Source organism: Streptomyces sp. NRRL F-5126 (genome assembly GCF_000721265.1).
GTDB lineage: Bacteria > Actinomycetota > Actinomycetes > Streptomycetales > Streptomycetaceae > Streptomyces.
Genome location: NZ_JOFZ01000008.1, coordinates 338,801 through 396,181, shown reverse-complemented (window position 1 = coordinate 396,181; position 57,381 = coordinate 338,801). Strand labels below are relative to the sequence as shown.

The window sequence follows — 57,381 nt, the reverse complement described above, 5'->3', positions numbered from 1 at the left end:
GCGCCGTGACCGTCCCCTTCAGCACCTTGAGGATTCCCTGTTCGAGCTCGGACAGCGCGGGCGAGCAGGCCATCTTGGTCGAGATGACGCGCCCGAAAGTCACCTTGGAGCCGGAGACCTTCACCGGCGCGCGGAAGCTGTTGCACCCGAGGCTGCCGCTGACCGCCCCGTGCTCGAACGTGAAGTGCGCCTTGCCCTCCGTGCCCTTCGGCAGCGTCGTGGAGGATTTCGCGCCGGTCAGGGCGTCCACCGTCCAGGCAGTGCCGACGAGCGGCGCGTCGGGACGCGTCGTCAGCGCGACGCGCGTCCCCCGCTTGCCGGGCGAGGTCAGCACGAGTTCCCTGTCGTTCGCCGCCCGCCCGCTCACGTGCGCCTTGAGCGTCCCCTTGAACGCGTCCCCGATCGCCTCCTCGTACCGCTCCAGATACATCGAGCACCCGACGAACGTCCTGTTCAGGCCGGACACCACGGTGATCTCGTCCCCCTCGACCCGGACCCGGCCGCTGTAGCCGTTGCACCCTGTGCCCAGCGAGATCCGTCCGTCGCGGTCGATCTCCATGGTCGCCGCGGCCGGCACCGCGGGGGACGCCCCGGCGACCGTCAGGCTGTCGACCTTCCACCGCACCCCGGTGAGCGGGAGGTCCGTACGCACCGCGCTACCGCTCGGGTCGGCGGACGGCGCCGTGCCCGAGCCCGTCCCGGCGCCCGTTCCGGACGTACCGGATTGCGTGCCGCAGGCGGCCGTGAGGGCCAGCAGTGCGGCAATGCCAACTGTGGCGATTCCCTGCTTCTGCATGTCCCTCGGACGATCCAACGCCACGCTCGGTTCCGCAACCGGGGCGCACCGTCACCCCATCAGCGGCAGCAGCCCCGACAGGTCGGCGCGCTCCCCACTGGCGCTGACCTCGGCGGCGGCCAGCGCCTCGCCCCAGGTCGTACGCCCCGTGGCCAGCCGCAGCCAGACGAGCGGCCCGGCCTCCACCACGTTGGGCGGCGTGCCCCGCGTGTGCCGTGGCCCCTCGACGCACTGCACCACCGCGTACGGCGGGACGCGCACCTCCGTGGAGGCCCCCGGCGCCCGGACCGCGAGCGCGTCGGCGAGCAGCCGCGTCGCCGTGGCGAGCGCCTGCCGGTCGAACGGCACCGACAGCCCGGCCGCCCGGTTCAGGTCGTCGGTGTGGACGACGAGCTCCACGATCCGCGTGACGAGGTAGTCCGTCAGCCGCATGGGCCCCGAGCTCGTCACGAGCAGCCGGTCGCCCGAGGCGCCCGGCAGCAGGCGCTCGGCACGCTCCGCCACGGTCGTGAACAGCTCCTCCGGCTCACGCGCCGCGGCGAGCGCGTCCACCCGGTCGGCGATGGTGCTCGCCCTGGACGCCGTACCGAACGGCCAGTCGAGCAAGGGCACGGCGGGCCCCACCGGCTCCGGGACTTCGAGGGCGCTGTTGACGACCTCCACCGCCATCGTGAGATGGGCGGCGAGCTCCCGCACCGTCCACGTCCCGAGCCCGGTCGGAAGCGTGTACTGGTCGGGCGCGAGCGCCCGCACGGCCTCCCGCGCATGCTCGAACTGTGCGAGGAGAGCGGCACGTGTCCGCTCGTGGTCGTAGCTGCGGAGTCGCTTCTTGGCGGGCTGCACGCGCATGAGGCTAGCCGACCCCGCCCGCGGTGCGCGGCGCCCGGTGCTCGCCGCCGTCGGCCGTGAACGCCTCGCCGCCGGCCGGGACACCCAGGCCGTGCCATCGAAACGGCAGGCCGCGGCCCACATCGGGGTCGGGATCGTCCATCAGCTGGAAGTGCACGTGCGGCTCGGTCGAGTTGCCGCTGTTCCCGCACTGCGCGATGGCCTGCCCCGCCGTCACCCGCTCCCCCGCGCGCACGGTCAGCGATCCCCGCCGCAGGTGCGCGTAGAGCGCGTACGCGCCGCCTCCCAGGTCGAGGACGACGTGGTTGCCGACCACCCAGCCCGCACCCGCCAGATCCCGTATCCAGCTCTCGGCCAGCATCAGGTACACCACCCCGGGGAGCGAGTTGCGGCTCAGGTGGTCGCGCTTCCCGTCCGACGACGTCACGACCGTGGCGTCCCCCACGGCGCGCACCTGCGCACCGAATCCGGGGAACCGGTCGTTGCGCCTCATGACCGGCCAGATCCGCGCGAACCGCGGCCTCGACCCCGGCTCGGGCTCACCGACGATGTCTATCGCATACGTCTGCCCGTACGCGTGCGTGCCGTGGCTCGGCACCCGGTCCGCCGGGCTGTTGAGAGCGGCCCACCGCCCGGACACCGGCGCCGCGCACTCGACGGCGGGCGGCCGCGCGGCGCGCTGGGCGCGGGCCGTGGAGCGGCCGAGCCCGAAGAGCAGGCAGACGGCGACCACCGCCGGCACCCAGGTGAGCCACCAGCTGAAGGGCAGCTCCGTGATCACGCCCGCGACCACCAGGCCCACGAAGACGAGCCAGCTGAGCCGGTAGACGAGCATGGCGACCTTGCGCCCGGACCACCGGCGCCCCGGCCGTGAACGGGCAGGCGCGGCCCCCCGTGCCGCACCGACCCACTCCCTCCCGGCTGCCTCTTCCTGATCGCGCCCCGGACCCCCGCTCCCCTGCTCGGCGACCGCCTGGTGCTGTTCCCGGTCGTGATGGCTGTCCCGCATCTTTCCCCCTGTGGCGTTTCTCGACGTCTTCCCCGACGGCATCCCCGGCTCCATCCCCGCGCCCTGGTCAGGGCCGCGCGGCGGACAGCATGACGAGCAGCGGCACGACCCGGGCCGCCGGTATCTCGTAACGGCCGCGGCCGGCCGCCTGCAGCCAGCCGGCGCCCGTCAGCTGCCTGAGGTGGTGGTAGACCTGCCCGCTCGTGCCCATCCCGTCGACCTCGGCGAGCTCGGCGGCCGTGCGGCGGCCTCCCACGACCTCCTTCAGCAGCCGCAGCCGTACGCCGTGCCCGAGCGCGGCGAACGCGTCCGCCTCGCGCGACCAGTCCTCGTCCAGCAACTGCTCCGTGGCCGTGCCGTACTGCCACTCGTAGCGCTCCCGCGTGGGCAGGAGCACCGATCCCGTGAACAGCACGCCGCCGTCATGGCTGCCGATGGACGCCAGCTCGGCCTTGAGCCGTTGCAGAGCCCAGAACTCCGGCCGCACACCCGGCTCCGCCGATCCGGGCCCGGAGTCGGAGGGCGCATCGGCCGGCGCCGACACGCCTTCCAGCTCGGCCAGCCTCCGTTCGAGCTCGGTGACTCGCTGCTCAAGACCCATGCCTCGACTTTACGTAATTACGTAATCCCGCACAAGACCTCGGTCGCTCCCACGGAAAAGTCATCTGAACGCACTGATGCCGGTGCCGACATCAGTCGGCACCGGCATCAGTCCGGCAATCGGCCCCCGGCCCCCGCCGTCAGCCCTGGCGCGGGCGCTCGAACGTGAGGAGCAGTCCCTCGACCGCGCCGGGACCGACCCGCCCCTTGACGTCAGCGGCGGTGATGGCCTTCAGAGCCCAGCCCTCCTCCGCGTGCTTGTTGAGCGTCTTCTCCAGCTTGCCGCTGTCGAGGGCGTCGCCGACCAGCGATTCCCTGAACGTCACGACCTTGTACTCGTACATGCGCTTCTCCCCTCGCTCATGACGTGATGACCGACCGGCCGCCTCAGGCGAACAGCGCCGGGATCGCTCCTTCGTAAACGGACCTCAGCTCCTCAAGCCGGAGCGTGACCTCGCCCTGCACCTCGATCACGTCGCCGTCCACCACGCCGATCCTGGTCGCGGGCAGACCCCGTACCTTGCACATGTCCGTGAAGCGCGTCTCCTCGCTGCGCGGCACGGAGACGACGGCACGCCCCGCGGACTCGCTGAACAGGAACGTGAAAGCGTCGAGCCCGTCCGGCACGATGAGCCGCGCGCCGTTCCCACCGCGCAGGCACGACTCGGCGACCGCCTGGATCAGGCCGCCGTCGCTCAGGTCGTGCGCCGCGTCGATCATGCCGTCGCGCGAGGCCGAGACGAGGATCTCGCCGAGCAGCTTCTCGCGGTCCAGGTCCACGGCGGGCGGCAGGCCGCCCAGGTGGTCGTGGATCGCCTGCGCCCAGGCGGACCCGCTGAACTCCTCGCGGGTGTCGCCCAGCAGGTAGACCAGCTGGCCGGCCTCGGCGAACGCCATCGGCGTGCGCCGCGCCACGTCGTCGATGACGCCGAGCACGGACACGACCGGAGTCGGGTGGATCGCCGCCTCACCCGTCTGGTTGTAGAGCGAGACGTTGCCACCGGTCACCGGCGTGCCCAGCCGCAGGCAGCCGTCGGCGATGCCGCGCACCGCCTCGGCGAACTGCCACATCACCGCGGGGTCCTCGGGCGAACCGAAGTTGAGGCAGTCCGAGACCGCGAGCGGCCTGGCGCCCGAGGCCGCCACGTTCCTGTACGCCTCCGCCAGCGCGAGCTGCGCGCCGGTGTACGGGTCGAGCTTGGCGAACCGGCCGTTGCCGTCGTTGGCCAGCGCGACGCCGAGTCCCGTCTCCTCGTTGATCCGGACCATGCCGGTGTCCTCCGGCTGCGCCAGGACCGTGTTGCCCTGCACGAACCGGTCGTACTGGTCGGTGACCCACGCCTTGGAGGCCTGGTTGGGCGAGCCCACCAGCTGCAGCACCTGCGCACGCAGTTCCGCCGCGCCGGCCGGGCGCGGCAGCTTGCCCGCGTCGTCCGCCTGCAGCGCGTCCTGCCAGTCGGGGCGCGCGTACGGGCGCTCGTAGACGGGCCCCTCGTGGGCGACCGTGCGCGGGTCGACGTCGACGATCTTCTCGCCGTGCCAGAAGATCTCCAGCCGGTCGCCGTCGGTGACCTCGCCAACGACGGTGGCGATGACGTCCCACTTCTCGCAGATCGCGAGGAAGCGCTCGACCTTCGCCTCCTCGACGACCGCGCACATGCGCTCCTGCGACTCGCTCATGAGGATCTCCTCGGGCGAGAGCGTGGAGTCGCGCAGCGGCACGTCGTCAAGATCGACGCGCATGCCGCCCGAGCCGTTCGACGCCAGCTCGCTCGTCGCGCAGGACAGCCCGGCGGCGCCGAGGTCCTGGATGCCGACGACGAGCTTCTCGGCGAACGCCTCAAGCGTGCACTCGATGAGCAGCTTCTCCTGGAACGGGTCGCCTACCTGCACCGCGGGGCGCTTCGACGGCTTCGTCGCGTCGAACGTCTCGGACGCGAGGATCGACGCGCCGCCGATGCCGTCGCCGCCGGTGCGGGCGCCGTACAGGATGATCCTGTTGCCGGAGCCCGACGCCTTCGCGAGGTGGATGTCCTCGTGCCGCATCACGCCGATCGCACCCGCGTTGACCAGCGGGTTGCCCTGGTAGCAGGCGTCGAAGACCAGCTCGCCGCCGATGTTCGGCAGGCCGAGGCTGTTGCCGTACCCGCCGATCCCGGCGACGACGCCGGGCAGGACGCGCTTGGTGTCCGGGTGGTCGGCAGCGCCCATCCGCAGCGGGTCGACGACCGCGACCGGGCGCGCGCCCATCGCGATGATGTCGCGCACGATGCCGCCCACGCCGGTGGCCGCACCCTGGTACGGCTCGACGTACGACGGGTGGTTGTGCGACTCGACCTTGAAGGTGACCGCGTACCCCTCGCCGACGTCCACGACGCCCGCGTTCTCCCCGATGCCCACGAGCATCGCGTCGTTCTGCGGGGCCTTCGCGCCGAACTGCCGAAGGTGCACCTTGCTGCTCTTGTACGAGCAGTGCTCCGACCACATGACGGAGTACATCGCGAGCTCGGCGCCCGTCGGACGGCGGCCGAGGATCTCGCGCACCCGCGCGTACTCCTCCTCCTTGAGGCCGAGTTCCTTCCATGGCTGCTCGACGTCGGGCGTCTTCGCGGCGTTGTCGACGGTGTCCAGGGCGGCGGGGCTCATGAGGCGCTTACCAGCTTCTTGAGGATCGAGGTGAAGAATCCGAGGCCGTCCGTGCCGCCCGTGCCGATCAGCGGCTCGACCGCGTGCTCGGGGTGCGGCATGAGTCCGACGACGTTGCCCGCGGCGTTCGCGACGCCGGCGATGTCGCGGAGCGAGCCGTTCGGGTTGCCGTCCAGGTAGCGGAAGGCGACGCGCCCCTCGCCCTCCAGTTCGTCGAGAGTGCGCTCGTCGGCGACGTACCGCCCGTCGATGTTCTTCAGGGGAATGTGGATCTCCTGCCCGGCCGCGAAGTCGGCGGTCCAGGCCGTGCCCGCGTTCTCGACGCCGAGCCGCTGGTCCTTGCAGACGAAATGCAGGTGGTTGTTGCGCAGCATCGCCCCGGGCAGCAGGTGCGTCTCGGTCAGGACCTGGAAACCGTTGCAGATGCCGAGGACCGGCATACCGGCCTTCGCCTGCTCGATGACCTGCCCCATCACGGGCGAGAAACGGGCGATGGCGCCCGCGCGCAGATAGTCGCCGTAGCTGAAGCCGCCGGCGAGCACGACCGCGTCGACCTGCTTGAGGTCCTTGTCGCGGTGCCACAGGGCCACGGGCTCGGCGCCCGCGATGCGCGCGGCGCGCAGCGCGTCGCGGTCGTCGAGCGTCCCGGGGAAGGTGACGACTCCGATGCGTGCGGTCACTTCGCCGGCTCCGCGGTCCGGGTCTCCTCGACCTTCACCGTGAAGTCCTCGATCACGGTGTTGGCGAGGAACGTCTCGGCCATCTCGTGGATGCGGGCGAGGGCGGCGTCGTCCACCGGACCCTCGACCTCGAGCTCGAAACGCTTCCCCTGGCGGACATCGGCGATGCCGTCGAACCCGAGGCGGGGCAGCGCGCGCTGCACGGCCTGCCCCTGCGGGTCGAGGATCTCCGGCTTGAGCATGACGTCGACTACGACGCGTGCCACTGGCACTCCCGGTGGTGTGGTGCGGGCTGTGTTCGCTGTGTCGGCTCAGGTCTGACCGCGTGCGCCCCGGGGGAGGCCCCGCGGTCCCTGGGGGTCCCCTCCGGCAGGGGATTCCCCCTGACAGGGAATCGCCCTCGGCCCCCCAAGCTCTCCTCAGCTCCCCTCAGCGTACCCGCACGGAGAATCTACGCGAGTAGATAACGCAGGTCACACATCACGTCCCGATATAGCGGCAGCGACGGGCACGGAAACCCACGAAAAAAGGACCCCCACCCATTGCCGCGGGACACGCTGAGGCAATTGACTGGGCTTCACAATGCGACGCCTTCCGCTGTACAAAGGAATACAGCGAAAAACAACTTCGTCCGAGACCAAGCAGAAGACCGGTATCAGCGCACGCCAGCCCCGCACAATCGCAGGCTGGGCGCGGGCGTGGTGCCGCAGGAAAGGACCGATAGCAGTGGCGCAGCGCGTAGTGGTCACTCTCTCCGACGACATGGACGGCGGAGAAGCGGCGGAAACGGTCGCCTTCGGTCTGGACGGGAAGTCGTACGAGATCGACCTGAATCCCGCCAATGCAAAGAAACTGCGCAAGGTGCTCGCGCCCTACATGGCGGCGGGACGCAAGCAGACAAATGCCTCGAAGCGCGGCAAGGCGCGCGGCTCCTACCGGCACACGTCCCTCGCGCCCGACCCGGCGGCGGTCCGCGCCTGGGCCCAGTCGCACAAGATGGACGTGCCTGCCAGGGGACGCATCCCCAAGCGCGTCTACGAGGCGTTCCGCGCGGCCGGTTGAGGCGCCGCCGCCGGCCCGGGGATCCGAGCCGGCGGCACACGACGACGATTTGCCATGCACCCCGGTTGATCGGCTAGAGTCTGGAGCACGCCGAGGGGCGAGGCCGAAAGGCCGAATCCTTCCGGAGCGTGCGGGTGTAGTTCAGTAGCAGAACGCCCCCTTTCCAAGGGGGAGGCACAGTGTGCGATTCCTGTCACCCGCTCCGCATCACCGCCCGAGCACTCTTGTGGATCAGGTAGAGTGATGAGCGCGTCGCCAGTTCGATGCGTGCGGACGTGGCTCAGTTGGTAGAGCATCACCTTGCCAAGGTGAGGGTCGCGAGTTCGAATCTCGTCGTCCGCTCAGTGATCAGAGGCCCCGGTCGGGAGACCGGGGCCTCTGGCGTATGTGGCCGCTGGGCCGGGTCACCCGCGCGGGAACGTTGGGTATAGTTGGGGACGCGCCGCAGGGCGCATGCGGACGTAGCTCAGTTGGTAGAGCGCAACCTTGCCAAGGTTGAGGTCGCGAGTTCGAGCCTCGTCGTCCGCTCGTCACAAGGCCCCTCCCGGTCGTCCGGGAGGGGCCTTCGCCGTCGCAGCCGGGGCCGGGGCCGCAGCCCCGGCCCGGATCAGCTCCAGCCGATGCCGGTGAGGCGCTCGTACGCCTCCACGTACTTGGCCCGTGTCGCCTCGACGACCTCCTTGGGCAGTTCGGGCGGCGGCAGCTGACCGTTGCGGTCCCAGCCGGACGTGGGTGACGTCAGCCAGTCGCGTACGTACTGCTTGTCGTACGACGGCTGCGCGTGGCCCGGCTCCCACTCCTCGGCCGGCCAGAAGCGCGACGAGTCCGAGGTGAGGACCTCGTCGGCGAGCACGAGCCGGTCGCCGTCGAAGCCGAACTCGAACTTGGTGTCCGCGAGGATGATGCCCCGGTCCCGTGCCACCTCCAACGCGCGCGCGTACACGTCGAGAGTCGTACGGCGCAGCAGCGCGGCCGTCTCGGCGCCCACGAGGCGGGCGACCTCCTCGTACGGCACGTTCTCGTCGTGGTCTCCGACCGCGGCCTTGGTCGCGGGCGTGAAGATCGCGCCCGGCAACTCGGAGCCGTCCACGAGCCCCTCGGGCAGCGCGAGGCCGCAGACCGTCCTGGTCTCGTTGTACTCGGCGAGCCCGGATCCGGTCAGGAACCCGCGGGCGACGCACTCGACCGGGATCATCTTCAGCGGCGTGCAGACGAGGGTGCGCCCCTCCCAGTCCGCGGGGGCGCCCGCGGGGAGGTCGGTCGAGATCACGTGGTTCGGGACGAGGTCGGTGAGGCGGCCGAACCACCAGAGCGACAGCTGGGTGAGGATCCTGCCCTTGTCGGGGATCTCCGTCGGCAGCACCCAGTCGTACACGGAGATGCGGTCGGTCGCGACCATCACGAGCTCGCCCGCCTCGTTGCGGTACAGGTCGCGCACCTTGCCCGTGTGCAGATGCGTCAGCCCCGGGACCTCGATCGGCTCGGGTTTCTCCACGAATCCGGCCATGTTCCGTCCGCTCCTTCTCCGCGATCCCTTGTTGCCCTGCCCCGGGTGATCTGCGCGATCACCCCCTCGATTCTCCCGCACGAACGGACGACGGCAGGTGCAGGGGTGCGGGAAACGGAACGGGAAGCGCCGGGCGCACGCGGGCCGGACCGGGCGAGGCGCGACCGGGCGAGACGGCGACCGGCCCGCACGGGGGCGCGGCAGGCGGCGGGCGCGGGCCGGGGATGCGGCGGGCGCGGGCCGGAAACGCGGCGGCGCGTCAGTCGCGCTTGCAGATGCGGTCGAGCAGGTTGGCCGTCGCCCGCTGGATGCGCGCGTCGACGTGCCCCGGCCTGTCGAGCGCCGGCGACCACGCGAACGTGCCCGAGGCGAAGACCAGCGCCCCCGACGGCGCCCGGTACAGCGACGTCTCCTGGTGGCGCGCCACCCCGTCGCAGTCCCGGTACGGGGAGTGCGCCAGCAGTATCCGGTCCTCGTGGTCGGGCAACGGCGCGCGCGGGAAGTAGCGGTCGGCCTCGCCGGCCACAAGACCGTCCAGGTGGTCGCCCTCGACGGCTCCCGTCGCCTCCCACAGCCAGTGCCCGGCGTTCCTGACGACGAGCGGATGCGGCTCCGGCACGCGGCCCGCGTACTGGATGCCGATGAGCTGCTGCTCCGGCTTGTCCAACTCACGCCAGAGCGACGGCTTTCCGGGGCCGTGCCGCTTGCGGCAGGTCAGCAGCCGGTCGGGGACGCCCGAGGCGGACGGGCCGAGCTCCACCTGCCAGTACATCGAGTTGGCGGAGAGGAACACGAGAGACGTGCCGCTGTCGCGGGCGCGTTCGGCCGTGCGCCGCATCGGCACCGACCAGTACTCGTCGTGGCCGGGGAAGACCAGGCCCCGGTAGCGCGTCGGGTCGACACGGCCCGCGTGCAGGTCACGCGTGTCGGCGTAGGCGAGGTCGTAGCCGTAGCGTTCCGCCCAGCGGATGAAGTCGTACGCGTGCCCCACGTGCAGCGGCAGGCCCGCGCCCGCGAAGGGACGGTCGAAGGACACGGTGACCGCGGCGTTCTCCTCGCCGAGCAGCCTGCCCTGCTCGTCCCACGCGTGGTAGAGGCTCGCGCCCGTCCTGCCGTCCTCCGGGTAGAGGTTGTACGCCTGCCACGTCAGGTCGGGCAGCAGGAGGAGCAGATCGGCGGCGCGGTCGTCGCGGACGGTGAAGGGCACGTGGGAGCGGTGGCCGTCCGCGGTCGTCAGGACCGCCACGTAGGCGCCGATGGACCAGTACGACGGCACCTGGAGCCGCCAGGACAGCCACCAGTGGTGGCACGAGACGGTGCGGTCGGCGGTCAGGGGCGCGGGCTGGACGATGCCGGAGAGGCGGGGGCTCGTGACGATCTTGCGGGCGCCCTCACCGCTGTAGTGGCCGATGCGGTAGACGTCGACCGAGAACTCCTGCGGCGGGTCGACCGTGACGTGGAAGTCCAGCGCCTCCCCCGGCGCTACGGCCCCGCCGGAGACGAAGCCCTTGATCTGGCGCCGCACGTCGTCCGCTGTGCGGGGGCCGCCGCGAGCGCGCCCAAGCTCCGGATCCGCGTACCAGGGCACGACGTTGCCCGTGTCGTCGAAGTAGTTCTCGCTGCCGCGGAGCCAGGGCAGGGGGCCCTGGCCGAAGGGGTCGGTGACCGCGTGTGCGAGTGCGCCCGACTCCCATCGCCGGATGTGATCCGCCCCCATCGTGCGCTCCTTCTCCGAGCCCCCTGGCTCGCGGTGCTGGGGACCGCGGGCGCTTCGGTGACGCGTCCTTTCGGGCGCCGGCTGTCAGCGCCGGTCCCCAGCACATCACATAACGCACGCGGCCCGTCACCGATCGTCGTTAATTGACGCGGGCGGACCGGGCAATTCCGCGGTGCGACGGGGGCTTTGTTGCCCCTTGGGGCGATTGGGGTGCCTGGGGCGACCAGACGGGGCCCGCGTGCGGTCCGCGGGAGCTCCGCGGCCGGGTGAAACCGCGGTGGCGCGTCATCGTGTCACCGCGCGTTCACCCATGGGGGGCCGGTCCTTCGCTCATACGAGCCTGACGGGTTTGTCCGGCCGTACGCCGAGTCCGGCCAGCCACGAACGCAGGGGCTGCGGGTCGCCGTCCTCCACGAGGCTGAGGACCGGCCCGCTGAGATCGGCGTGGCGCTCGCCCTTCATGAGGAGGGTGGGGCCGTCGAGCCAGTCGAGCCCCGGCAGCGCGCCTGCCGTGTCGACGGCCGAGCAGCAGACCATCGCCGTGACATGGTCGGCGAGGAGGTCGCGCCCGGTACGCGGGGGTTGCAGCGGTACGAGCGGCAGCGGATCGGTGGCTCGCGCGGATCGCGCGCCGGCGCCGGTCGCGCCGCCGTGCGTGGCGGCCGTGGCGGCGGCTGCCGTGGCGGCGGCTGCCGTGGCGGCGGCTGCGGCCTCGCGGGCCAGTTCGGAGCTGAGCCCGGCGGCGAGGGTGTCGGCCGCGCCGTCCCGCACGGTCGCGTCGACCGGCGCACGTCCAGGGACGGGGACGTCTGCCGCCGCGATGGCGGTGCCGACTTCCTCAAGGCCCCTGGGGACAACGGGGAGGGCGTCGTCCGACGGATCCCCGAACAGCGTGTCCGGCAGCGCTTCGGCCGGCGCCTCCGGGCCGTCCGGGGGCCGCACGCCCGAGGACCGTATGCGCGCGGACCGGCCACCCGCGGACCGGCCGCCCAGGGACTGACCGCCCGGGGACTGACCTCCGACGCGTTCCGCGGCGGAGCCGGAGGGGCATCCGTGGTCGAGGCCGTCGCCGCGAGCCCCGCTCCGCGCGCGGGGGGCGAGGCGCGACAGGTGGTCGAGCACGCGGTTGAGCGTCGGGCCCACCGGGTCGACGGGGCCGCCCGACGGCTGCCGTACCCCCATGTCGTCCAGGACGCGGTGCAGCCTGGCGGCCTCCGTACGCCACTTCCGGTCCACTACCTCTTCCGGATAGTGCTGCCAGTCGACCGGAGACCAGTCGGCGCCCGCCTCGGCCGGGCCGCCGTGGAAGAGGCGCGCGGCCAGCAGCGACGCCGCCTCGTCCATCGCGCCGGGCTCCTCAAGCAGGTCGCACGCGGGGCGCTCGCCGAGACGCGAGGCGAAGCCCTCGGCGAGCCTGTCGCGCCGGGACAGCTCCGTCAGGGCGGAGACGACGCCCGCGTCCAGCCGGTCGGGCCAGCGGCCCATGCGCCATGCGGGCAGCGCCACGCGCGTCAGGAGCCGGTCCCAGCCGGCGTAGGCGAGGCCCACCTGCTCCTGGGCGACGATCCGCAGTCCGTAATCCACAGCCTGTGCACGCTCGGAGGCCGCCGCCGCCACGCCGCGTTCCATCAGGGCCGCGTGCTCCCCGCAGCCGCGCAGCAGCAGGCGTGCGATCCGGCCTGCCGGAGCCAGCAGCCACCTGCGTACCGGCCCGAAATCGGCTCGGCCCGCCACGGCCACCGCCGCGTCGAGCCCCCGCACGAGCCTGCGGGCCGCCGCTATGTCGGGGTGCGCCGAGGGGCCCGTGCCCGCCACCACGGGCGCCAGCACGGCGCGCAGCTCGGCGATCCGCATCCACCAGAGGAACGGCGAGCCGATGACGAGGACCGGCGCCACCGGCCCGTCCGGGCGGCCCTCCGGCGCACCGGCGGCCGGCACGGAGCGCACGGCGTGGGCGGGGTGCGTACGGTCCTCGAGCCAGCTGTCGCAGTCCGGCGTCAGCGCTATCGCGGACGGCGGTGGCACGCCCATGCGCTCCGCCAGGTCCCCGACCAGCCGGTAAAGGCCGGGCGCCGACTTCTCTGCGACGGCCACGGTCGGGCTCAGGGCCGGCCTCGCCCGCGAGACGACGGCTGCGACGGCGGCCGCGAGCAGCAGGACGGCGACCGCGAGAGCGCTGACGGCCCACCGGACGACGTCCCAACCGGAGCCTGTCAGCCTGCCCGTAGCACCCGCGGCGAGCAGTACGACCGCGACGGCGGCGGGCAGCAGGGCCACGCCCAGTGCCCTGCCGCGCACACGCAGCACGGCGACCGCACGGGACCGGGCGAACCGGGCACCCGTCTCATCACCGGCGGCGGCACCGGGATCAATGGTGCTGGAAGTGGACATGGCCGGACTTCACCCCCTCTGCCCTGTGGCGATTGCTTACTCCCCCACTGTGGCATTCGCCACTGACATCGCAATGTCGGTGGGCCATGTGCCGGAATGCCTGCGCCGCACCATAGTTGGGGCGTCGTCGACCGTCACACAGTTGGCTCAGTCGTCACCCGATGGAATGGCTTTGGGTAAAGATGCTGGCGAAACGCCGACGGACGGTTCCGCGATACGCGCCTGGCGCGGCCGCGCGGATGTGCGGGGGCAGGCGCGCGGAAGCGAGGGGGTGGGGAGGTGCCGCTCCGTGCCTCGTCCTCGCCCCGTCCTCAGCCTTCGGCTGCCTGCCGCGCGATGTCGCTACGGTGCTGGGAACCGTCCAGCCTGATCCGTGCCACGGCCGCGTAGGCGCGTGCACGCGCCTGGGTGAGGTCCTCGCCCGTCGCCGTCACGGACAGCACCCGCCCTCCGGCGCTGACCACGCGTTCCCCGTCGAGCCGGGTCCCCGCGTGCAGGACGTAGGCGTGCGGCGCGTCCTGCGCGGCGATGTCCGCGAGGCCGTCGATCGGGTCGCCGGTGCGCGGCTTGCCCGGGTAGTTGTGCGAGGCGACGACGACCGTGACGGCGGCGTCGTCACGCCAGTTGAGCGGCGGCAGGGCGGCGAGCGTGCCTTCGGCCGCCGCGAGCAGGACACCTGCGAGCGGCGTCCTGAGCCTCGCCAGCACGACCTGCGTCTCGGGATCGCCGAAGCGTGCGTTGAACTCGATGACCCGCACGCCGCGGGACGTGATGGCGAGCCCCGCGTACAGCAGCCCGGCGAACGGCGTGCCGCGACGGCGCAGTTCGTCCACCGTCGGACGGAGCACGGACTCCATGACCTCGTCCACGAGCTTCGGGTCCGCCCAGGGCAGCGGCGAGTAGGCGCCCATGCCACCGGTGTTGGGGCCTTCGTCGCCGTCGAGGGCGCGCTTGAAGTCCTGTGCGGGCTGGAGCGGGACCACCGTCGTGCCGTCGGTGATCGCGAAGAGGGAGACCTCGGGGCCGTCGAGGAACTCCTCGATCACGACCCGCCCGCACGCGCGCGCGTGATCGCGCGCGGTGGTGGCGTCCTCCGTGACGACGACGCCCTTGCCCGCCGCGAGACCGTCGTCCTTGACCACGTACGGGGCGCCGAATGCGTCGAGCGCCCGGTCGATCTCGTCGGGCGTGGTGCAGACGTAGCTGCGCGCGGTCGGGACGTTGGCCGCGGCCATCACGTCCTTCGCGAACGCCTTCGAGCCCTCCAGCCTGGCGGCCTCGCCGCTGGGCCCGAAGCAGGGGATGCCCGCCTCGCGTACGGCGTCGGCGACGCCCGCCACCAGGGGGGCCTCGGGGCCGACGACGACGAGCCCCGCCCCCAGCTCGGCGGCCAGGCGGGCCACGGCACCGCCGTCGAGGGCGTCGACCTGGCGCAGCTCGGCCACCTCCGCGATCCCGGCGTTGCCGGGCGCGCAGTACAGGGCGCTGACGTCGGGGTCGAGGGAGAGAGCGCGGCACAGGGCGTGTTCGCGGGCACCGCCGCCGATGACAAGGACCTTCACGCGGGGCAGCCTATCCGGCCGGAGCACGCGGGCCTCGACCCGTCTCACGGCCGGCCGCCGCGCACCGGCGACCGCAGGCGTATGCCCTGTTCGTCATTGGTTGGTGTGCTCCTCCAGCACCGTCGCGCCGAGCTCGCGGACGATGAGGTCGTGGCCGGAGAGGGCGGAGTCGGCCAGATCCGGGTCGTCCTCCTCCGGAATGTCGTCCTCCAGCGCGACCGGCGGCCGGGCCGGCGGCACGGCCTGGGACCCGGCGCCGTTCGGGTCGCCGGACGACGGGCGCTGCGCTGACGAGGCGGTCGCCACGGCTCCGCCGGCCGGACGTGCCCCGCCGGGGGGCGCGTCCTGGCCCGAGCGCTGCGGGAAAGCCGCCGCGGCGCCGGCCGCGGTCGCGCCCTGCGCCGGGCCTGGCCCGGGACCCGGGCCAGGCCCGGACCCGTAGCCCCCGCCCGCACCGGGCCCGGCCGACCCCTGGCCGGGGCCGGGCGCTCCCCCGAAGCCGGAGCCGGAAGCCCCGCCGGGACCGCCAGTGCCGCCGGGACCGCCCGGACCGCCCGGCCCCGGACCGTATCCACCGGGAGCCGTCCCGCCTCCGCCGCCTCCGCCGTACCCGCTGGGCCCGCCGGGCCCCGTACCGCTGCCACCGCCGGCCGTCGGCGGGTTGGAGCCGCCGGACGGATCGACGATCGCCTCGATCTTCCACTGCACGTTGAACTGCTCGGACAGGGCCTGCCTCAGCACGTCCTCGCTGCCGCTGCTCACGAAGTTGTCGCGTGCCCCGGCGTTGAGGAAGCCGACCTGGAGGGTGGTGCCGTCGAACCCGGTCACCTGCGCGTTCTGGCTGAGGAGGATCCAGGTGAAGCGCCGGCGGTTCTTGACCGCCTCCAGGATGTCCGGCCACATGTTCCGCACCTGCCCCGCGCCCGCCGCGGGGTTGGCCTGCTCACCACCGGAGGACGGCGCGGACGGGCGGCCCGGCGCGGAGCCACCACCGGGCGCGCCACCACCGCGTGTGACGCCGCCTCCCCCGCCCGCCGTGGGCCAGCCCCCGGGCCTGCGCGCACCTCCGCCGTCCCCGGCGGGCGGGGCGGCCTGCGGCTGCGACGGCGGGGACTCGGGCGCGGGAGCGGGCTGACCGGGCTGACCGGGCTGAGGCTGACGTTGCCCCAATGGCTCAGGCGCATGCGGCTGGGTCGTCTCCGGTACGTACTCGGCGGCGACCGCTCCAGGCCCCTCGGGTCCTGACGGCCCGGACGACCGGGGCGGCGGGGTGTAATCGGCGGCCGCCATGGCCGTCCCGGCGGCCATGCCCCGCTCCAGGCGCTCGAGACGCGTACGCACCGACCGCTCGTCGTCGAAGGCCGCGGGCAGCAGCACGCGCGCGCAGATCAACTCCAACTGCAGCCGCGGCGAGGTGGCGCCGCGCATCTCCGTCAATCCCGTATTGACGAGATCGGCGGCCCGCGACAGCTCCGCGGCCCCGAAGACGGACGCCTGCGCCTGCATGCGCTCGACCAGATCCGCGGGCGCGTCGATGAGCCCCTTCTCGAGCGCATCGGGAACGGCGGCGAGGATCACCAGGTCACGCAGGCGCTCCAGGAGGTCGGCGACGAAGCGGCGGGGGTCGTTGCCCCCCTCGATGACCCGGTCGACGACCTCGAAGGCCGCACCGCCGTCACCGGCCGCGAACGCGTCCACGACCGAGTCCAGCAGGGAGCCGTCCGTATAACCGAGGAGGCCGGTGGCCATGGTGTACGTCACACCGTCCTCGGCGGCCCCGGCGAGCAACTGGTCCATCACGGACATGGAGTCGCGGACGGACCCGGCGCCGGCACGCACGACGAGCGGCAGCACCCCGTCGGCGACCGGGATCCCCTCGCGCCCGCACACGTCCGCCAGGTACTCGCGCAGGGTCCCGGGCGGCACGAGCCGGAAGGGGTAGTGATGGGTACGCGACCGGATCGTCCCGATGACCTTCTCGGGCTCCGTCGTGGCGAAGATGAACTTCAGGTGCTCGGGCGGCTCCTCGACGACCTTCAGCAGGGCGTTGAACCCCGCCGAGGTGACCATGTGCGCCTCGTCGATGATGTAGATCTTGTAGCGGCTGCCTGCCGGGCCGAAGAACGCCTTTTCCCGCAGGTCACGGGCATCGTCCACGCCACCGTGCGAAGCGGCGTCGATCTCGATGACGTCGATGGACCCAGGGCCGTTGCGGGCGAGGTCGCGGCAGGACTGGCACTCACCGCAGGGCGTCGGCGTGGGCCCCTGCACACAGTTGAGACAGCGCGCGAGGATCCGCGCGCTGGTCGTCTTGCCACATCCGCGCGGGCCGCTGAACAGGTACGCATGGTTGACGCGGTTGTTCCGCAGGGCCTGCTGGAGGGGGTCGGTCACGTGCTCCTGCCCGATGACCTCGGCGAAGGTCTCGGGACGATAGCGGCGGTACAGCGCAAGCGAGGACACGCCTACGACGATATCCGCCACCTACGACAACGCCCCCCACGCACCCGCCAGAGCCGACCTACCCTTGCTGCCTTCCGGCCCTGGGGGAGTTCAGTCAGATAGCGCCACGTGAGGGGCTCCGCACACAGTACCTGATCGGAGGCACTCCCAACGAGTTCGCGAGCACTCCCCGCGGTCTTGTATGGTTCTCAGCGGAGGATTCGCCTAGAGGCCTAGGGCGCACGCTTGGAAAGCGTGTTGGGGGCAACCCCTCACGAGTTCGAATCTCGTATCCTCCGCTCATGCTCTCACCGGGCATAACGTCGATGGCCCCCGCTGCTCGCAGCGGGGGCCATCGACGTTGAGGGTTGCAGTTCTCCTTCCCGCACGAACAAGAGCGGTCCCGATCCGGCAGCCAGAGGCTTCGAGGGCGCCGTCCTTGCCTGCCCGCAGCCGGGGACACGGGACTGCCGCACGGTGTGGGGCAGGTCAGGCTGGCGTGTGCGACCGCGCTGGATGGTGAGCGGGCTGTGTGGCACGCAGCGGGCCGCCTCTCGTTCGCATCGGAGCGGGAGATCTGGTCGCTGAAGAGGACGTCGCCACCGGGGTTGTCTAGCACGGCCGTCAGCGCCCGCTCGTCCTCCCGGCCCGGCGCACAGTGGGGGCGGCCAGCCTCCTGCACCACGACGGCCGCGTGGGCGCGCTTGCACCGCAGCCGCAGCGGCCGCGTCCGCCAGCGCGCGCCGACATCCTGAGGGCGTCGGCCCACGCGAGGACGACCGTGGCGAGTGCGCCGTCTTCGCGAGCACGTGCGGTCAGGATCGAGCTCCTGCGTGCATGCGGATTACGGACCTGCCAGATGCCGTGATCCGGTCAGTCTCCCGTGGGTGTAGGCGCGGATGTCAATGGCCGACGTGCCGGGCCAGGCGAGCGCTATTCCGGCCACCCCCCCGGGATTCGTGTGAGCAATCGCAACGGTACGGGCTGCGTTCCTGGGTGAGTCGGGCACGACGCCCTTGCGGGCAACAGGCGGTAGCAGTGACCTTCGAGGCGCTGATGGGGCAGCCACTCCAGGAGATACGGCGGGCACGGGAGTGGGCACGATTCCTTCGCGGCCCTCCCAGAGTGCGGTGCCGCACACGGAGACGCGGGACGGAGGCGGCATTCTGGGTGCACATCCTGCCAGCGTGGTGGCACCGGTCAGCAGAGCTCATTGGGGCCGTAGCTGGCCCACGTCTCGTGGAAAGCCCCTGTGCTGCTTGGGGGCTGCTGGTGATCGCAAGAATGGTGTCCGCTGCACAGTTTTCCATGTTCACGGGGTAGTAAGACGGAAGCCCCGGAATGTAGTTGCCGGTTGAGACGCCGCCGCTGCTGCGGACTCCTCCAGCTTCCGTGATCGGCTCAGTGCCGAACTTGTTGAGTGCCGTGTAGTTGCAGCTGAAGGTGGGCATTGCTCCGGGCGTTCCAGGATGAGGATCTACCCGTCGTCCGCGCCGCCCTCGCCCACTACGACGCCGCGCCCCGGCCCCCCTGGGACGGGGAGGCACCGTCCGCGTTCGCCGTGCATCCGAGCTGGGCGGCCGATGCCGACGTACCCCGCGCACCGGACGATGACCCGCCGACGGCTCGCAACTTCCCGGACGGAGCGAGCAGATGGACGGGGTTGCGACGCTAACCCCCGCCTGCTGCATGGTCGGCGCGGCCCGTCACCACGGCGGGCCGTACCCGCCTCGCAGGAGTGATGCCGCCGTGTCCGCGCTCTTCGACAAGTTCCTGATTCCGACTGCAGTCGGTCTGGTCGTCACCGGTCTCGCCGCCGCAGCCGGCTGGCTGTACCGGCGTCGCCGGACCACCCCGGCGCCTCCGCGCGTGCTGCGCCGCTTCAGCCTGCTGGGCACTACCGGCGCCGACGGCACTCCCCTGTACTACGAGACCACCCGGGCCCCCGGCAGCGTCGTCATCCGCCGGGTCGGCAGCCTGTCTCAACGCTTCGAGCTGACCGATGCCGCGCTCGGCGACGGCACGTACGCCGCCGAACCTCTCGACCACCTGTAGGACGACCACAGCACGGAGTGTGTGTGACCGCAAGCGCCCTCGGGCAGGGCCGCCCACCAGCACTTTCACCGCACGCAATCAGGTTCATAACCACAGCTCGCCGAAGCAGCTGCGTTCGCTGTCAAACGGCTGGGATGAATGACAGCGGGACAATCGCGATACGGAGCGCGAGGCAACGCGGTCATGCCCGGAAACCGCGGTGCGCGTGGGTGGGACGGTGCTGATAGTTGCCTCATGGATGCGATCGAGGCCGCACACGCCGTCGTAGTCAACGGAGCGCCGGCTCCGTACCGGGCAAGTCTGCGGTACGCCGAGCGGCCGGTGGAGTGGCCGGTGGACATGTTCGTGCACACCGACGCGACATGGCACGCCTACGTCGAACGGGAAGTGCGCACACTCCGGTCACCGCTTCTGTGGATGTGTGCCGACGGGTTGCTTCTCTTCGACACCGATGGGCTCGGCGCGCGCATCGCCGCCGAGGCCCTGAGGCTGACCACCGCAGGACCACCCCCGTTGTCGGCGTAAGAGACCGACGACCAGCGCTACGCGATCACGGGCCTCCTGGACGATCTCGCCGGAAGCAACGACCGGAGCGAACGGCTCTTCATCGCCATCGAACTGGTCCGGCGGACCGGTGAGCTGGCGCTGGCCATAGGAGGTTCTTGGGGCGGCAGCGGAAAGTGGCTGGCACGTCGTCTCGAGACGACCTCGCCAGGGCTCAGCACACGCCTCCACCACGGGCTGCACGAGCCTCTGGACGGGAGAGTGAAGCCGCTTGTGGCAGTTCTTGACGAAGGGCTGACGCAGGCCGACGGCCTGTTGTGGGTCGCACCGCGGACAGGACGACCATTGAGCTTGACCGACTCGGCCTGTGTCCGCAGTCGTGCACCCGGTCGACAGCGAGCCTGAGGCTGCCCTCCGCGGGCGCTGCCTTTCAACAGGAGAGGACCGCGTCGAGGTACGCCTGCACAGGCTCGAACAGCCCGTGGGGCACGTAGTGCGAGATCTCGTCATGCGTCAGCCACGCAAGATCGGCCACTTCCTCGGGGGCGGCGATACAGGCAGTGCCGCCGAGTACCTCGCAGGCGAAGTACGACATTCGCCGACCCGTCTCTGGGTGGACCCGCTCACCGAGTCGCTCCACAGCCGCCACGGCCAGACCGGTCTCCTCCCGCGCCTCACGCACGGCGGCCACATCGCGAGTCTCACCAGGCTCGACCTTGCCGGCCGGGAACTGCCAGGAGAGCGAGCCCTCCCTGACACGACGACGCACCATCAGCACACGTCCCGTGTGCACGATGACGGCCGCAGCTACGCCCGGCTGCTTCTCCGTAATCTCCGGCAAGGTTCTCCCTCCAGGTTCGGTCCGCTTGGCGGGAGCAACGCCCTGGCCTCCTCGGCGCAGCGCACTCCCACGGCAGCGTGACGCCCTCGTCCGGCACGCATACGTAGCCGTACAGTCGCCGCGGGAGAGCCTGCCTGCTCGGCTCGGCTCGCCGCACCCGATCATTGCGTACCCGACGCGGCAGCCGCCATTGCGCTGCCGCAGGCCGATAACTGTTCAAGGAGCGTGACTGCGTGAAGTCCGGCATCGCCGCGGTGGGGCTACTGCATCCGGGCAGCATGGGCGCGGCTATCGCAGCACAGCTCCGAGCCCAAGGCATGACCGTCCTCTGGTGTCCGGTCGGCCGCGGTGACGCCTCCCGGCTACGTGCGGAACACGCGGGCATGGAGGCAGTTGACGATCTCGGGCAGCTCCTTCAGAGAGCCAACCTGCTCATCTCGTTGTGCCCGCCGGCAGCTGCCGAGGAGGTCGCAGCAGAGGTGGCCGAGCACGGATTCCGGGACGGGACCTATGTCGAGGCGAACGCAATTACTCCGCAGAGGGTCCGAGCTGTCGCCGCCCGCCTGCCTGATGCAGCCGTTGTCGACGGTTCTGTTGTCGGTTCCCCTCCGGTAGGGGGAAAGCAGCCGATGCTTTACCTTTCAGGCCCCCCGCGGCACGTCACGCTCGTAGCCGATCTCTTCGAGGGAACGGATGTGCGAACACGTCCTCTGGGAACCGAGATCGGGCAGGCGTCCGCGCTGAAGCTCGCCTACTCCAGCTATCAGAAGGCGTCCCGTGTCCTGGCCGCCGTGGCATACGGGCTAGCCGACGCGAACGGCGTCGCGGACGAGCTCGTGCAGATCGCTTCCAAGCGCTCCGGTAGCTATCTGACGGAGACGGACTACATTCCCAAGACTGCGGCTCGGGCCTGGCGGTGGGCGCCCGAGCTGGCAGACGTCGCGGACCTGCTCGCCGAGTCGGGCCTGCCGGACGACTTCATGCGACAGATCGCCGCTGCCCTTCACCGCTGGGACGAGGTCCACGACAGGTCCGTCACCGTCTCCCGTGCTCTCGAACTGCTGAGTTCAGCGGAAGCTCGTCACACGGACTCGCGCACCAGTTGATCAATGAGGACTGCCGCCTCTCCAGGCGAGGAGGCTTCGGTGTCCACACGGAGATCCCAGGCAGAGCGGTCGTTGGTGGCGAGGTCCTGCTCCGTTGCGTCCCATGCCGCGATCCGGGCCTCTGTATCGCGATCGCCCCGGCTCTTCGAGCGGGCGGCTGTGGCCTCTCGGGAGCACCACAGCAGCACTGTCGACCAGGCAGCGGGGTATTTGGTGGCCACCGCCTCTACGCCCGCAACCTGGCCAAGATGGAGAATGGGGACGCACCCACCCCCCATGGCCAGCGCGAGACCGGGGCGGTCGACCACGTATGTGTTTCCATATCGGTCGTTGCGGTAGATGAGGTCGCCGCACCCTTCCAGCTCCGCCAGCTGATCCGAGGTTCCCATCCGGTAACCCGCAGACTTGCCGCTGCCGATTTTGAGTCGGCTGAAGAGGACATAGCGCGAGTCGAGTTCGGCAAGAGCCACCGTCAGAGTGTCCTTGCCGGCGGCAGGCGGCCCGTACAGCAGGATTCCCTGGTTCATCAGAACACGGTTCCCAACACCTGTCGTACCTGATCGGTAAGGGATATCGCCGCGCCGAGGCTGTTGTCCACCACCATGTGGTCGACGACAGGGCACAGTTCGACGTCGACGGTTTTGACGTACTCATCCCAGTGCTGAAGCTTCCAGCTGTCACGGGCGGCGGACCGGAAGCTGATGTACTCGCGCATCGTTTCCACATCGCACTTGATCCAGACTATGGAGACGCTGACGCCTCGTGCTTCGCACCTGTTGGTCAGCCGCTGGATCCAGCGGGCATCCATCACTTCCGAGATGAACGGCGCTGTCAGCACCGTGCTGATGGAGCAGTCGATGTTGGCGTAGGCGCTCTCAAGCAGGCACTGGTACTCGAGGGGCCGCACCTGCCCGCGGTAGAGCTCGGAGTGCCGGTCGTTGGGCTCGCTGCCCATCTCCACCAGGAGTCGCTCGACCAGGGGACGCGTGATGGGGTCCTTGTCGAGGACGGGCCATCCCGTGAGCTGGGAGATGAATCGGGAGAACTCCGACTTCCCGCTGCCTGCGAAGCCGCCGACGATGAGCAGCGACGGGCGATGAGGATCTCCTCCCGTGTGCCGACGTTTCCACGCGTCGATGATCCGCTGCTGCACGTCGAGATCGCCACCACAGGCATCCGTTCCTGGTGTGATCTGGGAGAGCGCCCGCTCGACGGCCAGAACATGGGCCCCGTTGCGGGACTCGTCCGACGGCGTGAGGTCCAGGTGCGTGACCTCGTCGGGCAGAGGGTGGCGAAATCCGAGCTCGGGCTCGGTGCCGCGGTACAGGAGGCAGTACGCGCGCCGGTAGTGCGGACCCGGGTAGACCTCACCCTGCTCGTGCTGCCACAGGGTCTGGAAGTTGGCTGCGGGCACCGTGACAACGGCCCGTGCGGCCACTTCGCGCAAACGCTCGCCGGCACGCTCAAGGGTTAATCCGTGTGCCTCGCGGACCTCACGGAGCTTGTCCGGGCGCCATCCCGCACGGCTCCTTGACACGTCAGTTACCGCCTGCCCATCGGTCGACATGATCGGGACTGTAAGTGTGCCCCGTGCGAAGCCATGTGTAAGCAGATGTTGAAAAGTGGGCGCGCTCGCCGATGAACGGCCTCAGTAGCCCGCCGTGATACACGGATGACCCACGTCACGGTGTCATGGACCTTGTCAGCCCGCCGAGTTCTCAACTGGCGGCCGAACGCTACTGGTTCACGAAGGAGCTGAGGATGCTCGACATCGGAGAGCAGCACGGCGCATCAGCTGAATGGTCCAAGCGGCAGATCGCCTACTACCGCGCAAGGGCTGATGAGTACGACACCGCTTACGCGGATCGTATGGGGATGCCCCAGCTCTCGCACGTGCTCGATCGGCTGCCCATCAGCGGAGACGTCCTGGAGCTGGCGTGCGGCACAGGCCAGTGGACTCACCTTCTCTCCGGGCGCGCCCGCAGCCTGACCGCGGTAGATGCCGCGCCCGAGATGCTGGCCATCGCGCGACGCCGCCTGGAGGGTTCGACCACTCGCTTCATCGAGGCGGACATCTTCAGCCAGGTCCCTGATCGCCGGTACGACACCGTGTTCTTCGCCTTCTGGCTCAGCCATGTACCGCCCAGGTACCTGGAACGCTTCTGGGAGGCCCTGCGGAAGGCTTTGAAGCCCGGTGGCTGCGTGGTCTTCCTCGACGACTCCCGCGCGAAGGCGGAGATCGAGGAGACGGAAGAGGGACGCGCGGTTCCGACGGTGCGCCGGAGGCTCTCCGACGGGAGTCAGTACCTGACCGTCAAGGTGCTCTATGACGCCCATGGACTCACGAAGCGGCTGAACGCCCTGAGCTGGGAGTCACACGTCGAGCAGGTCGATCGCTACCACTACATCGGAGTAGCGCGACCGCAGGCCCGCTCATGACCGGCATCAGCGGATACCCGGCATCTCCCTCGGTCCGCGCAGGCCGCAGCATCCGACTTCACATCGCCACCTCCGCGGACCGCTTCCGGCTCGACTTCTACCGCTGGGGCTCGACGCCCAAACACACGGGGCACGTCGAGTGGACCGGACAGGACGCGGTGCCCGGACGGCACGATCAGGACTGGCAGTGGCCGGCCTACGACTTCCTCGTACCGCGACGCTGGCGGTCCGGCGTCTACATCGGGGTCCTCAGCACGGGGGCCTGCCCGAGCCGGCCTGCCATGGACGCCCGCGAGGCCCGATTCCTTCTGGTCGTCACGCCCTCCGTTCCCTCGGGCCACAAGGTCCTCTACAAAGTCCCGGTTTCCACCTACCACGCATACAACACAGCGGGTGGCGGAAGCCTCTACAGCGCCTCCCGGGTGACACTGCGCCGGCCCGGAGGCGGTGTCGGTGGCCCCGTCAAGGGCCTGCCCGATCCGTACGACACCACGTCGCCTCGCCAGACGTTTGCACACTGGGATGCCCCCTTCATCTCGTGGATGGAGGAGAACGGAGTCCAGGGCGACTTCTGCACCGACCTCGACCTCGACGAAGGCGAGCTCCTTCGCGACGGATACCGCCTCCTAATCTCCGCCGGGCACGACGAGTACTGGACCGCCCAGTCCCGCCGCAACGTCACGGCGTTCCGCGACACAGGCGGCAACATCGCCAACTTCGGTGCCAACAGCTGCTGGTGGCGAGTGAGCCTCGACGAGAATCGGTCGACCCTGGAGTGCGAGAAGTTCCCTCCCAATGCCCCTGCCGAAACGGATCCGGACAGCTCGTACGACTGCCCTGACCACTGGTGGGAGTCGGAGCCCGAGAACACCCTCCTGGGCGTGAGCTACCGGAACGGCGGCGGTCACTGGGAAGGCTCGCGCACGCCCCTCGGATTCTCCGTCACCGACGCTGACCACTGGGTGTTCTCCGGAACGGGCCTCAAGACCGGTGACACGTTCGGCCACGACAGCGCGCTCGTCGGCTACGAATGCGACGGCGCCGCGTACGAGGTCGACGGGCAGAGACGCCCGCGACCCACCGGCCAGGACGGAACGCCCAAGAACTTCGAGATCCTCGGCATCGCCCCGCTGCCCTCCGACTGGATCTTCGCAGCCAGGGAGCCGTTGCCCAGCCCCCGCGCGGCCACCCTCGGGCTCTACACGGCGACCGGCACCGTCTTCACCGCCGCCACCACGGACTGGGCCCGCCTACTCGCCACCGACCCCCAGGTCGCGGCCATCACCCACAACGTCATCACCAGACTCGCCTGACTAAGGGATCGTCGTGTCCACACTCACAAGGCCGCTCAACGTGATCATCGGCGTCAACGGCATCGGCATGGGGCATTCCGTCAGGCAGAGCGTGATCGCCGAGTACCTGCGCGATCGCGGGCACCAGGTGCGGATCGTCACCAACGGGAGCACGCGAGTGGAGTACTTCCGCAACCTCGGCTTCCCCGCTTGGAACGGTTGGATGCCGACGCTCCTTGCCCGAGACGACCACATCCACGCGGTCGATGCCTTACGCACCAACATCCGGCAGACTCCGGCCGGCATCAGCCGGCATCTGCACTTGCGCCGGATGATCCGAGCGACCGGCATCCCGGACGTATTCATCACGGACTACGAGCCCAACACGCCCCGCCTGGCATACCACTTCGGTAGGCCCCTCATCTCGGTCGACCAGCAGAGCAAATACCGGCACCTCGACCTACCGCCGGTCGGCCGGTACGCCCGCACCGCCGACGAGCAGCGTCTGCGCTACTTCGCACCTCGCGCCGACCGGTCCTTCATCTGCTCCTACGTGCCTCTGACGGCCGATGATCAGAGGCTGGAGTTCATCGCCCCCGTCGTCCCGGACTTCGTGCGCTCCGCCCGGGTCACAACCGAGCCGGTGTCCACGGCCTACTTCTCGCGGTACTTCAACCACGGCCCTGAAGAGTCCGTCCGCACCCTCGCCGACGTCTTCCGTCAGTACATCCCCGACCGGACCCTGCGGATCTACGCACACGCCGACGAGATCGAATCCCTTCGCCCGTACGCTGACGACAAGATCGAGATACGCCCCTTCGACCGCCAGGCGTTCATCTCCGACCTGGCACGCTCCGAGGCCGTCTTCTCGAACGCCGGCTTCAACCTCATCAGCGAAGCGCTCGTCCTCGGAAAACCGGCCCACCTGGTGCCCTTGCCGACGTACGACCAGCACTGGTGCGCCAAGGTGGTCCACGAGGCAGAACTCGGCACCACCGCCCCACGGATCGATCCCGGAGCAGTACTCGACTTCCTCAACCGCACCCAGGAGATCCGCGCCAACGTCGAACGGCATCGGGGCCAGCACCTCAGCCAAGACCCCCGAAAGCGAATCGCCTCCTACCTGGAGACCACGCCCGCGGCTGTTGGCCGACTCCCCTACTCGCCGGCCCGGTAGACGGCCATGGAACTGTGTGCTGCACTTCCCGCATACCTGACCACCGCCTCGGTCGTGACGACGATCGCGATCTGCTACCGCTTCGTCGTCTCTCCGGCAGTGCGTGCGCTCTCCTTTCGGCCGACGGTTGCGCGAGCGACACTCGGGGCTGCCATTCCCTCCGCGCTGCCGACCTTCCTCCCCGTGCCCGACCCCGGTCCCTTTCGCTGGTTCGTTGTGTTCGTGATCGCTCTGCTCACCTGGCAGGGCACCACAAGCGACTACGACGTGACCCAGGCCATCGCCCCACAGCGCCGCGCCAAAGCGATGCTGTTGCTTCTCGGACTGGCTTCCTGCGTCTGGACACCGGCCCTCTTGCCGTGGATCGCTGTCTACTGCGGCCGATTGCACGGTTGGAAACACCACGCGATGATGCCGCTGCGGCTCCTCAAGGCGTACCTCACATGGTTCGTCGTGGCGACGGTCCTCAGCGCTCCTGAGCCCGCGACAGGGCTCGTAGTGATACTCGGCTGCGTCTCGCTCTCCCACTACGTCAAGCCGGCCTGGAGTAAGGCCCGACTGGGGCCTCGGCCCTGGTCATGGGCCTGGCTCAACTGCACGCACTACCTCATCGCATCAGCCTATTCGTGGGGCTGGGCACGCTTCCTCCCCGCCGACACCATGTCCCGCCTGCTGCACCGAGCCCGCCTCGTCGACCGGCCCCTCAACCTCCTCACCGTGGCCGTCGAGGCTGCTGGGCTCATCGCATTCCTCGACCACCGACTGCTGTTCGCAGCTCTGGCCGCGACCGCGATCTTCAACGTCGCCGTCGCGCTCGCGTCCGGCATCCTCTTCTGGGAGAACATCAGCACCAACATCGCCCTTGCGATCGCCGTCGAACTACTCCCCGGCACGGAGTACCAAGCGGCCTTCGGCTGGCCCACCGCCCTGATCGCGCTCGTCGTGATCCTGCTCGGCGCCGCCGACCTGCTGTGGCAGCCCTGGCACCTGGGCTGGTGGGACTCGCCCTTCACCGCTCGGATCCACTGGCAGGTGGAGACGGTAAGCGGCAGGACGCTCGGTCTCTACAACGGCTTCATGTGTCCCTACGAGCGCGAGTTCGGCCGCGTCCTGGGCTACTTCCTGACGGACGAGCCCATCCTCCACGGCCACCTCGGGATCGTCTGGGACCGGCGACTTCGGGACCTGCTCGTCCAGGCGGCCGGAGACCGAGATCAACTGCACGCCCTCAAACGGTCATACGGCCGATCGCAGAAGGACGAGAAGCTGTCGTCCGAGCACATCGCCTTCCTGACCTCGATGTTCACGCGCCTCAACGCCGGCGCACGAAAGAGCCCCTTGCCCCGCTCCCTGCGCCGCCTCAAAGCGCCCGGCGGCCAGCTCTACCGATGGGGCGACCTGCCCGCCTATCGCGGCGAGGAACCCGTCCGCCGCATCACCATCCGCTACGAGGAACGCTGCTATCGCCCCGAGACGGGCGACTTCCTCCTGCTCGCCGATCGCGTAGTGCAGGAGATCGACCTCCCCTTTTCGACGACCGACCAGGAGAACACGTCATGCGCAAGATCTTCGTCGACTGCGGCACCAACCTCGGAAACGTGCTGAAGCAGTTCATGCACGAGCTCCCGGACCACGACTTCTACGCGTTCGAGCCCAACGAGAGCCTGCTCCCCTCCATTCGCGAGAACATCGAGCGCGCCCGCCACCCCGGCCAGGTCGAGGTCTCCCATAGCGCGGTGTGGACCCACGACGGGACGATCGACCTCTTCCTCGGCCACCACGAAAGCTCCACCGTGATGGCCGGCAAGCGGGTACCCCCCGTGTACGACCAGCAGATCGACTACAGCTCTCCCGTTCGCGTCCTCGCGACGGACTTCAGCGCCTGGCTCCGCCGGACCGTCGCCCCGGACGACCACGTCGTCGTGAAGATGGACATCGAGGGCGCCGAGTATCCAGTGCTCAGCAAGCTGCTCGCCGACGAGACGATCGACCTCGTCTCCGTCCTCTACATCGAGTGGCACTACGACCGCTTCCCCGCCATGAGCCGAGCCGAGCACGACCAGATCGTGGCCGCGGTCTCCGCACATGTCGACGTCCGCGACTGGGACTGACCCGAGGAAGGGACACAACGCCATGCGTGCGAAGCACATCTACCTGATCAAGCACGGTGAGACGGAGGAGAACCTCCGCGGCATCCACCAGGGGCGGGCGGTCGGCGGCAGACTCAGCGAACGCGGGCGCACCGACATTCGCGGCGTCGGCAAGCGTCTGGTCTCCGCAGGTGTCACCGTGGACCGGATGCTCGTCAGCCCGATGTCCCGATGCCGCGAGTCAGCCGACCTGCTCACCGCCACGCTCAGGCCGACCGAGATCCGGGTCGATGAGCGTCTCGCTGCCAAGGACAGTGGCTACCTCGGGGGCCGGCCCAGGGAGCTTGCCGCCGCCGAGGCCGCACGCCACGGTGTCCCGATCCAACGTTTTCGCACGCCCGGCGGCGAGTCGTCGGAGGACGTCCAGGCCCGTTATGTGGACCTCTGGGAGGAGATCTCCACCGGGCCCGAACAGACGACTGTCCTCGTCGGGCACGGCGGAGGCATCGCCTGCCTGCTGCTGTGGTTGACCGGGAACGGGTTCGACCAGTACCTCCAGCACGTGCACGGTTCAGCGCGCGTTACATGGGTGGAAGTTGGCGTCACCGGTCCGCAAATCCGGCTGATGAACGCCTCGCCCGCAGACTTGGCTGACCTGCTCGATGGCCGTACCGACCGATGAAGGCCGGCACGGAACGGGAGCGGGAGCCCGGCTCAGGCTTCCGGGGCACCGCCGAAGCGCTCGCGGTAGGACTCCAGATCGTCCTCCGTGATCTTCGTGAAGAGCACGGGCGGCACGGTGAACGCGGTACCGGCCGGGACAGTGTCCAGCGCCTTGGCTTCCTCGGCGCTCACCCAGGTTGCCGTGTCGTCCTCCAGAGCGAAGGCCGCACGCATGGCGGCGGCCGAGGCCGGAATGAACGGCCCCGAGACGACCGCGTACAGGTGGATCAGGTTCATCGCGGTACGCAGGGTCAGCGCCGCGCCATCCTCGTCGGTTTTGATCTCCAGCCAGGGGGCCTTCTCCTCCAAGTAGGAGTTGCCCGCAGACCACAGGGCTCGCAGAGCGGCTGCGGCCTTCCGGAACTGGAGCGCCTCCATCTGTTCCTCGTGCTCGGCCAGCAGGCGCGCGACCTCCTCGCCCAGCTTCGCCTCCGCCTCGCCGGCGGCGCGGCCGGCCGGCACGTTGTCGCCGAAGCGCTTGCGGGAGAAGGACAGCACGCGGTTGACGAAGTTGCCGAGGGTGTCGGCCAGGTCCTTGTTGACCGTGGCGGCGAAGTGTTCCCAGGTGAACGACGAGTCGTCGGACTCGGGCGCGTTGGCCATAAGGAAGTAGCGCCAGTAGTCACCGGGCAGGAGCTCCAGTGCCACGTCCGTGAAGATGCCGCGCTTCTGGGAGGTGGAGAACTTGCCGCCGTAGAACGTCAGCCAGTTGAAGCCCTTGACGACGTCGACCTTCTTCCACGGCTCGCGCAAGCCCAGCTCGGTGGCCGGGAACATCACCGTGTGGAAGGGGACGTTGTCCTTGGCCATGAACTGGGTGTAGTGGACGCTGTCGTCGGCCTCGTACCACCAGGACTTCCAGTCGCGGGTCTCACCGTCCGACGCGGCGTCCGCCCACTCCTTCGTCGCACCGATGTATTCGATCGGGGCGTCGAACCAGACGTAGAAGACCTTGCCCTCGGCCGCGAGTTCCGGCCACGTGTCGGCCGGGACGGGGACGCCCCAGTCGAGGTCACGGGTGATGGCGCGGTCGTTCAGGCCCTCGGTCAGCCATTTGCGTGCGATGGACGTGGAGAGGTGCGGCCACTCGGCGCTGACGTTGGTGATCCACTCCTCGACTTCGTGCTGGAGCTTCGACTGCAGCAGGAAGAGGTGCTTGGTCTCGCGGACCTCCAGGTCCGTGGAGCCGCTGATCGCCGAGCGCGGGTTGATCAGGTCGGTCGGGTCGAGGACACGGGTGCAGTTCTCGCACTGGTCGCCGCGGGCCTTGTCGTAGCCGCAGTGAGGGCATGTGCCCTCGACGTACCGATCGGGCAGGAAGCGGCCGTCGACGGGCGAGTACACCTGGCGGATCGAGCGCTGCTCGATGAAGCCGTTCTCGTTCAGCCTGCGCGCGAAGTGCTGCGTGATCTCGACGTTCTGCTGCGAGGAGCTGCGCCCGAAGTAGTCGAAGGCCAGCTCGAACCCGTCGTACACGGCCTTCTGCGCGTCATGGGCCTGCGCGCAGAACTCGGCAATGGGAAGCCCCCGCTCCTTGGCAGCCAGCTCGGCCGGCGTTCCGTGCTCGTCAGTGGCGCAGATGTACAGGACATCGTGACCACGCTGGCGGAGGTACCGGGAGTACACATCCGCCGGAAGCATCGACCCGACCATGTTGCCCAGGTGCTTGATCCCGTTGATGTAGGGAAGCGCGCTGGTTACCAGGTGTCGAGCCATCCTCGGATGCTCCATTTCGTGCGTACGGCGTCGGTGACGGTGCCACGACGGGCCCAAGTCGGGAGGCTGCAGCCGATGCGGCGCGATCACTCAAATCGCGTTCCGGCATCACACATGGTGACGAAAACGGGTCTACAAGCCGTACTCATCGTATCGAACCGAGGCTCCGACCAGCTCGCGGGTTTCCTGCCTGCACGGGCCGCGCGCGAAAGACGCTCGGCCGTCCGGGACAGGCGGCCAAGCGAGTCCCGTACGGCCGAGGCCGTTCCCATCTTAGGACCACCGTCCCGCTGCGGATCCGCGCGCCGCATGTGCCGCTCTCTTCCGAATCCAACGAGGTGGACACCATGACCAAGCTCAATGAGACCCTCCCCTTCCGCGTCGTCGTGGTGGGACAGGGTTACGTCGGGCTCCCGCTGGCAGTAAGAGCCGCAGAGGTCGGTCATCAGGTCATCGGTTTCGATGTGGATGCCCGGCGGATCAAGCGGCTCATGCTCGGAGATTCGTACGTCGAAGACATCACGTCTTCGCGGCTGGCGCCGCTCCTCGCCGCCGGGGCCTACAGACCGACCATCGATCCATCCGACTGTGCGGGATTCGACGTGGCGGTAGTCACCGTCCCGACGCCGCTGTGCGACGGCGTGCCGGACCTGTCGCACGTCGAGGATGCGGCCCGGACCCTCGGCCCCCACCTCACGGGCGGGGCAACCGTCATCCTGGAGTCCACCACCTATCCGGGGACCACGGAGGAGGTCTTCGGTCCGCTCCTCGAACGCGCCTCCGGAATGACCGCCGGCCGCGACTTCCGCCTCGGCTACAGCCCCGAGCGCATCGACCCCGGAAACCCCACCTGGAAGCTGGAGAACACCCCCAAGGTCGTCTCCGGCACGGACCCGTCCTCCGCTGAAGCGGTCCGCGGTTTCTACGCCTCGCTCGTCGACACGGTCGTCCCGGTGGCCAGCTGCAAGGAGGCGGAGCTGACCAAACTGCTGGAGAACACCTTCCGGCACGTGAACATCGCGCTCGCCAACGAGCTGGCAATCTTCGCCCACGACCTCGGCATCGACATCTGGGCGGCCATCGACGCGGCCTCCACCAAACCGTTCGGGTTCATGCCCTTCACCCCGGGGCCGGGCGTCGGAGGCCACTGCCTGCCCGTCGACCCCTCCTACCTGTCATGGCGAGTCGAGCGTGCCCTGGGAAGGAACTTTCGCTTCGTTGAACTGGCGAACGACGTCAACGACCACATGCCCGACTACGTGGTCCAGCGCCTCATGGCCGGCCTCAACGAGCGCGGGAAGCCGCTCAACGGCTCGCGGGTGCTGTTGCTCGGCCTGGCGTACAAGGCCAATACCGGAGACACCCGCGAAACGTGTGCGACGCGCATCGCCGAACTGCTCGCCGGCATGGGCGCCGAGATCGAGGCCGCCGACCCGCATGTCATGGATGAGGCCCATCCCGTCCTCGCCGGCCTGGCAGACCTTCGGCACGTCGACGTGACCCCGGACCGTCTCGCGGCAGCCGACGCCGTCGTCCTCCTCGCCGACCACGACGCCTTCGACTATCCCCTGATCAGCGTGCACGCCCCGTACATCCTCGACTGCCGCCGCCGGCTCGTCGGCGCACACGTCGACTCTCTCTGAAGGGAAACACCGTGAAGATCGTGATCACCGGCGGCGCCGGCTTCATCGGCAGCAACCTGGCCGGAGCCCTGGCCGCCCACCATCAGGTCACCGAAATTCGAGTGATCGACAACCTCTCCACCGGCCACAAAGCGAACATCGCCCACCTCGGCGTCGAATTCTTCGAAGGTGACATCCAGGATACGGCCCTCTTGGACCAGGTCTTTCGCGGCGCCGACGCCGTGGTCCACCTGGCCGCCCTGCCCTCCGTGCCGCGCTCGCTGCGAGACCCGATGGCCAGCCATCACGCCAACGCAACCGGCACCCTCCAGGTCCTCGATACCGCGCGCCGCGCCGGCGACCTGCACGTGATCGCCGCCTCGTCATCCTCGGTCTACGGCGCGAACCCGCATTTGCCGAAGCACGAGGGCCTCACTCCCGCCCCGATGAGCCCGTACGCGGTCACGAAGCTCGCCACGGAGGCGTACCTGAGCGCATACCACCACAGCTTCGGCCTACCGGTGCTGCCCTTCCGCTTTTTCAACGTCTACGGGCCCGGCCAGCGCGCCGACCACGCCCACGCCGCGGTCATCCCGAAGTGGATCGACGCCGTACTCGCCGGCCGACCCGTGATCGTGTTCGGCGACGGCACACAGACACGCGACTTCACCTACGTCGGCACTGTCTGCCACGTCCTTACCGAGGCCCTCCTGCGCCGGATCGTGGAACCCCACCCGGTGAATCTGGCCTTCGGGACCTGCATGTCCCTACTGGACCTGATCACGGAGCTCGAAGCCGCAACAGGGCGCGGCGCTCGCAGAAAGCACACAGCCAGCCGCACCAGCGATGTCCCCCATTCGCAGGCCGACAGCACCCGACTACGAGCGGTTTTCCCGAACGTGACGCCCGTACCGATACAGGAAGGACTACGCGCGACGGCCTCTTGGTTCCAGGGCTCAACGACAGGCAATGCCGTCACCTGAGTCGGGGCCTCCACTGTCTCTGCACGCGCAGGCAGAGGAGCTGCACCGTGGCCCCGCTACGTTCGCCATTTAGCTTGCCTGCCCGATCACGTAGGTGTGATCCTTCTATTGAACGAAGGACACGCGAATGGCTTACCCACGTTGGCGACACATGCTCAACGAGTCGGAGCGGCACGCCCTCAAGGCAGTGGACGAGTGGAACTGCTCCACGGGCAACTTCAGCGACTTCCTCACGCACATGCACAAGGCGTGGCTCTACCTCTTGCACGCCGAGTTCAAGAAGGACGGCGTCGACTTCAACTACAAGGACCGGCAGACCGGTCAGTACAAGATGATCGACGGTGAGCCGAGTGCTTGGGACTTGGAGCAGTGCCTCAAGAAGCGCTACCCCGACAGCACTGACGCCGCCGTGCGCCGGAACGCAGAACTCTTCGTGGCCCTCCGCAACAAGGTGGAGCACCGGTACGAGCACAACCTCAAGATCGTGACCGGCGGCAAGGCCCAGGCGCTCGTCATGAATTACGAGCAGGAGCGGGTAGCGCATTTCGGTCTGGACTACAGCCTTGCTCACCTGCTCCGCTTCCCGATCACACTCCAGTCGTTGACGACGGAAGGTCAGGCTCAGCAGCGCGAGGCGGCGGCCAAGCTCCCCAAGGGGACGCGTGACTTGGTGACGCGGTTCGAGGCGGGCATGGACCAGGCCGTGAAGGATGATCTGCGCTACGACTACCGGGTGCGGCTGGTGCCCATCGTCGGCAACAAGACCGACGCGGATCTCGCGGTCGAGTTCGTCAACTACAACGATCTGACGGACGAGGAGCGCGAGGTCATGATGGAGGCTGGGCGCACGGGCACCGTCGTGACCAAGATGAAGCACATCGAGGTGACGAACAAAGCGAAGCTCCGTGCGACCACCGTGGCGGAGCGCGTTGAGGCGAGGTTGCCCTTCTACTTCAGTGCCTACGGTGAGCACACCGAAATGTGGAGGCGGTTCAACGTCCGGCCCGCCAAGGACGCGACTGATCCGTGCCTGACCGATGCTCGGTACTGCATCTACGACGAGCCGGTGAAAACCTATCTGTACACCGACGCCTGGGTAGAGAAGGTCATCAAGGAGATCGGGACCGTCGAGAAGTACCGCAACTTCTTTGGCAAGAAGCCGCGCATGAAGAACGTCGCCACCTTGCTACAGCAGGCGGCGTCCGACGAGTCGGCCATAAGCAAATCTGCGTGACCGAGGCCGGCCCGGTTGCGCCACGGGTAGCGGTCCCCGCCGGCAGGTCCGTCGGATCTGGCCGAATCACGGCCTGCGCCCTCTATTGCGTACTTGCCTGCGCTCCCCCGCCCCGTTCTACCGTCCTCCGGCTCACGCCACACGACGTCGACGGAAGGGCTGCTGGTGAACGAGGGCGAATCCAAAGCCGTTACCGAGATCCTCCACGAGCTCAGCACCACCTCCCACGTGCAGGTCCGCTCGTCCATCGAACTTGCTGCCCAGGTCACCAAGGCTGCGGCAGAAGAGGACGAGAAACGAGTGGAGGACGGGCGGGGTCCACTGCGCCGACGCACCGACTACCGAGCCGTCGGGAGAGCGCCGCGATCACTGGCACTCACGCCCTGGCAGGTCATCCACGCCATTGGCCTCGGCGTCGCTTCGGCCCGCCAGGGCGCGGGGCGAGGACTCGCTGAGCACTGGGGCAGCCTCCGCTACAACCAGGCCCTGGAAGCCAACCGAGGCCGCTACCTGCAGCTGTCTACCGAGGGGCGCGAGCTCCTGCGCTTCTACAAGGCCACCCAGTCCGGAGAAATCGGCACCGGCTTCGCCTCACTGCTGGCCGAGAACATCGTCAGGTCCCGGTACCCCGACCACTCGGTCTCCGTCATCCCGGCAGACATCGCCTTGAAAGCCGGCTGGTCCCTGAGCAGTTCCGGTGCCGGCCCTCGCCCTGAGCCACTGCAGCGAAGGCCGCACTTCTTCGTCGAAGCCTGGCAATCAGGGCAGCCGTCGAAGGTCATTCTCCTCGCCTCGAAGGGCACGCACAGCAGGGCCCATCAGGTGCATAAGCAGCTCAGCACGGCCAGTGCCCACGTGGAGTCGGTGCACGTCGGAGCCTACGGCACCATCCCTTACCTGCTCATAGGCACCGAGATCTCCGCCACGGAGAGCCTCACTCTGCACGCTCTCGAGGCGCCAGGCACGACCATTCTCCGGACACCCGGAAAAACGTCAGGAGCCGACCTGGACTTCGTCCTGAAGCAGGGCAACCTCATGGCCGACGTCATGCGCCCCACAGACCGCGGCGAGACGACCATCCCCGGGTTTCAGGTGCTGCCCGACTCCTACGCATGGTTCAGCGTCGTGCTGGCACGAACGGAAGCAGCCGCACTCACAGCCTTCACCGGAGGCGGCAAACCCACCGCCCAGTACCTGACCAAGGAACAAGGGCAACGCCACTTCCTGTACGGCGACCGCACAGACCCGGCCAAACTGCGAGATGCGGAGCACCGCATCCACGACATCGACTTCGTCGGCACAGACCACATCTACCGACTCAACGGCACCCGTGTAGAGGCATTCTCCGGACTCAAGAGGAGCCTGTATATGCACCTCCACCACGGCCGCGTCAACGAATACCGTCGCGAAGTACACGCGCTACGTGGGCAGTGGCCGGACCACAGCGCATCAGGGCAATGGAACGCCGTGTCCGTCCGCGCCGACGGAACCGTGATGGCGATCCGCGTCCTGGACAAATGACCCAGGAGGTCAGCGACAGCTGCTGAACGGCCCGGATGGCGGCCAAGCCGGGACGCGCCGCGCTGAAGCGGCGCCGGTCACGGAGCAGCAGTGGCGGCTGAGCAGATCCGGCTGCGGCGTTCCGGTGGTCTCAGTTTCGGTCTCATTCGCCCCCGTCCGGCCCCGTTCGAACCAGCCCCCATCAAAGCTCCCGGTGGAGAGCCCCCGGTCCACGCGGCACGCCGTCCCGGCGGGGTCGCGGCTCAGCGCCAGTACGTCGCGCCGCCCGCCGCCGGGGCGGCCGCCTCGATCCTCGACCTGGCTTCCCGTATGACGGTCACGATCCGGTCTTCGCGTTCGGGTGTCAGGCGGGCTACGGGTACTGAGCAGCTGATGGCGTCCTGGGCCGGCCGGTCGTAGCGGAGGGCGAAGCCGAAGCCGACGATTCCGAGAACGCCCTCTTCCCGGTCGATCGAGTAGCCGCGGGTGCGTGTCGCGGCGAGGTCGGCCGCCAGCGAGGCGTGGGTGGTGTGCGTGTGGGGGGTGAGGGCCTTGAGGGGTTCCTCGGGTGGCAGTTCTGCCTCCGGGCGCTCGGCGAGCAGGGCCTTGCCCAACGCCCCGACGTGGGCGGGCAACCGGCGACCGACCCGGGTGATCGTCCGCAGGTACTCGTGTGATTCCCGGGTTGCCAGGTAGGCCACGTCCCGGCCGTCCAGTCGGCCCATGTGCAGGGTCTCGCCGAGTGCTTGGGACGCCTCGTCGAGGTAGGGGCGCACCAGGCGGACGCGGGGGTCGGAGTCGAGGTAGCTGGTTCCGGCGAGCAGGGCGTGGATGCCGATGCCGTACAGGGAGCCGGTGAGATCGGTGCGGACCCAGCCGCGGGAGATCAAGGTCTGCAGCAGCGCGTACATCGAGCTGCGCGGCACTTCGAGCTCGTCCGCCAGCTCCTGCAGACGTGCAGGGCGGTCGCCGCGTGCGGCGAGCAGTTCGAGCAGTTCGACCGTGCGCGCAGCGGACTTCACCTCACGCACGCCGCCTGCCCCGCCCGCCGTCTGCGTCATGAGCCGCATCGTAGTCGGCACCGCACGACCATTGACGCCCGATGATCGCCGACCTAATGTCCATCTCCATACATGAAATGCATCTACGTATGGAGATGGATCACGTGCAGTCCGACGTAGGTCTGGACACGGGAGCAGGGTCGGTCGCCGCGGCGAGGCGGTTGCGGGAAGCGATGGGGCGCGGTGTCCTGTCCTTCCCGCTCACTTCCTTCCGCTCCGACGGCGGCCTCGACATCGACGGCTTTCGCGCCCATGTGGCCACTCAGCTCGCCGCCGGACCCGGGGCCGTGTTCCCGGCCTGTGGAACGGGCGAGTTCTTCTCGCTGGACGAGCAGGAGTACACGCGGGTCGTCTCGGTCGCGGTCGAGGAGGCGGCCGGCCGGGTCCCGGTCGTCGCGGGAATCGGCTACGGATGGGCGCAGGCCGTCCGGTTCGCCCGGGTCGCCGAGGAAGCCGGCGCGGACGCGCTCCTGGTCATGCCGCACTACCTGGTCGCCGCCCCGCAGGACGGCCTGGTCGCCCAGCTGGAGCAGATCGCCGCCCGCACCCCGCTCCCGCTGATCGCTTACCAGCGCGGGCCGGTCGCCTTCGGAGTCGATGCGTTCCTGCGCGTCGCGAGGATTCCCGGCGTCATCGGCCTCAAGGACGGGCACAGCGACCTCGATCGCCTCCAGCGGCTCACCCTCGCGGCCCCTGAGGGCTTCCTCTTCTTCAACGGGGCGGCCACCGCCGAGATCCAGGCACGTGCCTACGCGGCCGTCGGTGTGCCGGCCTACTCCTCGGCCGTCCACGCGTTCGCCCCGGAGATCGCGAACGCCTTCTTCGCCGCGGTACGAGAGGACGACGACGACCTGGCCGACAGGCTGCTGCGCGGCTTCTACGTCCCGTTCGTGGAACTGCGCGACCGCGCGCCCGGGTACGCCGTCTCGCTGGTCAAGGCCGCGGCCCGGCTGCGCGGCCGCCGGGTCGGCCCGGTCCGTGCGCCGCTCACCGACCCGTGCGCCGCCGACATGGCGGACCTCGAAAGCCTGCTCACCACCGGACTCGACCTCGTAGGAGCCGACCTGTGATCCGTGACCTGTCCATCGCCGAGGTGCGGCTGACCCCGATCCTGGTGGCCGACCCGCCCCTGCTGAACACCCAGGGCATCCATCAGCCCTACACCCCCCGCCTGATCGTGGAGGTGGTCACCGCGGACGGGACCACCGGCGTCGGTGAGACCTACGGCGACGCCAAGTACCTCGAACTGGCCCGGCCGTTCGCCGACAGGTTGGTGGGGCATCCCGTCAGCGATCTGAACGGCCTGTTCGAACTCGCGGACCGGGTAACGGTCGACGCCTCCCGGGTCACCGGCCAGGTGGACGTGGGCGGTCTGCGCGGCGTGCAGACCGCCGAAAAGCTGCGGCTGTCCGTCGTGTCCGGGTTCGAGGTCGCCTGCCTGGACGCGCTCGGCAAGGCACTCGGCCTGCCCGTGCACGCCCTGCTCGGCGGCAAGGTGCGAAGCGAAGTCGAGTACAGCGCCTACCTCTTCTACAAGTGGGCCGAACACCCGAACGGGAACGGCGAGAAGGACGACTGGGGCGCGGCCCTGGATCCGGCCGGGATCGTCGAGCAGGCGCGCACGTTCAAGGACCGGTACGGGTTCACCTCCTTCAAGCTCAAGGGAGGCGTCTTCCCGCCGGACGAGGAGATCGCCGCCATCCGCGCGCTCGCCGCGGCCTTCCCTGGCCACCCGCTACGGCTCGACCCCAACGGTGCCTGGTCGGTGGAGACTTCGCTGAAGGTGGCCGAGGAGCTGCGGGACGTCCTTGAGTACCTGGAGGACCCGGCGCTCGGCACGCCCGCGATGGCCGAGGTCGCCGCGCGGACCGGGGTGCCGCTCGCCACCAACATGTGCGTGACGACCTTCGCCGAGGTCCAGGAGGCCTTCACCACTGGTGCCGTCCAGGTCGTGCTCTCCGACCACCACTACTGGGGCGGACTGCGCAACACCCAGCGACTCGCCGCGATCTGCCGCACCTTCGGCGTCGGGGTCTCCATGCACTCCAACACCCACCTGGGCATCAGCCTGGCCGCGATGACCCATGTCGCCTCGACCGTCCCCGGCCTCCACCACGCCTGCGACTCCCACTATCCGTGGCAGTCGGAGGACGTCCTGACCGAACGGCCCACGTTCACCGACGGCAAGGTCACCGTCTCCGACGCCCCCGGCCTGGGTGTCGAACTCGACCGCGAAAGGCTCGCCGCCCTGCACCGGCGCTGGCTCGACGACGACGGCGGGTTCCGGGACCGCGACGACGCGGCGGCGATGCGCACGGCCGACTCGGACTGGGTCACCCCCTCCACTCCCCGTTGGTGAATCCCCCCTCTTGCCCTGCTCACGATCGGAGCCGCTCGTGTCAGCAAAACCACCGGCCGCCACCGCCACCACCTCCGCCACTTCCGCCACCGCCGCCAAGGACGTAGGGGCGCAGCCGGTCCCGAGAGCCCGATGGCTGCGGGTTCTGCCCGCAGTGGTGCTCATCTACGTCGTCGCCTCACTGGACAAGTCGAACATCAGCTACGCCGTCGCCGGCGGCATGAGCAAGACCTTGGCGCTGTCGACGACCTTCTCCGGCCTGGTGGCCGGCATCTTCTTCATCGGATACCTGTTCCTGCAGGTTCCCGGCGCGATGATCGCCGAGCGGCGGAGCGCCAAGGCGTACGTGGCCTGGACCGTCGCAGCGTTCGGCGTCGTCTCGATCCTCTCCGGGCTGGTCCAGTCCGGATGGCAGATGGTGCTCGTGCGCTTCCTGCTCGGCGTCACGGAAGGCGGGCTGTTCCCCGCCATCCTGATCATCATCACCCGCTGGTTCCCGAACCAGGAACGCGGCCGTGCGAACGGCTTCTTCCTCATGAACGGCGCCATCGCCGGCGTGGTCGGGGGGCCGTTCGCCGGATGGCTCATCACCCTGGGCAGTTGGCGGACCTTGTTCATCGCCGAAGGCCTGCTGTCGTTCGCGCTCCTCGCGGCGTGTCTGCCGCTGATAAGCAACCGGCCCGAGGAATCCACCAGCCTGTCCCGGCGGGAGAAGGACTACCTCGCCGCGAAGTTCGCCGAAGAACACGCGCAGGAGACCGCCCCGGTCGACCGGAAGGTACTGATCGAGGTCCTCAAGCAGCCGACCACCTGGAAGCTGGTCCTCGTCTACTTCTGCATGAGCGTCGGCATCTACGGGTTCTCGCTCTGGCTGCCCACCACCATCAAGAACCTCACCCACACCGGAATCGGTATGGCCGCGCTGCTCAGCGCGCTCCCCAACCTGGTGTCCATGGCCGGGTGCTTCTTCCTGGCCGCGTGGTCCGACAGGAGGGGCAACCGGAGGTTCTGGACCGCGTTCGGCCTGCTCGGCTTCGCCGTGAGCCTCGTCCTGTCCAACCTGTTCGAGGGGCAGGTGTGGCTGTCGTTCGCGTTCATCCTGGCGTGCGGATTCTTCCTCCACGCCCCCTCGGGGGTGTTCTGGACCATGCCTCCGCTCCTTTCCGGCCCGGGCAAGGCCGCGCCCCAACGCGGGCTGATCAACGCGCTGGGCAACGTCGGCGGGTTCGTCGGTCCCCTGTTCGTGGGATGGCTGACCGACGCGTTCAACTCGGTGACCAGCTTCTACAGCCTCACCGTGTTCACCCTGATCGGCGTGGCGATCACCCTGACCCTCCCCGCCCTGACCAGAGGCACCCGGCGGACCGCGGACGGCCACGTCGAAGGCCACGCGTAACCTGCCTCTTGCGAACGACGGAACGGTGAGCACCCATGGCCAAGGCGTACGAGCGGATCGCGGCACGCCCGCCGACGCGCATCACCGTCATCACCGCGGTGCACGGCCCGTCCGCCCACTTCCTGCCCGAGGCGTACAAGTCCCTGTGCGAGCAGGAGTTGCCCGAGCGCTGCGAGTGGCACTGGGTCGTCCAGCAGGACGGCATGACCGGCGAAGTCGCCGAGTACGTGCCCGACGACCCGCGCGTGACGTTCAAGCAGGGGCGTCCCGGCGGTCCCGGCACGGCGCGTACGTTGGCGCTCGCGGTAGCGGACGGCGCGTACGTCAAGGTCCTGGACGCCGATGACCAGCTGCTCCCCGGAGCCCTGGCGCGCGACCTGGCCGCCCTTGAGTCGGACCCGTCCATCGGCTGGGCGACCTCCCGGGTCCTGGACCTGCTGCCCGACGGCAGCACCGCCGGCTTCCCTGCCGACCCGCGACCGGGGCGCATCGAGCGCGGGGCGGTCCTGGGGTTCTGGCGTGCGAACGACTACCGCGCCCAGGTCCATCCGGCAACGCTCTTCGCACGCCGGGAGCTGGTCGTCGCGCTCGGCGGGTGGATGGCGCTCCCCGCCTCGGAGGACACCGGGCTGCTGCTCGCGCTGAACGCGGTGAGTACCGGGTGGTTCACGCGGGACACCGGCCTGCTGTACCGCAAGTGGCACGGTCAGGCCACCCATCAGGCCGCCCACACGGACCCGGCGGAACGCGGCGCGCGGATGGCCGTCGTGGAGGCCAGGGCACGGCAGCTGTCGTCCCTGGGGTGGACGTACCCGATGTCGTGACGTCCGGGAGTCCGAGTCCGAGTCCCAATCCCCTGGTGCGGCAGGCCTCTTGGGCTTCTAAGATCCTCCGGGACGCAGTTGACTCGGGTCATCGGGGGGACGGCTTGGGAACCGGCGAGCAGATCGTGACGGTGGCGGCCGTGCTGCTCGGTGCGCTCACGACGCACCTCACCAACCACCTGACGGAGCGCGGCAAGGTCAAGTACGAGCTGCTGACCCGGTGGGACAACCGCAAGCTCGACGCCTACTCGCAGTTCGTCGACCGCGTGCGGACGGGCATCTTCCTGGCGGTCAGGCTCTACGAGCACCGCGAGGGCCTGCGGCTCAGCGACATCCCCGAGACGGAGCTGGTCGCCGACCTGGCCGAGGCCGAGCGGTTCCAGGGCCGGTCCTTCGAGCAGATCATGCTCCTCGGCGGGGACGACGTCGTCGAGGCCGCGCACGAGCTGCACGCCGCGGTGCGCGAGGTCGACTGGCAGGCCAACGGCAAGGTGACCGGCACGTTGGAGGAGTGGCGGGAGCGAAACCGCGTCGCGTTCCGCGCCATCAACGCCTTCCACGAGTCGGCCCGCGCCGACCTGGGCGTACAGGGGCGGGTGACCGGCGAACAGCACCCGGAGCGCGACCTGCTGCTGCCGGCGCCACGGCGAGACGGCTGACACGCACGGCCGGCGGGCGACCGCCTTCGCGGGACGCGCCGGCCGCGTCCGGTCGCCGGCCGCGTTCAGTCGGCGGCCGCGTTCGGTCGGCGGCCGCGTTCGGTCGGCGTCGCGTTCAGTCGGCGAGGCAGCCCGGTACCACCAGGCCGGACTCGTAGGCGATCACCACCGCGTGGGTCCGGTTCTGCGCGCCGAGCTTGGTCAGGATGTTCCCGACGTGCGTCTTGGCCGTCTCCTGGCTCACCGTGAGCAGCTCGGCGATCTCCGGGTTGGACAACCCGGTCGCCATCAACCGCAGCACCTCCTCCTCGCGCCCGGTCAGCGCCGCCCTCGGCAGTGCCTCGGCGGAGCCCAGCGGGCGGGCGGTGACCATCCGGCGCAGCGCCGCCGGGAAGAGGATCGCCTCGCCCGACGCCGTCACCCGCACCGCCTCCGCGATCTGCGGGACCGGAAGCCGCTTGAGCACGAATCCGCCGGCTCCCGCGCTGAGCGCCGCGGTGACATAGCCGTCGTTCTCGAAGGTGGTGATCACCACGACCTTCGGCGGCTCGGCGGACCCGGCGAGCAGCTGCCGGGTGGCGTCGATGCCGTTGAGACGCGGCATCCGCACGTCCATCAGGACCACGTCGGGGCGCAGCTCGCGTGCCCGCTCGACCGCCTCGACGCCGTCGGCGGCCTCACCGATGACGCTGATACCCGGCTGCGCCGCGAGCAGGGTGCGCAGCCCGATACGGGTCACCTCGTCGTCGTCCGCGATCAGGAGGGTGACGGCGTCGCCCGGCTCGTCGCCGGTCATGCCGGCAGCCGTACGGGCAGCCGTACCGCCAACCGCCAGTGCCGCGGGCCGTGCGGACCGGCCTCGAACTCACCGTGCAGCAGCCGTACCCGCTCGGCCAGTCCTGGCAGGCCGTGCCCGGACGTCGGGAAGGCGCCCGCGTCCATGCCCGTGCGCGCGCCCGTCCGATTGACGACGCTGAGCTCCAGCACGTCGGGCGCGGCCGCCACCCGGACCTCGATCGGGCCGCCCGCCCCGTGCCGCAGCGCGTTCGTCAGCCCCTCCTGGAGGATCCGGTACGCCGCGCGGGACAGCGTCCCCTGCACCTGCGCCAGCCCGCCCGTCAGCCGCGGCTCCACCACCGCTCCCGCGTGCCGCAGGCGGTCGAGCAGTTCGGGCAGGTCGGCCAGGGTGCGGGTCGGCGCGGTGTCCGCCGCCCTCTCCTCCTCGCGCAACAGCCCCAGCACGTGGTCCAGATCCTCAAGCGCGGCCCTGGACGACTCCTCGATGCTGCGCAGGGCGGCACGTGCCGCCGGCGGGTCGGCGGCGAGGACCTGGCCCGCCACCGCCGCCTGGATCGTCGTCGCGGTCAGGGTGTGCCCGATCGAGTCGTGCAGCTCGTGGGCCAGCCGGTTGCGTTCGGCCAGCCGCAGTTCCCGCTCGGCGGCCAGCGCGAGCCGCTCGGCCGCCGATGGCCCGAGCAGTCTCGGTGCCAGCCGTCGCAGTGCGCTCGACACCAGCACGCACACGGTCGCCGCCAGCAGCAGGCAGCCGAGCGCGGCCGCCCAGCTGTCCCAGCCGTCGGTGACTCGCAGCGACCGGCCGAACAGCGTCATCCGTGCCTGGGAGCCCAGCCAGTTCCCTGGCAGGGCCACGCCGGCGACCGTCAGCACAGCGGTCAGCAGCATCGCCGACCACCCGAGTGCCGCGTGCAGCACCAGCCACAGCGGGGTCCGCAGGCGGTCGCTTCCGGACGCGGCGGAAGACGAAGCAGTTCCGGACGGGCCGGCGGGCCGCGCACGAGGTGTCACCGGCTCAGGCAGGGGCACCCGCAGCGCCCGGCCGGCGCAGGCGACGAGCACGCGCCGTGACACACGCGACAGCCCCACCGCCCCGATCAGTGCCGCCCAGAGCGAGAGGACGAGCACGATCTGGACCCCCTCGGGAGCGGACGGCCACAGCAGAGCCGGCACAAGCGCCACGGGCAGCAGCGGAAGGCTCGCCAGCGCGCCGCAGTAGGCGAAGAGCGCACCCGCGTACGTGGAGCCGCGCAGCAGCGGCCGAAGTCCCCGAATCACGTACGCCAGTATCGCCGAGCAGGTCAAAGACGCCCTCCCCCGATCGGGGGAGCGGCTTTCCCCCCTGATGCGCGATGCCCGCCCGCGCACCCGCGCACCATGATCGTGCCTCGACCAGTTCGGGGAGTACGAGAGGACGCCGGATGAACATCCAAGGGACCGCTGGGCAGCCGGCCGGCCGGAACGGTTCGGCCGTGGCCGCCGCAGTGCTCGGCAGCGTCGGCCTGGCCACCTCGATCGTGTCCGTCGGCGGCCTGCTCGGGCTCCTGGGCCTGGTGCTCGGCCTCGTCGCGCTCAGGACGGCGAGGCGCACGGGCGTCGGCCGGGGCCAGGCCATCACCGGTGCGGTGCTGTCCGCCGCCGCGATCCTGGTGTCGGCCGCGGTCGCGATCGCCGCCGTGTGGTTCGCGCACAGGACGCAGAGCTGCTACCACCTCAACCACGTCCATCAGTGGAGCCAGTGCGTCCACCGGCAGTTCGGCCGGCACTGAGCTGGTGCCCTCCTCGCCGGAGGAGGCCCCCTGACCTACGTCACTTCCGGACCGAGAGATAGGTCACACCCGACTTTCAGGCAAACTATTCACTCAGTACATGTACTGAGTGAATAGTGGGGTCTCATGAGCACCCGCCATATCCTCCTTGGCCTGCTCGCCATGGGCCCAAGGCATGGATACGACCTCAAGCACCGGCACGACGAGCGCTTCCCCCAGGCTCGGCCGCTCGCCTACGGGCAGGTCTACACAACGCTGCAGAGGCTGGTACGGGACGGGCTCGCCGAGGTCGAGGAGACCGGTTCCGACGGCGGGCCGGAGCGGACCATGTACCGCAGCACGGATGCCGGGGCGCGTGAACTCGCCGACTGGGCCGGGTCCGTCACACCGTCCGCACCGTTCGTCGCGAACGAGATCTTCGCGAAGGTCGTCGTCGCGATCCTGTCCGGCGGTGACCCCGCGGCCTACCTGGCGGCGCAGCGGGCCGCACACATGGAGCGGATGCGAGAGCTCACGGCAGTGAAGTCCGCGAAGGACGCCGATCTCACCACGGTGCTCTCGGCGGACTACGCCCTCACTCACCTCAACGCCGATCTGCGCTGGATGACGACCACCGCCGACCGGCTCGCCACCTTGACCGCGGAGGTCGAATCCACGTGAACACCACCGAACCCGTGTCCGGCCAACCGCTGCTCGCAGCACGGGGCTTGTACAAGGCCTACGGTTCGACCCCCGCGTTGCGCGGCGCGTCGGCGCAGTTGCGAGCCGGAGAGTTCGTAGCCGTGACCGGTCCGAGCGGTAGCGGCAAGTCATCCCTGCTGCACTGCATGGCGGGGATAGTCCGCCCCGACCACGGGCAGGTGACGTACCGCGACGAGCCCCTCGCCCACGCGTCCGAGGACCGGCTCAGCGAGCTGCGACGAAGCGAGTTCGCAGTGGTGTTCCAGTTCGGGCAGCTGATTCCCGAGCTGACAGCGGTGGACAACGTCTCCCTGCCGCTGGTACTGGGCGGAACCGACCGGCGTGACGCCCATGGCCAGGCGCATTCCTGGCTGGAGCGGTTCGGGGTGCTTGACCGGGCCGAGGCACGCCCCGGCGAACTCAGCGGCGGCCAGGAGCAGCGCGTAGCGCTGGCCCGTGCACTGGTCACGGGTCCGAAGATCGTGTTCGCCGACGAGCCGACAGGAGCACTGGACTCGCTCGCGGGTGAGCAGGTGATGACCGAGCTGACCACCGCCGTAAGAGAGTTGGGCGCGGCGGTGCTGCTGGTGACGCATGACGCGACGATCGCCGCCTATGCCGACCGTGAGATCCGGCTGGCGGACGGCAGGACGGGCGCCCTTGAGGTGTCGGCGTGAGAGCGGATCTGCAGCTGGCCTGGCTGCTGACCAGCGGTTCGAACCGGCGTGAGTGGTGGCGGATCGGCCTCACAGCCGTGGGCGCGGCCGGCGTGGCCGTCCTGGGTGCGGTGGCCGCTACCGTGGTGTCCGTACACGGGTACGTGCACCTCTCGTTCGCCGATGGCCTGCTGGACCGTCCTGGCGAGCGCGGTGGTGTGCTCCTGGTACTGCTGCTCCTGCTGGTGCCGGGCCTCGGCTTCCTCGGGCAGTGCGCCCGGCTGGGCGCCGTGCACCGCGATCGCCGTATGGCACGGCTGCGGCTGGCGGGCGCCGCTCCTGGGCGGGTGCGGCGAATCGCCGCGCTGGAGGCCGGGGTCGCCTGCCTGGCGGGCTCGGTCGTGGGCACCGTGGCGGTGGCCGCAGGTGTGCTCGACGCGGGCCGGCCGCCGGCTCGGCTCTGGTGGCTGGTGGCCGCTGTCCTGCTGGCGGTCCCGGTCGTGGGCGTGGCGGTGAGCCTGACCGCGCTGCGCCGGGTGGTCGCCTCGCCCCTCGGCGAGGTGCGACGGTTGCCGGGTGGACAAGGCGGCGGCCGGGCCCTCGCCCTGGGCATGTTCCTGGTCGTGGTGGCCGTGAGCGGCGGCATCCTCACGCCCGCCTACGGGGCAGCCGCGCTGACTCCCCTGTTTCTGTTCTGCGTGTTGCTCCTGGTCGGAGCCGGAGCCCTGGGGGTGAGCGGTGGCATGGCCAGGCTGGCAGGACGCCGGTACGCGGCGCGCGCGCAGAATCCGGCCCTGCTGATCGCCGCCGAGCGACTGTCCGCCGATCCCTGGGCCTCGGCCCGCACCCATGCGGCCGTCCTGCTGGTGACAGTGGTGGGCACCGGCTTCGTGGGCGTACGGAAAGCACTGCTCGATGGTCTGCAGCACAACGAGTACGGCCCCACCGACCTGGACTTCTACACCACCGGGATCGACCTGGCGGGTACGGCGGTGCTGGTCGGCCTCCTCATCGTCCTCGTCTCGGTCGCCGTAAGCGCCGCCGAATCCGTGGGCGCCCGGCGCAGGGCACTTGCCCAGCAGGTCGCCGCGGGCGTGCCGCGGAGGGTTCTGCGCCACGCGGTACTCCTCGAAACCGCCTTGCCCCTGGCACCGGCCCTGTTGATCTCGGGTGCCGGCGGTCTGGCCGTCGGGGTCTGGTACGCGTCGATCGTCGGACACGGGCTCACCGTGCCGTACACGGCCCTGGCCGTCCCGCCCCTGATGCTCGCCGCCTGTCTCCTGTCCGTGGCCACCTCGTTGCCCCTGCTGCGTCGCTCGGCACAGCCGGCGGAGCTCAGGCACGCATGAGCTCCGCGAGACGCTAGTGGCGGACCTCTGGCGTACCAGTGGCGGACCTCTGGCGGACCTCCCCTATGCTGGGCCTCATGGAGGAGAAGGACCAGGGGCAGCCGGCCGCGTGGGTGTCGAGTCGGCCGAGGGCCGAGCGGGCGCGGCAGGTGGCCGACTCGCTGCGGCAGCGGATCTCCGACGGGGTCCTCGGCGGTGTGCTGCCCGATGAGCTCAGCCTCGCCGAGGAGTTGAGCGCCTCGCGGAACTCGGTCCGCGAGGCGCTCGGGATGCTGCGTGACGAGGGCCTGGTCACGCGTCGCCGCGGGGTGGGCACCGTGGTCGTGACGCCGACGTACGGGCACGGCCTCGGCCGGCTCGAAGGGCTCGCGGAGGCGCTGGCCGGGCACGGGAGCGTGACCAACGAGGTCCTCGTCGCCGAGGTCGTCGGTGATCCGCCCGCCGAGGTCCGCGAGCGGTTGTGCCTTGCGGCCGGGGCCGGTGCCGTGCACATCGAGCGTGTCCGTCGCGTCGACTCGGTCCCCGTCTCCCTGGACAGCACCTATCTCAGCGCCGACGTCGGCCTCGGCGTGCTGCGGGGTGACCTGGAGGGCCGTGACATCTTCGCCGTGATCGAGGAGGCCATCGGCTGCCCACTCGGCCGGGCCGAGATCGAGGTGCGCGCGGCCGTCGCGGATCGCGGCACCGCGGCGCTGCTCGACGTGCCCGCCGGGGCGCCGGTGTTCGTCATCGACCGCCTCACGCGCCTGTCCGACGGAACGCCGGTCGACGTCGAGACGCTGCGCATCCGCGCCGACCGGATGAGCCTGCGGGCCACCCTGTACCGCGGTCCCGAGGGGCGGCCTTGAGCGCGGCCGGGCTGCTGTTCCTGGGCGCCGTCGGCCTGGTCGGCGGGGTCGGCATCACGGCTGTCGGTCCCGGGGGTGTGCTGCCCACGATCGGGCTGTTCGCCCTGACGTCACTGTCACCCGCCCAGGTGGCCGGGACCTCCATCGTCACCCACGTCGCCACGGGCGCCCTGGGCACCGCGGCCTACACGCGCTCGGGCCAGCTGCGCGAGCCTGACACCCGCCGGATCGCGCTGGTCCTGGCCGGTACGGCCCTCGTCGGTACGCCGCTCGGAGTGCTGGCCGGGACGGCCGTGTCCAGGCACGCGTTCGCTGTGGTGCTCGGCTGCGTGGTCGCGGCGACCGCCGGCCTCGTCTGGTACCGCGCCAAGCGCACGGACGGCGCGCCGGCCACCTCCCCGCAGACGGCAGCGACCGCCCCGGCGACACAGGCGATACAGGCCGTGCCGCCGGCGCCGCCGACGCCGCTGATCGTCGCCCTCGGGTTCGCGGTGGCGGTCCTCAGCGGGATCGTGGGCGTCGGCGGCCCCATGCTGGCCGTACCGCTGCTCGCCGCGGCGGGCCTGCCCGTGCTCCGCTCGCTGGCCTGCGCACAGGCGCAGTCGATCGTGATCGCCACCGTCGGGACCGTCGGCTACCTGGTCCACGGAACGATCGACTGGCCCCTTGCCGCCCTGGTCGGCCTTCCCGAGCTCGCGGGCGTGCTCGTCGGCTGGAAGATCGCCCACGCACTGCCCACCCGTGCGCTGAGGAACGCCCTCGTCGCCACGCTCTGCGTGCTCGCTCTCTACCTCGTCGGGCACGGGTGAGCCGCCGGACGGCACAGCAGCCGGCGCGGGCCCGTCAGTGCGCGCCGGCGAGGGCCGGTGCGGGCCAGGCGTCGATCACGATCTGCTGCCGCTTCGGGGCCGGCGCCGCCGCGTCGCCCGCGTAGTTGCGGTCGACCTGCGCCGCCTCCGCCGCGCTGGGCTTGGCGTTGGTGCACGACGGGCCCGGGCCGTGACCTGACATCAGTTCCGAGCAGGGCCCGCTGTAGTCGTCGGGCAGCCCGAGGATGTGCCCGGTCTCGTGCGCCGTGATCCGGGTCATGGCGTAGCCCTCGTCGACGGCCTCCTGGCCCAGTTGCACCTCGCCCCTCCTGCCGCCTGGGACGATCGGCCCGAGCGTCGTCTGGGGCCAGCCGCTGGTCGCCACGTAGACGAAGTTCGCCGAGCCGGGCGAAGTCGCGGGCTCCAGGCGCACGTTGTGCACCGCCGCGTTCCAGTTCTGCGCGCCCTGGCTGATCGCGCCCGCCCACTGCCCTGCCTGGCTCGCGTCGTAGGTCAAGGTGACCACCGCCGCGTCCGCCTTCGGTGCCGGGTGCGCCGTGTGTGCCGAAGCGGTGGCGGTCGTGACGCCCAGCATGGCCGGGATCAGTGCCGCAACTGCTGCCATTTGCTTGATCACGAGACTCGTTCCCTTTCGTGACGTCGGGTTGCCGCGAGCCCCCAGAGCACCACGCCGCCGGCTGCTGCCACAAGTAGGCGTTAGCAAACTGCAGTTGGGTGCCATCATCTTCATGGGGGCAATGGGTACGGGTCGTGTGGCGGACGTGAGGGGCAGCGCGGTGGCAGACGCAGAGGCAGGGGCAGGCAGCCGGTCCGTCGGGGCGGAGGCGGGCCCGGCAGAGCCCGTGCCGGGTTCGCCGTCCGCGCCGGACGGCAGCGAGCGGCCCCCGCGCTCGACGCGCCGGCGCCTGGGCGGGGCCGTGGTCCTCCTCGTCCTCGTTCTGCTGTTCTTCCTGCCGTGGTGGACGCTGTTCGCCGCCGGTACGGGCCGGCCGTTCCCCGTCCTCGTCGCCGGCACGGCCGTCTTCGCCTGCTGGCTGGTCTCCTTCCCCTTCCTCATGGCCGCGGGCCACGGGCGGCGGCGCAGCGACCGGGCGGCGCGCGTCGCGGACGCCACTCTCGGCGCGGTCTGGGTGCTGTTCACCTGGTCGGTACTCGGCGGCCTCGTGCACCTCGCGCTGATCGCTCTCGGCATCGGCGGCGCCGGGCGGGCGAGGTCCATCGCCATGGGCGTCGCCGTGGTGTCGGCCGCCCTGCTCGCGTGGGGACATTACGAGGCGATGCGCGTGCCGCGGGTGAAGCGGCTCGACGTCCACGTTCCGCGGCTCGGCGGCCGCCTGGACGGAACCCGCGTCGTGGTGCTGGCCGACACCCACTTCGGGCCGATCGACCGGGCCGGCTGGTCGGAGCGTGTCGCCGAGGCGGTCAACGCGCTCGACGCGGACGTCGTGGTCCACGCGGGCGACATCGCGGACGGCACCCCGGCCCAGCGTCGTGGGCAGTCCGCGCCGCTGGGGACGATCAGGTCACGGCTCGCGAAGGTCTACGTCACCGGGAACCACGAGTACTTCGGCGAGGCCCAGGGGTGGCTCGACCGGATGGCCGAACTCGGCTGGGAGCCGCTGCACAACCGCCACGTCGTCGTGGAGCGCGGCGGCGACCACCTCGTACTCGCCGGTGTGGACGACGTGACGGCGGAGTCCTCCGGCCTGGCCGGGCACCGCGCGAACCTGCGCGGCGCGCTCGCGGGGGCGGACCCCGGGCGGCCGGTCCTGCTCGTCGCCCACCAGCCCAAGTACGTCGAGCAGGCGGCCGCGGCCGGCATCGATCTGCAGGTCTCCGGGCACACGCACGGCGGCCAGATCTGGCCGTTCAACTTCCTCGTACGCATCGACCAGCCGGTGGTGCACGGCCTGAGCAGGCACGGCGAGCGCACCCGGCTCTACACCAGCCGGGGGACCGGCTTCTGGGGCCCGCCCTTCCGGGTCTTCGCCCCGAGCGAGATCACGCTGCTCACCCTGCGGCCGGGCGACGGGCCGGGCGCGACGACATGATGAGCGGCCAGAAGATGTCGTCGACGATGGACCGGATCCGCTCGGCCGACAGGGGCCGCAGCGTCATGAGGATGTCCTGGCGCACCAGTTGGAACGGCAGGTCCAGCACGTCCTGAGGGATCCGCGCGAGGTCGATCTCGCCTCGCTCGTGGGCCCGGCGGAACACCACGTCCGATCGCCAGGGGCCGTCGCCGCGCACGATGCGGCGGACGTCCTCCGGGGTGATCCCCGTGCTGTCGTGCAGGCCCGCGAACGTCGCTCCGACGATTGCCGCGAGCTCCATCCGTCCCGCGTTGACGTTCACGATCAGCGCGATCATGTCGTCGCGCAGGTTGCCGGTGTCGGGGACGGCGACCGGATGGGTGTCGCCGTAGTGGCGGACGGCGGCGAGCACGAGGTCGTTCTTGTCCGTCCAGCGGCGGTAGAGGACCGCGACGCCGGTCTTCGCGCGGTCCGCGACGGACTCCATCGTCAGCTTCGCGAAGCCCGCCTCCACCAGTTCGTCCCAGGCCGCGGCGAGGAGCGCGCTCTCGAGTTCAGCCCCTCGGCGCCTGCGTTTGACCGCTTCCGGCGCCGGCTCGGAGGGGGCGGTCCGCTCGCTCGTCATGCGCTCCAGGATAGAGGCTCCCCAAATAAGAGAAGCTTGCATTCCTTCCGTCCGCCGCGTACTTTCGACATTAAGGAATGAACACAACTCTTAATGGGGTAAGGGGGGCGTGATGTCTGCTCTGTCCGCTGACGCACCCGCGAGCAACAGGGTCGACCCGAAGGTGCTGAGGACCGCGATGGTCCTCGTCGTCGGGGCGCTTGCCGTGGTCTTCGACACGACGATCGTCAGCGTCGCGCTGCACCGGCTCGCGACGAGCCTGCATGTGCCCGTCTCGACGATCCAGTGGGTCACCACCGGCTACATGCTCGCCCTCGGCGTGGCCGTCCCGCTCAGCACCTGGGCGCTCGCACGCTTCGGCGGCAAGCGGGTCTGGATGTTCGCCCTCACGGTCTTCCTCGCCGGCTCGATCGGGTCGAGTCTCGCGTGGGACGCGGGGTCGCTCATCGGCTGGCGCGTCGTGCAGGGGCTCGGCGGCGGCCTGATGCTGCCCGTGATGACGACGCTCATCATGCAGGCGGCCGGCGGACGCGCGCTCGGCCGCACCATGGCCTGGGTCGCGCTGCCCGCACTGCTCGGGCCGATCCTCGGGCCGCTCGCAGGCGGCGCGATCATCACCAACCTGAGCTGGCGTTTCATGTTCTGGGTCAACGTGCCGTTCTGCGTGGCCGGGCTGATACTCGCGGGCCTCTGCCTCGCCGACGACTCGCCGGCAGCCACCGCCGCACGGCCACGGCTCGACGTGCGCGGGCTCGTGCTGCTCGCCCCGGGCATCGCGACCGTGGTCCTCGGGCTCTCGAACGCCGGCTCCGCCGACGGCTTCGCCCACCCGGACGTCGTCGCGCCGCTCGCCGTCGGCGTCGCCTTCCTCGTCGCCTTCACGCTCTACGCGCTGCGCCGCCGCGACCCCCTCGTGGACATCCGGCTCCTCGCGGCGCGTTCGGTCGGATCCGCGTCCTCCGTGCTCTTCCTGTCGGGCTTCGCGCTGTTCGGGGCCATGCTGCTGCTGCCGCTCTACTACCAGGAGGTGCGCGGCGTGAGCGCGCTGACCGCCGGGCTCATGCTGGTGCCGCAGGGTGTCGGGACGCTGCTCAGCCGTCAGATCGCCGGGCCGCTCACCGATCGCGTGGGCGCCCGCTCGATCGCCGTCGTCGGTTTCGTCGTCGTCGCGGGGGCGACCGTGCCGTTCTGCTTCGCCGATGCCACGACCGACGGCCGGCTGCTCGCCCTGTGGCTGCTGCTGCGCGGCGCCGGACTCGGCGCCGTCACCATGCCGGTCATGACGGCCGCGTACGTCGGGCTCGACCGCTCCCGTATCGCGCACTCGAGCGTCCTGACGCGGACCGCGCAGCAGATCGGCGGGTCCTTCGGCACGGCGGTGCTCGCCGTCGTCCTCGAACGGTCCGTCTCCGGCAGCGGGACGGGCTCGACCGTCTCGGGCTTCCACGTCGCGTTCTGGTGGGCGTCGGCGTTCTCGCTCGTCGCGACGGCGCTGTGCGTATGGCTGCCGGGGCGCAAGCAGGTCCTTGCCGCGGCCGCGGCCGCTGCCTCCCCGACTCCGCCCGTGGCCGCGGAGGCAGCCGACGCCGACCCCCGATAGGCGTCCTCACAGGGCCCGCAGGCCACGGTCCGCGAAGGCGATCAGCCACTCGAAGCTCTCGTCCACGTCGGCGCTCCACTGGAAGCCGTTCGCCGACTGGAGCGTGGCGAAGCCGTGGCACAGGCTGCGCAGCATGCGCAGTGCGTGGTCGACGTCGGGCTCCTCGACGGCGTAACCGCGCAGGACCGCCGTGAACCCGTCGAGCAGCCGCCCGCCGGCGGTGGCCACCGGGTCGTCAGGACCTGTCGGCTCGACGCCGATCGTCGCGGCGTAGCGGCCCGGGTGGTCGAGCACGAAGGTGCGGAAGGCGCGCGCCGCGGCCGCCAGGGCGTCACGCCCCGCGTACCCCTGGACCGCGCAGCCCACGGCGTCCGCGGCCTCGCTCAGCGCGAGGGCCGCGATGCGCCGGCCCAGGTCCTCCAGGCCGCCCACGTGCTTGTACAGCGACGGTGTGCGCACGCCCACCCGCTCGGCCAGCAGGCCCATCGTCAGGTTGGCGATGCCCACCTCGTCGGCGACTGCGGCACCTGCCGCGACCACCGCCGCCGTGTCGAGGCCCGCCCTAGGCACGTGTGGCGTCCGAGCGGCCGAGGAAGGCGAGCATGAGCGAAACCGTCTGTTCGGGGAACTGGTCGTGCGGGTAGTGCCCCGCTCCCTCGATCATCTCAAGGCGGCCGAGCCCGGAGGGCAGGGAGTCGACGATCGCCGCGCCCTCGGCGCGCGGGTCGGCCCAGTCGGGGTCGAGCGTGCCCATCACAACGAGCACCGGGGAGCGGACGTCCGCGAGGTGCGCGCCTGCGTCGGTCGGGGCGCTGCGGCCCATGCCCTGCATGGCCTTCATCCTGCCCGGCTCGCGCAGCAGGGAGTCGATGCGGCCGAGCCGCTCGTCCCAGCCGGCCGGACGGGCGCCGGGATAGGCCACGTCGAGGTAGGAGCTCCACAGCCGGCGGCTGCCGAACACGCCCGTCCCGAGCAGCCGCAGCATGCCCCGACGGAAACGCCGCACCCGCAGGTCGCCGAGGGCGACCGACTGCTTGCGGGTGAACGGCGCCAGTTCGACGACCGCGGTGATCAGCGACGGCTCGCGCGCCGCGGCGATGGTGGCGGCACCGCCGGAGACCGAGTGGCCGACGAGCACGGCCGGGCCGCCCAGGTGGCGGACCACGGCGAGCAGGTCGCCCGCGATCGCGGTCCTGCTCCAGTCCGGCCAGCCGGTGCTGGACTCGCCGTGGCCGCGCAGGTCGACGGCGGCGACCCGGTAGCCGGCCGCGACCAGCGGGGGGATCACGGCGCGGTACGCGGCCCGGCTGTCGCCCATGCCGTGCGAGAGGACGATCAGCGGGCCGGACCCCGCCACCTCGTAAGCGATCGTGCCGCCGTCGACGGCGAGGTACTCGGTCATGACGCCTCCTCTTGGCTAATATTCTTAGCTAAAAGCTATTCCTATTAGCCTGAGCTGTCAACGACGCCCCATCCCTTGACACTGTCGCGACACCGGACGATTCTCCGGAGAGCGCTCTCACAACTCCCCCTGCCATGGCCGCCGGGCCCGCGCGGGCCCGGTCGCCGTGCACCCCCATGAGGTGAAGGAGTACGGATGTCGTTCAGACGCAAGCGCGGAGACAACCAGCACAGCGGGCGAACAGGGCGGAGACGGCGGTCCGCCGTCGGTCTGGTGGCCGCCCTGGCCGCAGCCGCGGTGGCGTTCGCCGGCGCGCCCGCCGCATTCGCCGGAGCACCGGCCCAGCACGGCGCACCGGGCTCACCGGCGTCGGCGGGCTCAGCGGCCTCTGCCCGTCAGGCCGCCGCCCAGGATGCCGTCCCTGATGCCGTGCCCGCGCCGCCCTCCGGGTTCTCGACCACCTGGAGCGACGACTTCAACGGCCCCGCCGGCACCGGCCTGAACACCGGGACCTGGCGGTACGACACCGGCGCCGGCTCTGGCTTCGGCACCGGCGAGATCGAGACCATGACCAACAGCACGTCCAACGTCTACCAGGACGGCAGCGGCCATCTCGTGCTCAAGGCGCTGCACTCGGGGTCGGACCCCAACTCCGGCTGGACGTCGGGCCGCGTCGAGACACAGGCCGACGGGTTCGGCGCGCAGCCCGGCGGCGTCGTGCGGATGCAGGCGTCCATCCAGCAGCCCGACGTCACGACCGCCAACGGGGCGGGCTACTGGCCCGCGTTCTGGATGCTCGGCTCACCGCTGCGTGTCGGCGTGCCCTGGCCGGGCTCGGGCGAGGTCGACATCCTTGAGGACATCAACGGCCGCAGCTCCGTCTTCTCCACCCTGCACTGCGGGGTCAGCCCCGGCGGCCCCTGCAACGAGTCCAGCGGCATCGGCAGCGGCGAACACGCCTGCCCCGGCTGCCAGACGGGCTACCACACGTACGCCGTCGAGGTCGACAGGTCGACGTCGCCCGAGCAGATCCGCTGGTATCTCGACGGCACCAACTTCTACACCCTGCGCGCCGATCAGGTGGACGCCACCACCTGGGCGAACGCCGTCGACCACTCGTACTTCATCATCTTCGACCTCGCCATCGGCGGCGGCTTCCCGGCCGCGTTCGGCGGCGGACCCGACGCGAGCACCGTGTCCGGCGGCTCGATGAACGTCGACTACGTCGCCGTCTACAACAAGCCGCCCGCCGGCCAGTCCGGCCTGGGGCCGAACATCGCGCGCTCCAAGCCGACCACGGCGTCGTCCACGGAGAGCGCGGACTTCCCGGCCTCGAACGCCACCGACGGCGACGTCACCACCCGCTGGTCGAGCGGATTCTCGGACCCGCAGTGGCTCCAGGTCGACCTCGGCCGGTCGTACGACCTGACCCACGCGACGCTGACCTGGGAGGCGGCCGCCGCCTCCGGTTACCAACTGCAGACGTCCGACAACGGGACCGACTGGCGGACGATCTACACCAACAGCAACAGCCCGGCCGACATCCAGGACACCGCGCTCTCCGGCTCGGGACGGTACGTGCGCGTCTACGCCACCTCCAGAGCCTCCCAGTACGGCGACTCCCTGTACGAGTTGGCGCTCTACGGAACCCCGGCGGACGGTGGCGGCGGCGATCCGGGCGGCGGCACGCTGCTGTCACAGGGCAGGCCGGCCACCGCGTCGTCGTCCGAGAACAGCAGCTTCGTGGCGGCGGACGCGGTCGACGGCAACACCGGTACCCGCTGGTCGAGCGGGTTCTCGGACCCGCAGTGGCTGCAGGTCGACCTCGGCGCGACGCACACACTGAGCAAGGTCGTCCTCAACTGGGAGACGGCCTACGCCACGGCCTACCGGATCCAGACGTCCGACGACGGCGCCACCTGGACCGACGTGTACTCGACGGCCAACGGGA

General features: G+C 70.3%; 51 protein-coding genes, 4 tRNA genes, 1 other RNA gene and 1 pseudogene (2 of these 57 only partly in view). 32 read left to right on the top strand and 25 right to left on the bottom strand.

Annotation, left to right across the window (positions count from 1 at the left end; genetic code table 11):
- The 8 genes from IH48_RS0119880 to purS all read right to left on the bottom strand — a co-directional run.
- Positions 1 to 796, bottom strand: partial view of an META domain-containing protein gene (locus IH48_RS0119880; RefSeq protein ID WP_030906072.1) — the 5' portion only. 68 nt of this gene lie to the left of the window's left edge; only the first 796 of its 864 coding nucleotides appear in the window; the start codon lies at positions 794 to 796; its stop codon lies beyond the left edge, outside the window.
- Between the two features lie 51 nt (positions 797 to 847).
- Positions 848 to 1,639 (bottom strand): maleylpyruvate isomerase family mycothiol-dependent enzyme, encoded by a 792-nt coding sequence (locus IH48_RS0119875; RefSeq protein ID WP_030906070.1) that lies wholly within the window; start codon positions 1,637 to 1,639, stop codon positions 848 to 850.
- A gap of 10 nt (positions 1,640 to 1,649) precedes the next feature.
- Entirely contained in the window at positions 1,650 to 2,480 is an 831-nt protein-coding gene (locus IH48_RS0119870) for a M23 family metallopeptidase (protein WP_051840177.1), read from the bottom strand.
- Between the two features lie 241 nt (positions 2,481 to 2,721).
- Positions 2,722 to 3,255, bottom strand: coding sequence for an ArsR/SmtB family transcription factor (locus tag IH48_RS0119865; RefSeq protein ID WP_030906065.1), 534 nt, complete (start codon positions 3,253 to 3,255; stop codon positions 2,722 to 2,724).
- Positions 3,256 to 3,394: 139 nt separating this feature from the next.
- Positions 3,395 to 3,598, bottom strand: coding sequence for a DUF4177 domain-containing protein (locus IH48_RS0119860; protein ID WP_030906063.1), 204 nt, complete (start codon positions 3,596 to 3,598; stop codon positions 3,395 to 3,397).
- Between the two features lie 43 nt (positions 3,599 to 3,641).
- A complete protein-coding gene (gene purL, locus IH48_RS33495) occupies positions 3,642 to 5,900 on the bottom strand; it encodes a phosphoribosylformylglycinamidine synthase subunit PurL (RefSeq protein ID WP_037842537.1) in 2,259 nt (752 codons plus the stop codon).
- Positions 5,897 to 6,580, bottom strand: coding sequence for a phosphoribosylformylglycinamidine synthase subunit PurQ (gene purQ / locus IH48_RS0119850; RefSeq protein ID WP_030906060.1), 684 nt, complete (start codon positions 6,578 to 6,580; stop codon positions 5,897 to 5,899). Before purQ ends, purL begins: the two co-directional genes overlap by 4 nt.
- Positions 6,577 to 6,846, bottom strand: a complete 270-nt coding sequence (gene purS / locus IH48_RS0119845) for a phosphoribosylformylglycinamidine synthase subunit PurS (protein ID WP_030906058.1) — start codon at positions 6,844 to 6,846, stop codon at positions 6,577 to 6,579. The genes purQ and purS overlap by 4 nt, the downstream gene beginning before the upstream one ends.
- A gap of 460 nt (positions 6,847 to 7,306) precedes the next feature.
- Between purS and IH48_RS0119840 the strand changes: the two genes are divergently transcribed.
- The 4 genes from IH48_RS0119840 (at position 7,307) to IH48_RS0119825 (ending at position 8,170) form a co-directional block, all read left to right on the top strand.
- On the top strand, positions 7,307 to 7,642 hold the full coding sequence (locus IH48_RS0119840; protein WP_324604316.1) for an Lsr2 family protein: 336 nt from the start codon (positions 7,307 to 7,309) through the stop codon (positions 7,640 to 7,642).
- Positions 7,643 to 7,772: 130 nt separating this feature from the next.
- Positions 7,773 to 7,844, top strand: a tRNA-Gly gene (locus tag IH48_RS0119835).
- Between the two features lie 67 nt (positions 7,845 to 7,911).
- Positions 7,912 to 7,984, top strand: a tRNA-Gly gene (locus IH48_RS0119830).
- Positions 7,985 to 8,097: 113 nt separating this feature from the next.
- A tRNA-Gly gene (locus IH48_RS0119825) sits at positions 8,098 to 8,170 on the top strand.
- Between the two features lie 79 nt (positions 8,171 to 8,249).
- Here the strand turns inward: IH48_RS0119825 and IH48_RS0119820 are convergent.
- The 6 genes from IH48_RS0119820 to ffs all read right to left on the bottom strand — a co-directional run bounded on the left by IH48_RS0119820 (position 8,250) and on the right by ffs (position 17,402).
- Positions 8,250 to 9,149, bottom strand: a complete 900-nt coding sequence (locus IH48_RS0119820) for a phosphoribosylaminoimidazolesuccinocarboxamide synthase (RefSeq protein WP_030906052.1) — start codon at positions 9,147 to 9,149, stop codon at positions 8,250 to 8,252.
- Between the two features lie 259 nt (positions 9,150 to 9,408).
- Positions 9,409 to 10,866, bottom strand: coding sequence for a N,N-dimethylformamidase beta subunit family domain-containing protein (locus IH48_RS0119815; protein WP_030906050.1), 1,458 nt, complete (start codon positions 10,864 to 10,866; stop codon positions 9,409 to 9,411).
- 330 nt (positions 10,867 to 11,196) lie between these two features.
- Complete coding sequence (locus IH48_RS0119810) at positions 11,197 to 13,257, bottom strand: hypothetical protein (protein WP_051840175.1); 2,061 nt, start codon at positions 13,255 to 13,257, stop codon at positions 11,197 to 11,199.
- A 311-nt stretch (positions 13,258 to 13,568) separates the two neighbouring features.
- The gene (gene purD, locus IH48_RS0119805; RefSeq protein WP_030906044.1) at positions 13,569 to 14,819 is read right to left on the bottom strand and encodes a phosphoribosylamine--glycine ligase; all 1,251 of its coding nucleotides are present in this window, start codon (positions 14,817 to 14,819) and stop codon (positions 13,569 to 13,571) included.
- 93 nt (positions 14,820 to 14,912) lie between these two features.
- Positions 14,913 to 17,282: a DNA polymerase III subunit gamma and tau gene (locus IH48_RS0119800; protein ID WP_030906041.1), complete on the bottom strand. Its 2,370-nt coding sequence runs from the start codon at positions 17,280 to 17,282 to the stop codon at positions 14,913 to 14,915.
- Between the two features lie 25 nt (positions 17,283 to 17,307).
- An RNA gene (gene ffs / locus IH48_RS35145) (signal recognition particle sRNA small type) lies at positions 17,308 to 17,402 on the bottom strand.
- Positions 17,403 to 17,475: 73 nt separating this feature from the next.
- Between ffs and IH48_RS0119795 the strand changes: the two genes are divergently transcribed.
- The 3 genes and pseudogenes from IH48_RS0119795 to IH48_RS33490 all read left to right on the top strand — a co-directional run bounded on the left by IH48_RS0119795 (position 17,476) and on the right by IH48_RS33490 (position 20,225).
- Positions 17,476 to 17,560: transfer RNA gene (locus IH48_RS0119795), tRNA-Ser, on the top strand.
- A 1,450-nt stretch (positions 17,561 to 19,010) separates the two neighbouring features.
- The gene (locus IH48_RS0119790; RefSeq protein ID WP_030906037.1) at positions 19,011 to 19,316 is read left to right on the top strand and encodes a hypothetical protein; all 306 of its coding nucleotides are present in this window, start codon (positions 19,011 to 19,013) and stop codon (positions 19,314 to 19,316) included.
- A gap of 234 nt (positions 19,317 to 19,550) precedes the next feature.
- Positions 19,551 to 20,225 (top strand): annotated as a pseudogene (locus tag IH48_RS33490) (nucleotidyltransferase domain-containing protein).
- A 25-nt stretch (positions 20,226 to 20,250) separates the two neighbouring features.
- On the opposite strand, the gene IH48_RS0119780 reads toward IH48_RS33490, so the two are convergent.
- Entirely contained in the window at positions 20,251 to 20,661 is a 411-nt protein-coding gene (locus IH48_RS0119780; RefSeq protein WP_030906033.1) for an NUDIX hydrolase, read from the bottom strand.
- Between the two features lie 233 nt (positions 20,662 to 20,894).
- On the opposite strand from IH48_RS0119780, the gene IH48_RS0119775 reads away from it, so the two are divergent.
- Positions 20,895 to 21,767 carry a DUF1932 domain-containing protein gene (locus IH48_RS0119775; RefSeq protein ID WP_267885319.1) on the top strand — a complete coding sequence of 291 codons (873 nt, stop codon included), beginning with the start codon at positions 20,895 to 20,897 and terminating at the stop codon, positions 21,765 to 21,767.
- On the opposite strand, the gene IH48_RS0119770 is transcribed toward IH48_RS0119775, so the two are convergent.
- A complete protein-coding gene (locus IH48_RS0119770) occupies positions 21,743 to 22,294 on the bottom strand; it encodes a guanylate kinase (protein ID WP_030906027.1) in 552 nt (183 codons plus the stop codon). The two genes, IH48_RS0119775 and IH48_RS0119770, sit on opposite strands and share 25 nt — an antisense overlap.
- On the bottom strand, positions 22,294 to 23,334 hold the full coding sequence (locus IH48_RS0119765) for an AAA family ATPase (RefSeq protein ID WP_030906024.1): 1,041 nt from the start codon (positions 23,332 to 23,334) through the stop codon (positions 22,294 to 22,296). Before IH48_RS0119765 ends, IH48_RS0119770 begins: the two co-directional genes overlap by 1 nt.
- A gap of 194 nt (positions 23,335 to 23,528) precedes the next feature.
- Here IH48_RS0119765 and IH48_RS0119760 point away from each other — a divergent pair, with 194 nt between their 5' ends.
- From IH48_RS0119760 to IH48_RS0119735, 6 genes are read left to right on the top strand one after another with little or no spacing between them, the layout of a single operon-like run.
- Positions 23,529 to 24,206, top strand: coding sequence for a class I SAM-dependent methyltransferase (locus IH48_RS0119760; protein ID WP_030906021.1), 678 nt, complete (start codon positions 23,529 to 23,531; stop codon positions 24,204 to 24,206).
- Positions 24,203 to 25,519, top strand: coding sequence for a N,N-dimethylformamidase beta subunit family domain-containing protein (locus tag IH48_RS0119755; protein WP_030906018.1), 1,317 nt, complete (start codon positions 24,203 to 24,205; stop codon positions 25,517 to 25,519). The genes IH48_RS0119760 and IH48_RS0119755 overlap by 4 nt, the downstream gene beginning before the upstream one ends.
- A gap of 13 nt (positions 25,520 to 25,532) precedes the next feature.
- A complete protein-coding gene (locus IH48_RS0119750) occupies positions 25,533 to 26,675 on the top strand; it encodes a glycosyltransferase family protein (RefSeq protein WP_107059328.1) in 1,143 nt (380 codons plus the stop codon).
- A gap of 54 nt (positions 26,676 to 26,729) precedes the next feature.
- Positions 26,730 to 28,280 (top strand): hypothetical protein, encoded by a 1,551-nt coding sequence (locus tag IH48_RS0119745; protein ID WP_234434318.1) that lies wholly within the window; start codon positions 26,730 to 26,732, stop codon positions 28,278 to 28,280.
- A complete protein-coding gene (locus tag IH48_RS0119740; RefSeq protein WP_030906009.1) occupies positions 28,232 to 28,786 on the top strand; it encodes an FkbM family methyltransferase in 555 nt (184 codons plus the stop codon). The genes IH48_RS0119745 and IH48_RS0119740 overlap by 49 nt, the downstream gene beginning before the upstream one ends.
- 22 nt (positions 28,787 to 28,808) lie before the next feature.
- Positions 28,809 to 29,447: a histidine phosphatase family protein gene (locus IH48_RS0119735; protein WP_030906006.1), complete on the top strand. Its 639-nt coding sequence runs from the start codon at positions 28,809 to 28,811 to the stop codon at positions 29,445 to 29,447.
- 32 nt (positions 29,448 to 29,479) lie between these two features.
- Here IH48_RS0119735 and metG read toward each other — a convergent pair whose 3' ends face one another.
- A complete protein-coding gene (gene metG, locus IH48_RS0119730) occupies positions 29,480 to 31,204 on the bottom strand; it encodes a methionine--tRNA ligase (RefSeq protein ID WP_030906003.1) in 1,725 nt (574 codons plus the stop codon).
- A 347-nt stretch (positions 31,205 to 31,551) separates the two neighbouring features.
- On the opposite strand from metG, the gene IH48_RS0119725 reads away from it, so the two are divergent.
- From IH48_RS0119725 to IH48_RS0119710, 4 genes are all read left to right on the top strand, one after another.
- Positions 31,552 to 32,847, top strand: a complete 1,296-nt coding sequence (locus IH48_RS0119725; RefSeq protein ID WP_030906000.1) for a nucleotide sugar dehydrogenase — start codon at positions 31,552 to 31,554, stop codon at positions 32,845 to 32,847.
- Between the two features lie 11 nt (positions 32,848 to 32,858).
- Positions 32,859 to 33,809, top strand: a complete 951-nt coding sequence (locus IH48_RS0119720) for an NAD-dependent epimerase/dehydratase family protein (RefSeq protein WP_030905997.1) — start codon at positions 32,859 to 32,861, stop codon at positions 33,807 to 33,809.
- Between the two features lie 151 nt (positions 33,810 to 33,960).
- On the top strand, positions 33,961 to 35,043 hold the full coding sequence (locus tag IH48_RS0119715; RefSeq protein ID WP_234434317.1) for a DUF3644 domain-containing protein: 1,083 nt from the start codon (positions 33,961 to 33,963) through the stop codon (positions 35,041 to 35,043).
- 165 nt (positions 35,044 to 35,208) lie between these two features.
- Positions 35,209 to 36,564, top strand: a complete 1,356-nt coding sequence (locus tag IH48_RS0119710; RefSeq protein ID WP_030905989.1) for a hypothetical protein — start codon at positions 35,209 to 35,211, stop codon at positions 36,562 to 36,564.
- A 242-nt stretch (positions 36,565 to 36,806) separates the two neighbouring features.
- Here IH48_RS0119710 and IH48_RS0119705 read toward each other — a convergent pair whose 3' ends face one another.
- Complete coding sequence (locus IH48_RS0119705) at positions 36,807 to 37,604, bottom strand: IclR family transcriptional regulator (RefSeq protein ID WP_030905986.1); 798 nt, start codon at positions 37,602 to 37,604, stop codon at positions 36,807 to 36,809.
- Between the two features lie 173 nt (positions 37,605 to 37,777).
- Between IH48_RS0119705 and IH48_RS0119700 the strand changes: the two genes are divergently transcribed.
- From IH48_RS0119700 to IH48_RS0119680, 5 genes are all read left to right on the top strand, one after another.
- Positions 37,778 to 38,674, top strand: a complete 897-nt coding sequence (locus IH48_RS0119700; protein ID WP_420705513.1) for a 5-dehydro-4-deoxyglucarate dehydratase — start codon at positions 37,778 to 37,780, stop codon at positions 38,672 to 38,674.
- Positions 38,671 to 39,963 carry a glucarate dehydratase family protein gene (locus IH48_RS0119695; protein ID WP_030905981.1) on the top strand — a complete coding sequence of 431 codons (1,293 nt, stop codon included), beginning with the start codon at positions 38,671 to 38,673 and terminating at the stop codon, positions 39,961 to 39,963. Before IH48_RS0119700 ends, IH48_RS0119695 begins: the two co-directional genes overlap by 4 nt.
- A gap of 37 nt (positions 39,964 to 40,000) precedes the next feature.
- Entirely contained in the window at positions 40,001 to 41,359 is a 1,359-nt protein-coding gene (locus IH48_RS0119690) for an MFS transporter (RefSeq protein WP_078849864.1), read from the top strand.
- Positions 41,360 to 41,394: 35 nt separating this feature from the next.
- The gene (locus IH48_RS0119685) at positions 41,395 to 42,183 is read left to right on the top strand and encodes a glycosyltransferase family 2 protein (RefSeq protein WP_051840169.1); all 789 of its coding nucleotides are present in this window, start codon (positions 41,395 to 41,397) and stop codon (positions 42,181 to 42,183) included.
- Positions 42,184 to 42,287: 104 nt separating this feature from the next.
- A complete protein-coding gene (locus IH48_RS0119680; RefSeq protein ID WP_107059327.1) occupies positions 42,288 to 42,842 on the top strand; it encodes a hypothetical protein in 555 nt (184 codons plus the stop codon).
- A 115-nt stretch (positions 42,843 to 42,957) separates the two neighbouring features.
- Here the strand turns inward: IH48_RS0119680 and IH48_RS0119675 are convergent, their stop codons facing one another.
- Positions 42,958 to 43,638, bottom strand: a complete 681-nt coding sequence (locus IH48_RS0119675) for a response regulator transcription factor (RefSeq protein WP_030905973.1) — start codon at positions 43,636 to 43,638, stop codon at positions 42,958 to 42,960.
- On the bottom strand, positions 43,635 to 44,915 hold the full coding sequence (locus IH48_RS0119670; protein ID WP_030905971.1) for a sensor histidine kinase: 1,281 nt from the start codon (positions 44,913 to 44,915) through the stop codon (positions 43,635 to 43,637). Before IH48_RS0119670 ends, IH48_RS0119675 begins: the two co-directional genes overlap by 4 nt.
- A gap of 194 nt (positions 44,916 to 45,109) precedes the next feature.
- Here IH48_RS0119670 and IH48_RS0119665 point away from each other — a divergent pair, with 194 nt between their 5' ends.
- The 6 genes from IH48_RS0119665 to IH48_RS0119640 all read left to right on the top strand — a co-directional run bounded on the left by IH48_RS0119665 (position 45,110) and on the right by IH48_RS0119640 (position 49,749).
- The gene (locus IH48_RS0119665; protein WP_030905968.1) at positions 45,110 to 45,406 is read left to right on the top strand and encodes a hypothetical protein; all 297 of its coding nucleotides are present in this window, start codon (positions 45,110 to 45,112) and stop codon (positions 45,404 to 45,406) included.
- 126 nt (positions 45,407 to 45,532) lie between these two features.
- Positions 45,533 to 46,066 carry a PadR family transcriptional regulator gene (locus IH48_RS0119660; protein WP_030905966.1) on the top strand — a complete coding sequence of 178 codons (534 nt, stop codon included), beginning with the start codon at positions 45,533 to 45,535 and terminating at the stop codon, positions 46,064 to 46,066.
- Positions 46,063 to 46,764 (top strand): ABC transporter ATP-binding protein, encoded by a 702-nt coding sequence (locus IH48_RS0119655; protein ID WP_030905964.1) that lies wholly within the window; start codon positions 46,063 to 46,065, stop codon positions 46,762 to 46,764. The genes IH48_RS0119660 and IH48_RS0119655 overlap by 4 nt, the downstream gene beginning before the upstream one ends.
- Positions 46,761 to 48,092, top strand: coding sequence for a hypothetical protein (locus IH48_RS0119650; protein WP_030905962.1), 1,332 nt, complete (start codon positions 46,761 to 46,763; stop codon positions 48,090 to 48,092). The genes IH48_RS0119655 and IH48_RS0119650 overlap by 4 nt, the downstream gene beginning before the upstream one ends.
- Positions 48,093 to 48,169: 77 nt before the next feature.
- A complete protein-coding gene (locus tag IH48_RS0119645) occupies positions 48,170 to 48,940 on the top strand; it encodes a GntR family transcriptional regulator (RefSeq protein ID WP_051840219.1) in 771 nt (256 codons plus the stop codon).
- Entirely contained in the window at positions 48,937 to 49,749 is an 813-nt protein-coding gene (locus IH48_RS0119640) for a sulfite exporter TauE/SafE family protein (RefSeq protein WP_030905959.1), read from the top strand. Before IH48_RS0119645 ends, IH48_RS0119640 begins: the two co-directional genes overlap by 4 nt.
- Positions 49,750 to 49,783: 34 nt before the next feature.
- Here the strand turns inward: IH48_RS0119640 and IH48_RS0119635 are convergent, their stop codons facing one another.
- A complete protein-coding gene (locus tag IH48_RS0119635; protein WP_199809974.1) occupies positions 49,784 to 50,386 on the bottom strand; it encodes a snapalysin family zinc-dependent metalloprotease in 603 nt (200 codons plus the stop codon).
- Positions 50,387 to 50,612: 226 nt separating this feature from the next.
- Here IH48_RS0119635 and IH48_RS0119630 point away from each other — a divergent pair, with 226 nt between their 5' ends.
- Positions 50,613 to 51,821, top strand: coding sequence for a metallophosphoesterase (locus IH48_RS0119630; RefSeq protein ID WP_030905954.1), 1,209 nt, complete (start codon positions 50,613 to 50,615; stop codon positions 51,819 to 51,821).
- Here IH48_RS0119630 and IH48_RS0119625 read toward each other — a convergent pair.
- Complete coding sequence (locus IH48_RS0119625; protein WP_030905951.1) at positions 51,781 to 52,428, bottom strand: TetR/AcrR family transcriptional regulator; 648 nt, start codon at positions 52,426 to 52,428, stop codon at positions 51,781 to 51,783. The genes IH48_RS0119630 and IH48_RS0119625 overlap by 41 nt on opposite strands.
- Positions 52,429 to 52,540: 112 nt before the next feature.
- On the opposite strand from IH48_RS0119625, the gene IH48_RS0119620 reads away from it, so the two are divergent.
- The gene (locus IH48_RS0119620; RefSeq protein ID WP_051840166.1) at positions 52,541 to 54,028 is read left to right on the top strand and encodes an MDR family MFS transporter; all 1,488 of its coding nucleotides are present in this window, start codon (positions 52,541 to 52,543) and stop codon (positions 54,026 to 54,028) included.
- A 6-nt stretch (positions 54,029 to 54,034) separates the two neighbouring features.
- Here IH48_RS0119620 and IH48_RS0119615 read toward each other — a convergent pair whose 3' ends face one another.
- Both IH48_RS0119615 and IH48_RS0119610 read right to left on the bottom strand, forming a co-directional pair.
- On the bottom strand, positions 54,035 to 54,568 hold the full coding sequence (locus IH48_RS0119615; RefSeq protein ID WP_030905946.1) for a TetR/AcrR family transcriptional regulator: 534 nt from the start codon (positions 54,566 to 54,568) through the stop codon (positions 54,035 to 54,037).
- A 22-nt stretch (positions 54,569 to 54,590) separates the two neighbouring features.
- Positions 54,591 to 55,430 (bottom strand): alpha/beta fold hydrolase, encoded by an 840-nt coding sequence (locus IH48_RS0119610; protein WP_030905944.1) that lies wholly within the window; start codon positions 55,428 to 55,430, stop codon positions 54,591 to 54,593.
- 195 nt (positions 55,431 to 55,625) lie between these two features.
- Between IH48_RS0119610 and IH48_RS37075 the strand changes: the two genes are divergently transcribed.
- On the top strand, positions 55,626 to 57,381 hold the 5' portion of the coding sequence (locus IH48_RS37075) for a discoidin domain-containing protein (protein ID WP_078849862.1). 119 nt of this gene lie beyond the right edge of the window; the window shows 1,756 of its 1,875 coding nt (coding positions 1-1,756); its start codon is at positions 55,626 to 55,628; its stop codon lies beyond the right edge, outside the window.

Bases quoted from the DNA above. Each gene is read 5' to 3' on its own strand.
- IH48_RS0119870 (WP_051840177.1), bottom strand. From the start codon at position 2,480: ATGCTCGTCTACCGGCTCAGCTGGCTCGTCTTCGTGGGCCTGGTGGTC.
- IH48_RS0119865 (WP_030906065.1), bottom strand. From the start codon at position 3,255: ATGGGTCTTGAGCAGCGAGTCACCGAGCTCGAACGGAGGCTGGCCGAG.
- IH48_RS0119860 (WP_030906063.1), bottom strand. From the start codon at position 3,598: ATGTACGAGTACAAGGTCGTGACGTTCAGGGAATCGCTGGTCGGCGAC.
- purL (WP_037842537.1), bottom strand. From the start codon at position 5,900: ATGAGCCCCGCCGCCCTGGACACCGTCGACAACGCCGCGAAGACGCCC.
- IH48_RS0119820 (WP_030906052.1), bottom strand. From the start codon at position 9,149: ATGGCCGGATTCGTGGAGAAACCCGAGCCGATCGAGGTCCCGGGGCTG.
- IH48_RS0119815 (WP_030906050.1), bottom strand. From the start codon at position 10,866: ATGGGGGCGGATCACATCCGGCGATGGGAGTCGGGCGCACTCGCACAC.
- IH48_RS0119810 (WP_051840175.1), bottom strand. From the start codon at position 13,257: ATGTCCACTTCCAGCACCATTGATCCCGGTGCCGCCGCCGGTGATGAG.
- IH48_RS0119770 (WP_030906027.1), bottom strand. From the start codon at position 22,294: ATGAACCAGGGAATCCTGCTGTACGGGCCGCCTGCCGCCGGCAAGGAC.
- IH48_RS0119765 (WP_030906024.1), bottom strand. From the start codon at position 23,334: ATGTCGACCGATGGGCAGGCGGTAACTGACGTGTCAAGGAGCCGTGCG.
- IH48_RS0119760 (WP_030906021.1), top strand. From the start codon at position 23,529: ATGCTCGACATCGGAGAGCAGCACGGCGCATCAGCTGAATGGTCCAAG.
- IH48_RS0119755 (WP_030906018.1), top strand. From the start codon at position 24,203: ATGACCGGCATCAGCGGATACCCGGCATCTCCCTCGGTCCGCGCAGGC.
- IH48_RS0119740 (WP_030906009.1), top strand. From the start codon at position 28,232: ATGCGCAAGATCTTCGTCGACTGCGGCACCAACCTCGGAAACGTGCTG.
- IH48_RS0119735 (WP_030906006.1), top strand. From the start codon at position 28,809: ATGCGTGCGAAGCACATCTACCTGATCAAGCACGGTGAGACGGAGGAG.
- metG (WP_030906003.1), bottom strand. From the start codon at position 31,204: ATGGCTCGACACCTGGTAACCAGCGCGCTTCCCTACATCAACGGGATC.
- IH48_RS0119725 (WP_030906000.1), top strand. From the start codon at position 31,552: ATGACCAAGCTCAATGAGACCCTCCCCTTCCGCGTCGTCGTGGTGGGA.
- IH48_RS0119715 (WP_234434317.1), top strand. From the start codon at position 33,961: ATGCTCAACGAGTCGGAGCGGCACGCCCTCAAGGCAGTGGACGAGTGG.
- IH48_RS0119705 (WP_030905986.1), bottom strand. From the start codon at position 37,604: ATGACGCAGACGGCGGGCGGGGCAGGCGGCGTGCGTGAGGTGAAGTCC.
- IH48_RS0119700 (WP_420705513.1), top strand. From the start codon at position 37,778: ATGGGGCGCGGTGTCCTGTCCTTCCCGCTCACTTCCTTCCGCTCCGAC.
- IH48_RS0119685 (WP_051840169.1), top strand. From the start codon at position 41,395: ATGGCCAAGGCGTACGAGCGGATCGCGGCACGCCCGCCGACGCGCATC.
- IH48_RS0119675 (WP_030905973.1), bottom strand. From the start codon at position 43,638: ATGACCGGCGACGAGCCGGGCGACGCCGTCACCCTCCTGATCGCGGAC.
- IH48_RS0119660 (WP_030905966.1), top strand. From the start codon at position 45,533: ATGAGCACCCGCCATATCCTCCTTGGCCTGCTCGCCATGGGCCCAAGG.
- IH48_RS0119645 (WP_051840219.1), top strand. From the start codon at position 48,170: ATGGAGGAGAAGGACCAGGGGCAGCCGGCCGCGTGGGTGTCGAGTCGG.
- IH48_RS0119625 (WP_030905951.1), bottom strand. From the start codon at position 52,428: ATGACGAGCGAGCGGACCGCCCCCTCCGAGCCGGCGCCGGAAGCGGTC.
- IH48_RS0119620 (WP_051840166.1), top strand. From the start codon at position 52,541: ATGTCTGCTCTGTCCGCTGACGCACCCGCGAGCAACAGGGTCGACCCG.
- IH48_RS0119610 (WP_030905944.1), bottom strand. From the start codon at position 55,430: ATGACCGAGTACCTCGCCGTCGACGGCGGCACGATCGCTTACGAGGTG.